The sequence below is a fragment of the Alteromonas sp. P256 genome, assembly GCF_036864455.1.
GTDB lineage: Bacteria > Pseudomonadota > Gammaproteobacteria > Enterobacterales > Alteromonadaceae > Alteromonas.
Genome location: NZ_JAZETM010000001.1, coordinates 692,056 through 749,726, shown reverse-complemented (window position 1 = coordinate 749,726; position 57,671 = coordinate 692,056). Strand labels below are relative to the sequence as shown.

At 45.6% G+C, this 57,671-nt stretch carries 47 protein-coding genes (2 of these 47 only partly in view); 23 read left to right on the top strand and 24 right to left on the bottom strand.

The window, feature by feature from the left end; genetic code table 11:
- Window positions 1-338 carry the start of a fatty acid oxidation complex subunit alpha FadB gene (fadB, locus tag V7R39_RS03260; RefSeq protein WP_334028079.1) on the bottom strand. Its footprint begins 1,813 nt before the window's first position, so the window shows 338 of its 2,151 coding nt (coding positions 1-338); it begins with the start codon at window positions 336-338; the stop codon falls past the left edge of the window.
- A gap of 522 nt (window positions 339-860) precedes the next feature.
- On the opposite strand from fadB, the gene V7R39_RS03255 reads away from it, so the two are divergent.
- Both V7R39_RS03255 and pepQ read left to right on the top strand, forming a co-directional pair.
- On the top strand, window positions 861-2,969 hold the full coding sequence (locus V7R39_RS03255) for a transglycosylase SLT domain-containing protein (RefSeq protein WP_334028077.1): 2,109 nt from the start codon (window positions 861-863) through the stop codon (window positions 2,967-2,969).
- Between the two features lie 148 nt (window positions 2,970-3,117).
- On the top strand, window positions 3,118-4,437 hold the full coding sequence (pepQ, locus tag V7R39_RS03250; protein WP_334028075.1) for a Xaa-Pro dipeptidase: 1,320 nt from the start codon (window positions 3,118-3,120) through the stop codon (window positions 4,435-4,437).
- Window positions 4,438-4,574: 137 nt separating this feature from the next.
- On the opposite strand, the gene ispB is transcribed toward pepQ, so the two are convergent.
- Entirely contained in the window at window positions 4,575-5,549 is a 975-nt protein-coding gene (gene ispB, locus V7R39_RS03245; RefSeq protein ID WP_334028164.1) for an octaprenyl diphosphate synthase, read from the bottom strand.
- Window positions 5,550-6,352: 803 nt separating this feature from the next.
- Between ispB and rplU the strand changes: the two genes are divergently transcribed.
- The 4 genes from rplU (at window position 6,353) to folA (ending at window position 8,970) form a co-directional block, all read left to right on the top strand.
- On the top strand, window positions 6,353-6,664 hold the full coding sequence (rplU, locus tag V7R39_RS03240) for a 50S ribosomal protein L21 (protein ID WP_032095642.1): 312 nt from the start codon (window positions 6,353-6,355) through the stop codon (window positions 6,662-6,664).
- A 15-nt stretch (window positions 6,665-6,679) separates the two neighbouring features.
- Window positions 6,680-6,937, top strand: a complete 258-nt coding sequence (rpmA, locus tag V7R39_RS03235) for a 50S ribosomal protein L27 (protein ID WP_032095643.1) — start codon at window positions 6,680-6,682, stop codon at window positions 6,935-6,937.
- A 248-nt stretch (window positions 6,938-7,185) separates the two neighbouring features.
- Window positions 7,186-8,355: an Obg family GTPase CgtA gene (cgtA, locus tag V7R39_RS03230; RefSeq protein ID WP_334028071.1), complete on the top strand. Its 1,170-nt coding sequence runs from the start codon at window positions 7,186-7,188 to the stop codon at window positions 8,353-8,355.
- A gap of 117 nt (window positions 8,356-8,472) precedes the next feature.
- Window positions 8,473-8,970 (top strand): type 3 dihydrofolate reductase, encoded by a 498-nt coding sequence (folA, locus tag V7R39_RS03225; RefSeq protein WP_334028162.1) that lies wholly within the window; start codon window positions 8,473-8,475, stop codon window positions 8,968-8,970.
- 137 nt (window positions 8,971-9,107) lie between these two features.
- On the opposite strand, the gene rpoS is transcribed toward folA, so the two are convergent.
- The 10 genes from rpoS to V7R39_RS03175 form a co-directional block, all read right to left on the bottom strand.
- Window positions 9,108-10,100 carry an RNA polymerase sigma factor RpoS gene (gene rpoS / locus V7R39_RS03220; RefSeq protein ID WP_334028069.1) on the bottom strand — a complete coding sequence of 331 codons (993 nt, stop codon included), beginning with the start codon at window positions 10,098-10,100 and terminating at the stop codon, window positions 9,108-9,110.
- Between the two features lie 77 nt (window positions 10,101-10,177).
- Window positions 10,178-11,044 carry a peptidoglycan DD-metalloendopeptidase family protein gene (locus tag V7R39_RS03215; protein WP_334028066.1) on the bottom strand — a complete coding sequence of 289 codons (867 nt, stop codon included), beginning with the start codon at window positions 11,042-11,044 and terminating at the stop codon, window positions 10,178-10,180.
- A 1-nt stretch (window position 11,045) separates the two neighbouring features.
- Window positions 11,046-11,624, bottom strand: a complete 579-nt coding sequence (locus V7R39_RS03210) for a YqaA family protein (protein ID WP_334028064.1) — start codon at window positions 11,622-11,624, stop codon at window positions 11,046-11,048.
- Complete coding sequence (locus tag V7R39_RS03205) at window positions 11,621-12,256, bottom strand: protein-L-isoaspartate(D-aspartate) O-methyltransferase (RefSeq protein ID WP_032095648.1); 636 nt, start codon at window positions 12,254-12,256, stop codon at window positions 11,621-11,623. The genes V7R39_RS03210 and V7R39_RS03205 overlap by 4 nt, the downstream gene beginning before the upstream one ends.
- 93 nt (window positions 12,257-12,349) lie before the next feature.
- A complete protein-coding gene (truD, locus tag V7R39_RS03200; protein ID WP_334028061.1) occupies window positions 12,350-13,420 on the bottom strand; it encodes a tRNA pseudouridine(13) synthase TruD in 1,071 nt (356 codons plus the stop codon).
- The gene (ispF, locus tag V7R39_RS03195; RefSeq protein ID WP_334028059.1) at window positions 13,417-13,890 is read right to left on the bottom strand and encodes a 2-C-methyl-D-erythritol 2,4-cyclodiphosphate synthase; all 474 of its coding nucleotides are present in this window, start codon (window positions 13,888-13,890) and stop codon (window positions 13,417-13,419) included. Before ispF ends, truD begins: the two co-directional genes overlap by 4 nt.
- A complete protein-coding gene (ispD, locus tag V7R39_RS03190; RefSeq protein ID WP_334028057.1) occupies window positions 13,881-14,627 on the bottom strand; it encodes a 2-C-methyl-D-erythritol 4-phosphate cytidylyltransferase in 747 nt (248 codons plus the stop codon). The genes ispF and ispD overlap by 10 nt, the downstream gene beginning before the upstream one ends.
- Before the next feature lie 5 nt (window positions 14,628-14,632).
- Window positions 14,633-14,923: a cell division protein FtsB gene (ftsB, locus tag V7R39_RS03185; protein WP_032095651.1), complete on the bottom strand. Its 291-nt coding sequence runs from the start codon at window positions 14,921-14,923 to the stop codon at window positions 14,633-14,635.
- Between the two features lie 94 nt (window positions 14,924-15,017).
- Window positions 15,018-16,733: a TIGR03545 family protein gene (locus V7R39_RS03180; protein ID WP_334028054.1), complete on the bottom strand. Its 1,716-nt coding sequence runs from the start codon at window positions 16,731-16,733 to the stop codon at window positions 15,018-15,020.
- 142 nt (window positions 16,734-16,875) lie between these two features.
- Window positions 16,876-18,495 (bottom strand): methyl-accepting chemotaxis protein, encoded by a 1,620-nt coding sequence (locus V7R39_RS03175; protein ID WP_334028051.1) that lies wholly within the window; start codon window positions 18,493-18,495, stop codon window positions 16,876-16,878.
- A gap of 457 nt (window positions 18,496-18,952) precedes the next feature.
- Between V7R39_RS03175 and putA the strand changes: the two genes are divergently transcribed.
- The gene (gene putA, locus V7R39_RS03170; protein ID WP_334028049.1) at window positions 18,953-22,750 is read left to right on the top strand and encodes a bifunctional proline dehydrogenase/L-glutamate gamma-semialdehyde dehydrogenase PutA; all 3,798 of its coding nucleotides are present in this window, start codon (window positions 18,953-18,955) and stop codon (window positions 22,748-22,750) included.
- Window positions 22,751-22,845: 95 nt separating this feature from the next.
- Here the strand turns inward: putA and V7R39_RS03165 are convergent, their stop codons facing one another.
- Complete coding sequence (locus V7R39_RS03165) at window positions 22,846-23,448, bottom strand: TIGR04211 family SH3 domain-containing protein (RefSeq protein ID WP_334028047.1); 603 nt, start codon at window positions 23,446-23,448, stop codon at window positions 22,846-22,848.
- A gap of 292 nt (window positions 23,449-23,740) precedes the next feature.
- On the opposite strand from V7R39_RS03165, the gene V7R39_RS03160 reads away from it, so the two are divergent.
- Window positions 23,741-25,246: a CYTH domain-containing protein gene (locus V7R39_RS03160; RefSeq protein ID WP_334028045.1), complete on the top strand. Its 1,506-nt coding sequence runs from the start codon at window positions 23,741-23,743 to the stop codon at window positions 25,244-25,246.
- Between the two features lie 75 nt (window positions 25,247-25,321).
- Window positions 25,322-26,404: a helix-turn-helix domain-containing protein gene (locus V7R39_RS03155; protein WP_334028043.1), complete on the top strand. Its 1,083-nt coding sequence runs from the start codon at window positions 25,322-25,324 to the stop codon at window positions 26,402-26,404.
- Between the two features lie 44 nt (window positions 26,405-26,448).
- Here V7R39_RS03155 and mutH read toward each other — a convergent pair whose 3' ends face one another.
- On the bottom strand, window positions 26,449-27,126 hold the full coding sequence (mutH, locus tag V7R39_RS03150; protein WP_334028041.1) for a DNA mismatch repair endonuclease MutH: 678 nt from the start codon (window positions 27,124-27,126) through the stop codon (window positions 26,449-26,451).
- Between the two features lie 114 nt (window positions 27,127-27,240).
- Between mutH and rppH the strand changes: the two genes are divergently transcribed.
- The 7 genes from rppH (at window position 27,241) to V7R39_RS03115 (ending at window position 34,793) form a co-directional block, all read left to right on the top strand.
- Window positions 27,241-27,783 (top strand): RNA pyrophosphohydrolase, encoded by a 543-nt coding sequence (gene rppH / locus V7R39_RS03145; protein ID WP_334028038.1) that lies wholly within the window; start codon window positions 27,241-27,243, stop codon window positions 27,781-27,783.
- A 44-nt stretch (window positions 27,784-27,827) separates the two neighbouring features.
- Window positions 27,828-30,119: a phosphoenolpyruvate--protein phosphotransferase gene (ptsP, locus tag V7R39_RS03140; protein ID WP_334028159.1), complete on the top strand. Its 2,292-nt coding sequence runs from the start codon at window positions 27,828-27,830 to the stop codon at window positions 30,117-30,119.
- Between the two features lie 180 nt (window positions 30,120-30,299).
- Entirely contained in the window at window positions 30,300-31,106 is an 807-nt protein-coding gene (locus V7R39_RS03135) for a sulfite exporter TauE/SafE family protein (protein ID WP_334028035.1), read from the top strand.
- 4 nt (window positions 31,107-31,110) lie between these two features.
- The gene (gene lgt, locus V7R39_RS03130) at window positions 31,111-31,923 is read left to right on the top strand and encodes a prolipoprotein diacylglyceryl transferase (protein ID WP_334028033.1); all 813 of its coding nucleotides are present in this window, start codon (window positions 31,111-31,113) and stop codon (window positions 31,921-31,923) included.
- Window positions 31,924-31,929: 6 nt separating this feature from the next.
- Window positions 31,930-32,763 (top strand): thymidylate synthase, encoded by an 834-nt coding sequence (locus V7R39_RS03125; protein WP_334028030.1) that lies wholly within the window; start codon window positions 31,930-31,932, stop codon window positions 32,761-32,763.
- A gap of 9 nt (window positions 32,764-32,772) precedes the next feature.
- Entirely contained in the window at window positions 32,773-33,825 is a 1,053-nt protein-coding gene (locus V7R39_RS03120) for a response regulator (protein ID WP_334028028.1), read from the top strand.
- Between the two features lie 2 nt (window positions 33,826-33,827).
- The gene (locus V7R39_RS03115) at window positions 33,828-34,793 is read left to right on the top strand and encodes a sensor domain-containing diguanylate cyclase (RefSeq protein WP_334028026.1); all 966 of its coding nucleotides are present in this window, start codon (window positions 33,828-33,830) and stop codon (window positions 34,791-34,793) included.
- A gap of 140 nt (window positions 34,794-34,933) precedes the next feature.
- Here the strand turns inward: V7R39_RS03115 and V7R39_RS03110 are convergent, their stop codons facing one another.
- The 5 genes from V7R39_RS03110 to rapA all read right to left on the bottom strand — a co-directional run bounded on the left by V7R39_RS03110 (window position 34,934) and on the right by rapA (window position 41,716).
- Window positions 34,934-36,277 (bottom strand): AmpG family muropeptide MFS transporter, encoded by a 1,344-nt coding sequence (locus tag V7R39_RS03110; RefSeq protein ID WP_334028024.1) that lies wholly within the window; start codon window positions 36,275-36,277, stop codon window positions 34,934-34,936.
- A 223-nt stretch (window positions 36,278-36,500) separates the two neighbouring features.
- A complete protein-coding gene (locus tag V7R39_RS03105) occupies window positions 36,501-36,824 on the bottom strand; it encodes a hypothetical protein (protein ID WP_334028021.1) in 324 nt (107 codons plus the stop codon).
- A gap of 142 nt (window positions 36,825-36,966) precedes the next feature.
- Window positions 36,967-37,947: a DUF3530 family protein gene (locus tag V7R39_RS03100; RefSeq protein WP_334028019.1), complete on the bottom strand. Its 981-nt coding sequence runs from the start codon at window positions 37,945-37,947 to the stop codon at window positions 36,967-36,969.
- A gap of 212 nt (window positions 37,948-38,159) precedes the next feature.
- A complete protein-coding gene (locus V7R39_RS03095) occupies window positions 38,160-38,891 on the bottom strand; it encodes a pseudouridine synthase (protein ID WP_334028017.1) in 732 nt (243 codons plus the stop codon).
- A complete protein-coding gene (gene rapA, locus V7R39_RS03090) occupies window positions 38,891-41,716 on the bottom strand; it encodes an RNA polymerase-associated protein RapA (protein ID WP_334028015.1) in 2,826 nt (941 codons plus the stop codon). The genes V7R39_RS03095 and rapA overlap by 1 nt, the downstream gene beginning before the upstream one ends.
- A 431-nt stretch (window positions 41,717-42,147) precedes the next feature.
- On the opposite strand from rapA, the gene V7R39_RS03085 reads away from it, so the two are divergent.
- A complete protein-coding gene (locus V7R39_RS03085; protein ID WP_334028014.1) occupies window positions 42,148-43,545 on the top strand; it encodes a PhoH family protein in 1,398 nt (465 codons plus the stop codon).
- Window positions 43,546-43,653: 108 nt separating this feature from the next.
- On the opposite strand, the gene V7R39_RS03080 is transcribed toward V7R39_RS03085, so the two are convergent.
- From V7R39_RS03080 to V7R39_RS03070, 3 genes are all read right to left on the bottom strand, one after another.
- Window positions 43,654-44,655: a hypothetical protein gene (locus V7R39_RS03080; RefSeq protein ID WP_334028012.1), complete on the bottom strand. Its 1,002-nt coding sequence runs from the start codon at window positions 44,653-44,655 to the stop codon at window positions 43,654-43,656.
- Window positions 44,656-44,767: 112 nt separating this feature from the next.
- Complete coding sequence (cysG, locus tag V7R39_RS03075; protein ID WP_334028010.1) at window positions 44,768-46,153, bottom strand: siroheme synthase CysG; 1,386 nt, start codon at window positions 46,151-46,153, stop codon at window positions 44,768-44,770.
- A 125-nt stretch (window positions 46,154-46,278) separates the two neighbouring features.
- A complete protein-coding gene (locus V7R39_RS03070) occupies window positions 46,279-48,024 on the bottom strand; it encodes a DEAD/DEAH box helicase (protein WP_334028008.1) in 1,746 nt (581 codons plus the stop codon).
- Window positions 48,025-48,250: 226 nt separating this feature from the next.
- On the opposite strand from V7R39_RS03070, the gene prsT reads away from it, so the two are divergent.
- Window positions 48,251-51,037 carry an XrtA/PEP-CTERM system TPR-repeat protein PrsT gene (prsT, locus tag V7R39_RS03065; protein WP_334028006.1) on the top strand — a complete coding sequence of 929 codons (2,787 nt, stop codon included), beginning with the start codon at window positions 48,251-48,253 and terminating at the stop codon, window positions 51,035-51,037.
- Window positions 51,038-51,084: 47 nt separating this feature from the next.
- Here the strand turns inward: prsT and V7R39_RS03060 are convergent, their stop codons facing one another.
- Both V7R39_RS03060 and tolC read right to left on the bottom strand, forming a co-directional pair.
- A complete protein-coding gene (locus V7R39_RS03060; protein ID WP_334028004.1) occupies window positions 51,085-51,918 on the bottom strand; it encodes an ion transporter in 834 nt (277 codons plus the stop codon).
- A gap of 388 nt (window positions 51,919-52,306) precedes the next feature.
- Window positions 52,307-53,698 carry an outer membrane channel protein TolC gene (tolC, locus tag V7R39_RS03055; RefSeq protein ID WP_334028002.1) on the bottom strand — a complete coding sequence of 464 codons (1,392 nt, stop codon included), beginning with the start codon at window positions 53,696-53,698 and terminating at the stop codon, window positions 52,307-52,309.
- A 309-nt stretch (window positions 53,699-54,007) separates the two neighbouring features.
- On the opposite strand from tolC, the gene nudF reads away from it, so the two are divergent.
- The 5 genes from nudF to parE form a co-directional block, all read left to right on the top strand.
- Window positions 54,008-54,634, top strand: a complete 627-nt coding sequence (gene nudF, locus V7R39_RS03050) for an ADP-ribose diphosphatase (RefSeq protein ID WP_334028000.1) — start codon at window positions 54,008-54,010, stop codon at window positions 54,632-54,634.
- A 41-nt stretch (window positions 54,635-54,675) separates the two neighbouring features.
- The gene (locus V7R39_RS03045; RefSeq protein WP_152561526.1) at window positions 54,676-55,071 is read left to right on the top strand and encodes a DUF1249 domain-containing protein; all 396 of its coding nucleotides are present in this window, start codon (window positions 54,676-54,678) and stop codon (window positions 55,069-55,071) included.
- Window positions 55,068-55,850 (top strand): metallophosphoesterase, encoded by a 783-nt coding sequence (locus V7R39_RS03040; RefSeq protein WP_334027998.1) that lies wholly within the window; start codon window positions 55,068-55,070, stop codon window positions 55,848-55,850. The genes V7R39_RS03045 and V7R39_RS03040 overlap by 4 nt, the downstream gene beginning before the upstream one ends.
- A gap of 105 nt (window positions 55,851-55,955) precedes the next feature.
- Window positions 55,956-56,537 (top strand): YqiA/YcfP family alpha/beta fold hydrolase, encoded by a 582-nt coding sequence (locus V7R39_RS03035; RefSeq protein ID WP_334027996.1) that lies wholly within the window; start codon window positions 55,956-55,958, stop codon window positions 56,535-56,537.
- A 136-nt stretch (window positions 56,538-56,673) separates the two neighbouring features.
- Window positions 56,674-57,671 carry the 5' portion of a DNA topoisomerase IV subunit B gene (gene parE / locus V7R39_RS03030; RefSeq protein WP_334027994.1) on the top strand. It continues 898 nt past the right edge of the window, so the window shows 998 of its 1,896 coding nt (coding positions 1-998); it begins with the start codon at window positions 56,674-56,676; its stop codon lies beyond the right edge, outside the window.

Here is a 57,671-nt window from a genome sequence, read left to right as displayed (position 1 = left end):
GCAAAACCATTTACCGCTGCAATTGTAGGGAAAGGTAAATCTTCAAAGCGATCGAATACTTGTGAGGTGTTAGCCACCCACTCTAGTACATCAGCATCGTCCATGGCAAAAAGGCCAGTGAACTCGGTAATATCAGCACCAACAATAAAGGTGCTTTTTGCTGAGCGAACTACTAAGCCTTTCACGTCGCCTTTTGCAACAAGTGCTTTAGTTGCTTCGTCAAGTTCAGATACCGTTTGACGGTCAAACTTGTTTACTGAACCTTCAGCATCGAATACTAGCTCAGCAAAGCCGTCATCTAGCGGACTGACGGAAAGACTTTTGCCTGTGTATATCATTATCATCTCCTTCGGCATTGGCCAGGATGTTAGTAAATTAAATCCAACTGTGTTGTAGGGCAGTATCAATTTACTAACGCGTTAGGGTGGCTACAGGTTTTACAAAGCCACACAAAATTTCAACAAAAATTCAAACATCTGTTTCAATGTGTCATAAGGTAGTGGTCGGATGACTTAAATTCAAGAGCAAATAGTGAATTCACGCTTCATTTCGGTATTGGTGGTTGTATAATGAGCATAATCAACGCAAAGCGCCAATCCAATATAAGAATAATCTACAATAAGTATGCCTATGTTTGTAAAGCATTGCTAACGATGTAAAACATGAATAGGGGCAGTCGGCACAACATCTTCAATGGCATGGAGCCAAGCTGTTAACGCGCATTACAGCAACATATGCCACTCATGAACGGCCATTGCCATTTCCATGAGTTAGGTATAACGAGCAACTCGGCGTTTTCCACGTTAGTGCGAAGCTAGTGAAAAAACAGGTTGAGTTCAATTCAGGGTAGGAGGCTATTTGTGTCTATATATAATTATTGGTCGCGCGTATTTCGTCTTCGCGACACCGCTTTTGGCATGCACGCATTGCGGGCTAATAAATTATTGCGGCCCGTTTTTTTATTAGATTGCGCCATGCTAGTGCTTTGTGCACTGCCATTTTCTTCTTTGCATGCCGCTCAGCAGCACACGCAAGCCCAATCACTTACCTTGCCGCCAGATATCTACGCTGAAAAACGCCAGCATTTTCTTACGCTAGAAGAAAAGTTGCGTACGTATTCACGTCGTCGTATTAACGACTTCGACGGTGAAATTTACGCACTGGCAGACTATCCCCTGTACCCTTATTTACTTCGCTTAAAACTAGAGCGTACCATGTCTATTCGCACAAAGCGCGACGTGAAGCAGTTTCTGCACGACTACCGCGGGCAGCCAGTGAGTTATGGCTTGCGATACAAATGGCTTAATTATTTGGCCAAACGCAATCACCAACAGGCCTTTCTCGATAGCTATAGTAGCGGCATGGGGGCAAAACTTACCTGTATTTCACTGAACTACCGTTTACAAAATGGCGAGCCAGCAAAGCAAGTGCTTCGAGAAGTAGACACCCTGTGGCTGCACGGTCAGTCTCAACCTGATGAATGCGATCCGCTTTTTGCAAAGTGGAAAAAAGCAGGATTAATGTCGCCTACGATGGTGATTAAGCGCATTGAAATTGCGGCTAAAGAAAAGAACAGACGCATTATTCCGTATCTAAAGCGTCAACTTCCCGCGAGCGATCAGTACATTGCAGATATTTGGCTATCGGTTACGCGAAATGTCAGCAGCGTGCAAAAGAGTAGGCTATTTCCCTTAAAGAATGTGCAAAGCGAGCGAGAAGCGCTGGTATGGTCTCTTGAAAAGCTGGCCTGGCAACAGCCAGCCACTGCGGCAAAGGTGTACGAGCGATATGATAAACAAGGCGTGTTTTCACAGGCGCAGCGCCATGTCATAAATCGTGCAATTGCGCTTAGTTTTACATTAGAAAAGTCGCCACAAGCCCATCATTGGTTAGAGAGAGCGGATGCCCCCGGTGCTAACGACGACATAACGCTGTGGCATGTATCACACCTTCTTCGTACAAAGCAGTTTGACGAGGTCATCCGAATTATTGAAAACGCGCCAGAAGCGTTACAACGTAAAGCCAACTATCGGTACTGGCTTGCGCGCTCGCTTGAGCAATCAGAGCAGCCCATGCGCGCCACCGTGCTTTATCAACAGCTAGCACAAGAGCGACATTACTATGGCTTTATGGCAAGTGCGCATATCAACACTTCTCCATCGCTAAAAAACAACCCAGCACCTAAGAATAGCAACGCTATCGCTAAGCTTGCAGTAACACCGGCCACCTTGCGGGCAGTGGAGTTTTTTCGTCTTGACCGCGCGACCGAAGCAAGACGAGAGTGGTATTACTTGTTAACTCACATACCAAATAATCAAATAACTGACGCAGGAATATTGGCCTACGAGTGGGGGTTATACGACCAAGCAATAAGCAGCTTCGCGAGAAGTGGCTACTGGGATGATGTAGAGCGACGCTTCCCACTTGCCTTTAACGACGTTTTTAGTGAAAAGGCAGAAGCACACAATATCTCTACCTCTTTTGCGATGGCGATTGCTCGGCGAGAGAGCTCGTTTAGAAGTGATGCTGTATCGCCTGTTGGCGCCGCAGGATTAATGCAGTTAATGCCCGGTACGGCAAAATATGTAGCGCAAACTAAAGTCAGTCGCAGTCAGCTTTTTGATGTAAATGAGAACGTAGAGTACGGCGTGCAGTACCTGCGCTATTTGATGGATAAACTGGATAACAACCCGGTACTGGTATCGGCGTCTTACAATGCCGGGTGGAGAAAAGTGTTAGAGTGGCTGCCCGTGAATGAAGCGCTGCCGGTGGACATCTGGATTGAGAATATCCCTTACAAAGAGACCCGCGCTTACGTAAAAGCGGTAATGACGTATCAACATATATACGAGCAGCAGCTTGGCAGCAGCAACAACATATTTCCTCAGCTTACTTCGGATATGATCCCATCGGCAGACGCGGTGAGTACACATCCAGTAACCGGTGTTATGCAGTTAGCACCAAAATAAGGGCGCTGGCAGGTGCAAGTTAACACTGCTGGGCTGCAATTTATCGTAGGGGTATAAATAAGAGCACAGGCTCATGGTATACTCGTCCTAGAATAAATGTCAGTAATACAGCATTAGAAAACTAACAACGAACAAAATAAGAGGGGCTATGTCGCACCATAAAGCAACCTACGAACAGCATATAGAAGAGTTACAAGCTAGAACACGCGAAGCATTGCAGCGTGAAGGACTAGACGGTTTAGTCATTCACTCAGGCCAAGGCAAGCGGCTATTTTTAGATGATAACCACTATCCATTTAAAGTGAACCCGCAGTTTAAAGCGTGGTTGCCGGTAATAGATAACCCAAACTGTTGGTTGGTCGTTAACGGTGAAGATAAGCCAACACTTATCTTTTATCGGCCTGAAGATTTTTGGCACAAAGTGCCGCCAGAGCCCAACGATTTCTGGACAGACAGCTTTAACATTGTGTTGCTACAACAGGCCGATGCGGTAGAAAAGCACCTTCCTTACGATAAATCTCGTATGGCGTATATTGGCGAGTATATCGAGGTGGCGAAAGCCCTTGGCTTCGATAACGTGAATCCAGACAGAGTGCTGCACTACTTGCACTATCAACGTGCCTATAAAACAGATTACGAGCTAGACTGTATGCGTGAAGCGAATAAGCTTGCCGTGGCCGGTCACCGAGCCGCAGAGCAAGCGTTTCGCGAAGGTAAGAGCGAGTTTGATATCAACTTGGCGTATGCCGCTGCGTGCAGACAGGGCGACAACGACGTGCCCTACACCAGTATTGTTGCACTAAACGAACATGCGTCTATTTTGCACTACATGCAGTGTGACAATATTGCGCCAAAAACATCGCGCTCGTTTCTTATTGATGCAGGGGCCACTTACAACGGCTACGCAGCAGATATCACTAGAACCTACAGTCAAAACTCATCTCTTTTTGCAGATTTGATAAAAGCGGTAGATAACGTCACGCTAACACTAGCAGACAGTCTGAAGCCTGGTGTGGCATATACCGATATTCACCTACTGGCCCACGATGGTATTGCTCAAATTCTTCACGATACGGATGTAGTGAACCTTAAGCCTCAAGACATTGTTGAAATGGGAATAACACGTACTTTCTTCCCCCATGGTATTGGTCACTTCCTTGGGCTACAGGTACACGATGTAGGCGGGCTTGTTAATGACGATAGAGGCACGCCAAAAACGGCGCCAGAAGATCATCCGTTTTTACGCTGTACTCGTGTCGTAGAGCCTCGTCAGGTATTTACTATTGAACCAGGTTTGTATTTTATTGAGAGCTTGTTGCGAGACTTAAAAGCAACACCAGCGTCAAAATACATCAACTGGGACACGGTAGATAAATACAAGCCATTTGGCGGTATTCGTATTGAAGACAATATTATTGTGCACCGTGATAAAAACGAAAATATGACGCGGAATCTCGATTTAAACTAATCAGCTTAAGCCTCTCGATTGCCATTGGCTACTGCCGCTAGCGAAAGCGTTGGGTTTTCTGGTGGGTATTATTGGGCATGTGTTGGAAAGGTAGCTGAATTAAATCAGCTACCATTTCAGAGAATAAGTACAACCAGCTAGCTAGTGCGCTCTATTGAGATATGAGCGAGAGCAATTAATGCGTCTTTGTATTGTGAGTCTGGGATAGACGCAAGGCTTGCTATTGCCATATCAACTTCGTTTTGTGCGCACTGTCTGGTGTAATCCAACGCGCCCGTGGCTTCCATGATCCCTTGAATTCGAGTGAGGTGGGCTAAGCCATTACTTTGTTCAATGGCGTCTCGAATAAGTGTTTTATCGTCGCCGTTTTGGGCATGCCACATGGCGTATAGTAGGGGCAGGGTGGGTTTGCCTTCGGCTAGGTCATCACCTGCGTTCTTACCCATTTCTTCACTGTCTGCCATGTAATCAAGTAAATCATCAGCTAACTGAAAGGCTGTGCCTAAGTGCTTGCCGTATTCTTGCATGGCGTGTTCAATGGCCTCGCTTTGGTCTGTTAATACTGCGGCAAGCTGTGTGGCAGCTTCAAACAACCGAGCGGTTTTACCGTAAATAACGTCAAAATAACGGGCTTCCGTTGTGTTGGCGTCGTTGCAATTCATGAGCTGTAGCACTTCGCCTTCGGCAATCTGGTTTGTCGCTTCAGACAATATTTGCATAACGCGCATGCGCTTAAGGCTTACCATCATTTGAAATGAGCGGGTGTATAAAAAATCGCCAACTAAGACAGATGCTTGGTTACCGAAAACCGCGTTCGCTGTTTCACGACCTCTGCGCATAGTCGATTCATCAACAACATCATCGTGAAGTAATGTTGCGGTGTGAATAAATTCAACAATAGCGGCTAGCGTGTGATGCTCGTTATTTTCAATACCCATTGCCCGCGCGCTAAGTACAGTAAGAAGAGGGCGTAAGCGCTTGCCACCGCTATTAACAATGTAAAAGCCAAGCTGATTGATAAGTGCAACGTCAGAGTCCACTTGTTCTTGAATCAATGTGTTGACTGCTTGCATATCGTCGCTAGACAGTGCGCGAATTTGGTCTATATCCATAGGCATGGCAATAAATACTTACTCTTACGATTGGTGCTGTATTGAGGGCGATTGTACCTTAATGCCACATACTATCCACCAAATTGTCCCAAAAAATCACAGTTTAACGCATTTGAAATGTAAAGGTTAAAACCGCCTTATGTCACAAACTAATACGCACGTTTTGCGCTTGAAGATTCAAACGCTTATATCAGCGCTTCTGTGCTTACACAACATGTACCCTACATGTCATACTGTAATATCAGATATTGTAAAATTTAGCTGCTTTCGTTGTTTTTCTTGTCAAAGCCGGTGTTTTCCTTATTTTTCTTAGTGCCATAAAAGCGTATGCGCCTAATTTACTACTACTTTTGTTTATATTTAGCACGGGTAAGTATACAAAGAGTATCGAGTAAGACCAGTTCTAGCATCTACACACCGTCGCTAGCATTTAGCTATAACGTGCTGCCCATAGGGATCGCATACGATCGATATTGAGATCCCATAGCGGGTGAAGGTACTGTTTTATCGCGATCGAAGAAGCAAAAACTAACGAAGCGAAATTGATCGCCAGCGCCTTCAGGTGGCAAATTAGCAATAAAACTCGGTTTAAAAACAGCGCCATGTCATATTTTTTTCATTTTTTATCCATATTTATGTGATTGTAAGCTGCATCAAATGGGCAATTGAGGCATAATCCAACCCATGTTGGAAAAATAATCATTTTTTCTACGAATCGGGCTTGTGATTTACAGATGTTTCACGTAGAATTTGCGCCCTGTTTTTTGAATTGAAGCGTCAGTGGACGCAGAGCGGAGTTAACTATGTACGCGGTTTTCCAAAGTGGCGGTAAACAACACCGTGTGGCCGAAGGCCAAACCGTTCGTCTTGAAAAAATCGAAGTAGCCCCAGGCGAAACGGTTGAATTTGACAAAGTTTTAATGGTAAGCAACGGTGACGACGTAAAAATCGGCACACCAAACGTTGCTGGTGGTAAGGTGACTGCAGAGGTGGTAACACACGGTCGTGGCGATAAAGTAACTATCGTTAAGTTCCGTCGTCGTAAGCACTCTCGCAAGCAAGCTGGTCACCGTCAGTGGTTCACGGAAGTGAAAATCACTGGTATCAACGCATAAGAGGAGCACGAACACATGGCACACAAAAAAGCTGGTGGTAGTACCAAAAACGGTCGTGATTCAGAGAGTAAACGCCTAGGTGTTAAGCGCTTTGGTGGTGAATCTGTTCTTGCTGGTAACATCATTGTTCGTCAACGTGGTACTCGTTTCCACGCTGGTGACAACATGGGTATCGGTAAAGACCACACGTTGTTTGCACTTAAAGACGGTAAAGTTCAGTTCGATGTTAAAGGACCGAAGAACCGTAAGTTTGTAAGCATCATCGGCGAGTAAGCATTGCGCTAACTAGCCAAGAAAGCTTTCAAAAACCCCGCGTTTGCGGGGTTTTTTGTTTTATGAGACCTGATATTGATGCAGTCCCTTTTGCCTATGTGCATATAGCGGTATCCACATTCCATATACAGGCGACATTTGTTTTTATATCCTTGAGTTTGCCACTACGCGAAAGTGCGTATTGTAGTGTAAACTTAAGGTTATTAGTGTTAAGCAATAACCCAAGGCAACATTGCCCGGAGTGATAAATGAAATTTGTAGATGAAGCTGAAATTCGTGTTGAAGCCGGAGATGGCGGAAACGGCGTAATTGGCTTTAGAAGGGAAAAATACGTACCTAAAGGCGGACCAGATGGTGGCGACGGTGGTGACGGCGGCAGCGTTTTCTTAGTTGCTGATGAAAACCTAAATACATTGATCGACTATCGTTTCGAGCGATTTCATCGTGCCGAACGCGGCAAAAACGGCCAAGGCTCCGATTGTATCGGGAGAAAAGGCCAAGATCTCAATGTAAGTGTTCCAGTAGGAACGCGCGCTACCGATGTAGACACTGGTGAGATGCTTGGTGATCTTACCCGTCATGGTCAGCAGCTTAAAGTGGCCCAAGGCGGTTTTCACGGTCTTGGTAACGCGCGCTTCAAAAGCAGTACTAACCGTGCACCACGCCATAAAACAAACGGTACACCTGGTGAAATTCGCAACCTCAAGCTTGAGCTTATGCTGCTTGCAGACGTAGGTTTATTAGGTATGCCAAACGCGGGTAAATCCACGTTTATTCGCTCAGTGTCTGCGGCTAAACCAAAAGTAGCCGATTACCCGTTTACCACCTTGGTGCCTAACCTTGGTGTGGTTCGTCAAGACGCTCAGCGTAGCTTCGTTGTTGCAGACATTCCCGGTCTAATAGAGGGCGCTGCGGAAGGTGCTGGTTTAGGTATTCAGTTCTTAAAGCACTTAGAACGCTGCCGCATTTTATTGCACGTGGTTGATATATTCCCGGTTGACGAAACCGACCCAGCAGAAAATGCCCGAGCTATTGTTCAAGAGCTAGAAAAATACAGCCCTAAATTAGCCAACAAGCCGCGCTGGCTTGTGTTTAATAAGGTCGACTTGCTTCTTGAGGAAGAAGCCGCTGAAATTTGTCAGAAGGTGGTAGACTCGCTAGAGTGGGAAGGCCCGGTATATCAAATATCCGCGTTCCAAAAGCTTAACCTCGATCCGTTATGTAGAGATGTGATGAACTTTATTGAAACCCTTCCTGTGGAAGTAGAGGAAGAAGGTGACAAGAAAGACGTCGAGTTTAAGTGGGATACGTATCACCGTAATACCCTTGAAGCCCATGATGATCTGGTCGATGACTTAGACGACGATGAAGACTGGGACGAAGACGATTACGACGTAGACGTGGAATACCGTCGTTAATACGAAGGTCAATACGCCCTTATAGTTGAAAGCGCAAAAGCACGATGATTGTCGTGCTTTTTTGTACATATCATTTAGTAACCGTATGCTTGTAGTGAGATATTGATGAAAATAGCAATGATTGCCGCAATGGCAGAAAACCGTATAATCGGCGCTGATAACGACATGCCGTGGCATTTGCCTGCAGATTTAAAGCATTTTAAGTCTGTAACCTTGGGCAAGGCGGTCATCATGGGAAGAAAAACTTATGAGTCTATAGGGCGCGCGTTACCTGGCAGACCGAATATTGTAATGACCAGCAACAAAGAATATACGCTGGCAGACGCCACAGTAGTGCACACTCAAGCTGAAGCCTTAAAAGCTGCAAAAGCACAGTCTGCCGATAATATCGATGAGGTTATGATTATTGGCGGCGGAACTATTTATGATGCATTTTTACCTGAAGCCACCACGCTGTATTTAACCTTTATCGACTTACAGGTAAGTGGTGACACTCAGTTCCCTGACTTTCACGCTAACGGAAGCTGGATAGAAACACAAAGAGAGTCACACAAAAGCGATGAAAAGAATAAGCACGCTTATACTTTTGTCACCTTTCAGCGTGAGTGTAAGTAGGTTGTCATTGGCGGGCAAATTCCAAGTGAGTTCGCCGCTATAAGAACAAAAATGCCGAGTTCATTTCAAAATGAGCTCGGCATTTTACTATCATCTTATTTTTACGTGCTAGCTCCCAATTGAGTACTAGCTTGTGTTTATTTCATTTGGTCAAATAAGCTCTCAAGAGACAGCCCCTGATGACTAAGCATGTCACGCAATCTACGTAATGCCTCTACTTGTATCTGACGTACACGCTCTCGTGTAAGCCCTATTTCGGCACCAACATCCTCTAATGTCGAGGGCTCGTAGCCTAATAGGCCAAAGCGTCGTGCAAGTACTTCTCGTTGCTTCGGATTTAGCTCTTCAAGCCAGGTAACAATGTTGCCTTTAATATCGTTGTCCTGAAGTGTCTCTTCAGGGCTGAACTCTTTGTCATCAGCAATGATATCAAGAAGCGCCTTATCACTTTCACCGCCAATGGGGGTGTCTACCGATGTAATTCGCTCGTTCAAACGCAGCATCTTGGTTACGTCTTCAACAGGCTTGTCTAACGCCAGCGCTATTTCTTCGGCGGTTGGTTCATGATCAAGTTTCTGCGAGAGTTCTCTTGATGCCCGTAGATAAACATTTAACTCTTTAACAACATGGATGGGGAGGCGAATAGTTCGCGTCTGATTCATAATAGCGCGTTCGATAGTTTGTCTTATCCACCACGTAGCATATGTGGAGAATCGAAAACCTCGTTCGGGATCAAATTTTTCGACAGCGCGGATTAAGCCTAAGTTTCCTTCCTCAATAAGATCGAGAAGGGCAAGACCGCGGTTGTTATATCTTCGTGCAATTTTCACCACTAGGCGAAGATTACTGACAATCATTCGTTTGCGGGAGGCTTCACAGCCTTTCAGTGAACGGCGGGCGAAGTATACTTCTTCCTCTGCACTAAGCAGTGGTGAGAAGCCTATTTCACCTAAATACAGTTGTGTTGCGTCTAAATTTTTCGGTTGCTCGCTTTTGTTAAAAACGGTGTCGTTACTTTCAGCATCAGTATCGTTTAATACTGTTTCATCTTCTTTAACTTCTTCTGGTACTTCAATGACGTTTAAGTCATCTTGAGATTTTGATTCTAAGGCTTTATTTGACTTACCCATGGTGAATCTCCTGCTTAAAGGTTTACCTTATGACGTTTCTCCTTTGTCTCTTATTATTATTATTTATTTTTTTTATTTTATTTCTTTGGCAGATATCTCAATGGGTTTAAAGATTTCCCGCGATACCTAACTTCAAAATGAAGTTTTACCGAATCAGTGCCGCTACTACCCATTGTGGCTATTTTTTGACCAGCATACACCCATTCTCGCTCTTTTACCAAAATGGTCTCGTTGTATGCGTATGCGCTTAGAAATGTGTCGGTATGCTTTATTATAATTAACCTACCGTACCCTCTAAGTGCATTACCCGAGTAGACGACTTTACCACTAGCAGCTGCAACGACATTGCTACCTCGCGCACCCGCTATATCAATTCCTTTGTTTCCCGATTCCGCCTTGCTGAACGTACCGACAAGCTTACCTTCTGCTGGCCAAATCCACTTTTCCACTTTGTCAGGAAATGTCTTTGGCGCTGCTTTTTTGACAATGCTTGTCGACTTCTTGACGTTCGTGTTTTTTTGTGCTTTAACATCATGTTCACGTTCAACATACGCCTGCGGTTTCGGCGGGTCAATGACTCTTTTCGCAATAGTAGAGGAGGTCGGATCTGTAGACCGAGTGGGCATGACCTTCGAGCCCTGTGTATTTGAAGGCGTATTAGCTGGTGCTGTCAGTCGTAATTTTTGACCCGGAAATATGGTGTAAGGTTTTGAAATGTCGTTGAATTTTGCAATATCTTGATAGTCGTTTCCAGTAAACCAGGCTACGGCAAAAAGAGTGTCTCCCGGGCGCACTTCATACGTGCTAGCGGTATACTCTTCACTACCACTTTCTACCTGGCTATTAAGCAATACTACGGGGGCTGGGGCAGATCTTCCCGCACACCCAATTATTAATGTTAATAATGTGTAAATAAGTAGGTGGCGGAAAAAAGTGGCTTTCATTCTATCGCAAAATTAAATACGCAATAACGGCGATAACAACGACTGCCCAGCCAAGAAATTCAACATACTGCCTGAGCTTTTGTTCCATTGGTGCGCCTCCCCATCGCATCAGCCCTGCGACCAAGAAAAAGCGTGCGCCTCGCCCAACGGCAGAAGCAAGGACAAAAGGTAAAAACGCCATCTGCAGGAAACCTGCACTAACAGTAAAAATTTTATAGGGGATAGGTGAAAAGCCAGCTAAGAATACTATCCATACACCGTAGGTTTCAAACCATCCTGTGGCGGTGTCGATTTTGTGTGTATAACCCCATTTTTCGATAAGCGGCGCCAACCAAGCTTCAAAGGCAAAGTATCCCAGCCAGTAACCCGCTATTCCGCCAATAATTGAAGCGATGGTGGTAATAAGGGCAAATCGCCACGCTTTATGAGGTTGCGACATTGCCATGGGCGCAAGCATAACGTCAGGAGGTATAGGAAAGAACACAGATTCAGAAAAACTTAGGCCACTGAGGTATTTGGAAGCATGCTTGTGTTTAGCCCATCGCAAGGCCATGTCGTAGCATGGCTCAAAAATTTTCACATTAGGTCTCCTGCAACCAAGGGTACAAATCGGACAGATTCTATTGTGGTGGTTTGCAGTTCACCATCAACGCGGTCGATACAAAGAAGCGATTGCTGTTCGTTTCCAACAGGTATAATTAGCCTGCCGCCTTCTTTCAGTTGATCACACAATGACTGAGGTAGGCTAGCGGCAGCCGCAGTAACAATAATGGCATCGTACAACCCCTTAGATTCCCAACCTTTCCAGCCGTCGCCATGTTTCATAGCGATGTTGTGTAGGTCGAGTTGATTCATGCGACGCTTGGCGTGAAATTGCAAAGACTTGATGCGCTCCACGCTAAACACATGATTAAAAAGCTGTGCCAAAATCGCGGTTTGATAGCCCGAACCAGTGCCAATTTCTAGAACCCGTTCTGGCTTATTTGGGCTTTCTAGCAGAAGTTCGGTCATTTTCGCTACAATGTAAGGCTGCGAAATGGTTTGCCCCTGACCGATGGGAAGGGCCGTGTTTTGATATGCTTTATGTTGCAATGCGTCTGGAAGAAACGCTTCCCTCGGCGTGCCAGCAATAGCATTTAACACAGCTTGTGAACGTATTCCTTCGTTATAAAGCAGCTGTGCTAATGCGTCTCCTTTTCTAGAAGCTCTCATGATGTTGCGTACTTTCCTATATTGTTAGTTTTCGCCACGCTAGTGATGATGCATCACACGGTGGTCGCATTGCGACAAGGGCAAACGCTTATTTTATACTCGGTTAATAGGAGACAGCGTTTCTACACATTCACGCAAAACCGATGTTGCAAAACACCCGCTAGGCAAACCGAATGAAATAGTAAACGAATCGCCTTTACTCTGCCATGTTAAGTCTGAAGGCCAAATTTTGATGGCACGTCTTTCTTGTTCAAACCCACATTCGCTTAGAAAACCGGTTACTTCTGGATGAGCTGCCGCTACGGTATTTTCAATATTTGCTGCATCCTCTTCAGTGGCAAGTTTGCCTTTACCCCATAGTGGAGCTGAGGGGCATACATCCTTTGCAATGTAACGAGATTGGCTTTGTTCTTTATCGTCACGGTTGATAAAAAAGCTATTTGAGCCCGACAGAACCAGCGCGTCACCTGCAAGGGCGGTATCAAACACATTATGCGCTAGTCGCTGAGAAAGCACTTCATTAAATAGCCAGCTGCGAAGTGCAGATAACGCCATAGAGCGCTTGTTTCTATGACGTATGGTTTCGCCGTTAATCATGCGTTCGGCCATCACCAAGTTGCCGCCGCGCTGTACTTCACCCATGTCGTTTAAGCGCATGACGCCAAAACGCTGCTCACCGTAATAGTTGGGGACGCCATGTGTTGCAATTTCTTCGAGACGCTCTGCAATTGCTTCAGGGTGCACTACTTGTCTAAGGGTAATGGTAAAGTGATTGCCCTTTAATTGGCCCGTACGCAGCTTCTTATTGTGCCGAGACTGCTTTATCACTCTTACCCCTTCCAAATCCCAATCGCTAAAATCAAAATCTTCCACACCCGGAGCGTGTATGCCAAACCACTGCTGCGTGACGGCGTATTTGTCTTTGCGACCTGCGTAGCTTATTTGTCTAAGCGGTAGCTCGACAAACTTGGCCAGTTGTTCAGCAACAAAAGCAGTATTGGTGTTAATCTTTTCGATAAAGATGAACTGATGTTCGCCCTCACCGCATGGCTCGTAGCCTAAGTCCTCAACAACTTGAAAATCATCTGCTTGAAACTTAAAAATGCCGGTGGAGACGGGTTTGGCAAAATAATACTGCCAGTGTTCGGTATCTAATGGTTTCATGCTTTTTTTAATAACACCACGGCGTGTGATGCAATTCCTTCTTTTCTGCCTGTATATCCAAGCTTTTCTGTAGTGGTGGCTTTCACGTTAATATCATCGATATTAACATTACAGTCTTCTGCAATCCGTGCACGCATTGCTTCAATATGTGGGGCCATCTTTGGCGTTTGCGCCACAATGGTCATGTCGGCATTAGATACCTGATAACCCCTATCTCGCGCTACACTCACAACGTGTCTCAGTAACACTCGGCTATCTGCTCCAGCATAGTCATCGTCGGTATCTGGAAAGTGCTTTCCAATATCGCCAAGTGCCGCAGCGCCTAATATGGCATCGCACAACGCGTGGAGTAATACGTCTCCGTCGGAATGCGCTACTAGCCCCTGAGAGTGCTTTATACTAACGCCACCAATAGTGATGGGGCCTTCGCCACCAAATTTGTGTACGTCAAATCCATGTCCTATTCGCATGCAAAAGGTGCCTTTAATTTTTGATGTAGATAGAATTCTGCTAATGGTAGGTCAGCCGGGTGCGTAATCTTAATATTCGCCGGGCTGCCATTGACCATACCCACTTTGTATCCCGCATACTCCATGGCCGAAGCCTCGTCTGTAATCTCAACGCCGTCGGATAAACCTTTTTTCAATGCGTTAAGCAGAAGGGTTGCTGGGAATAGCTGTGGTGTTAAAGCATGCCACAAATTGGCTCTGCTTTCAGTGTGAGACACCACGCTGAGTGAAGAGTTAGCAGGGCTATTGGAACATTCCTGATTTGAAACCGCTCTTTTCATTGTGTCTCGCACCGGCGTAGCAAGTATGCCGCCATTCACGGTACTGTCGCTTATCAGATTAAGCAGCGCAGAAATATCGTCTTGTGACACACAGGGGCGGGCTGCATCGTGAACAAGTGCCCACTCATCACCGTCTAATGCTTTAATGCCGTTTAGCACGCTGTCTGCTCGTTCCTTGCCGCCTTGCACAACATTCACCCGCTCATCGCTACTTAGTTCAAGCGTAGGAAAGTAAGCGTCATCAGGGCTAACAGCAACTACAACTCTGTGGATGTCGCTGTGAGCTAATAATGCGTCAAGGGTGTGTTCTAATATGGTTTTTCCCGCGATGGTAAGATACTGCTTTGGGCGGTCGGCTTGCATTCTGCTGCCAACGCCCGCAGCGGGAATAACCGCGATAACGCGGGGTTTTGTCATTGTATTCATTTCGTATCTGCAGGCAGAATTCGGTAAAAGGTTTCTCCCTGTTTAATTAGGCCAAGCTCATTTCTGGCACGCTCTTCTATTGCTTCTAAGCCAATTTTTAAATCGTTTATGTCAGCGTTTAACAAGGCGTTTCGTTGAGAGAGGTTGGCATTTTGAAGGGCCTGTGTTTTAACTTCCGCCTTGCGACTGTAATAATCAGGAATGCTGTTTTTACCGAACCAAAGTCGGTACTGCAGAAGTCCAAAAAATAATAACAGCACGATGGGAAGCCATTTACCTTTTAACACACGTTCACCTGACAGTTGATTGAGCGCAAGAAAACGCAGGTCTTCGCCTGCGTTTTCTTATTATGCCGCTTAGCCGCGTCGAGTCAAAGACGCTTTACTCATCTTGCCCAAATTTACCTTTTAGTTTGTCGAATAATTTGTTTTTTTGCTGCTCAACTACATTGTTTAACTTAGACTTAAGAAGCTCTTCTATCGCTGCGCTATCACCTTGAGCAGCGCTAAGCATACTGCTTACATCGCCTAGCTCGCCGCTAATCAGCGACTGTTCGTTGCTTATCATGGCGTTGAGCTTTTGATTCAACTCATCCAACTTATCTTGCTGTGACGCGGTAAGCTCAGATAGGGCCATGTTAGCGAGTTGATTGTCTAAGTCAGATTTAATTTTAAAGTCTGGATTTGACAATGTGCCCTCAAGAAACATATCCATATTAAGACTAGACAGCGATTGCAGAGCCTTGGCGATAACCTTTGTGGTGTCGCTCTCGCCAGTTGCTTGCATAACAAGTTGTTGCAAATCAACGGTTCCTGAACCAGTTAGTTTGTTATCTGTTATTTGCATAGAGCCCGCGGTCTTCATTAATGCTGAAGTCAACACTGCAGAAAGCGACTTATTGCCAGACAGCGGTATGTTGGCCATGTTTACGCCGGCAAGAGACCATTGTTGGCTCGCGTCTACACCCTCACCATCAATATAAAATTCACCGCTTGAGGTAAATGATTTCAATAACTCGCCTGCGGCCTCAATAGTAAAGGTGGTTGGGTTACCAAACACATCGTGTACGTTGGTAATGTTATTCCACTTACTTGTAATGGATTCTTCTTGCCACAGCACCGATACATTCGCTTCTTTTACCAATATGGATGGAATATCCGCAGGCGCTTCGCTTTTTTCTTCACCTTGAATAAGCGGCATAACAATTTGCATGGCAGCCATTAAGTACTCGGTGTACTCAGCGGCCTTATCGCCAAATACAAAGTAGGTAACTTGAGATAGTGCTTCTTGGTCGCCTGCAATCACCCCTTTCAGTAAGGCATAATCTTCTTGTGGTGCATTTTTTAGTGCGCTTGCAGTTTCGCTAAGGACGCTTTTCGCTTTCGAGGCTTTCTCGGTAAAGTCGGAGATAAGGGCTCGATCTGCCTGCATTTCTGCCTTCAATTTGTCGAAAGCTGACTTTGCTTGAACAAGGGCCTGTGGATCTTTGAAGTCGGTTTCTTGTAGCTGAGCGATTTGAGTTTTGTAGTAGTCAATTCGCGATTTGTCAGGCAACGACGCGTAATCAGTCTTTAATGCTTCACCAAAGGTGTCATAAGCGGCGCGAGCACTTTTTACTGCTGCAGCTGTTTTTAATGGGTTGCGCTCAAGAAGCTCATCTACCGACGGCACCGCATCTTGTGCTTTTGCTTTCATTTCATCAAATGACAGAGAGCGCTCAGGAACGCGATATACTTCACCTGGAGAAGGGCGTTCAGTGTCAAATTGAACATTGAGTAAATTGAGGTTGTTAACAATGACTTGGTCGCTTAGCAAGGGGGCTAGCTCTACATCGGCATTCGCGTCGCCTACGAACACTTGATTGCGAGCGGGCTTAGTAGGATTGGTAAGGGCGATACCTTTAAGGGAAACAGTGGTTGGAAATAGCGAATGATCGAAGCTGTCGATATTCACTTCGGCACCATAAGATTCACCGAGTTTAGATTCTAATACTGCTTTGATAATGGTGTTGGCGAACAAAAAGTACACCGCAAAAATAACCACAAAAAAACCAGCAATCCACTTTAATACTGATTTGCCCTTGCTACTGCTACTCATATTCCACTCCTTGATAACACTACGCTGACGAAGAAAAAGCCTCGTTTAGTTAGTGTAAAGCACTACCTATCTCACTTCCATATATAAGTGCTCATATCAACCGTGCGATTTAGGTAGGCTTTATGTTATCGAAAAGCAAAAATTACAGTTTAAATCGGTTGGCTATTTCCATTATTGCCAAGCAGCTGGCACGCAAAGATTGGCTCGATGCCGCTAGTTCGTCGGCTGTGCGAAGACTACTGTCAGCAGCCCCCGATAAAGCATTTATTCGCATGTTCGCTTCGTTTGCTGCTTCGGCTTGTTGTTCGGTAGCGCGGGCAATCTCACTACTCATACCTGCAATATCCGTCATCAATCGGTCTGCTTCTTGTAAACTTTGATTGGCTTGTGTGGCCCTTTCAACAGTCTTTGATGAAGCCGACTGACTGACCGTTACGGCATTTACCGCACTTTTCGCATGGTGCTGCAATTTCTCAATCATGGTTTGAATTTCATCGGTACTTTGCCCCGTCCTGCTCGCTAGCGTACGAACTTCATCGGCCACAACGGCAAAGCCTCTGCCTTGCTCGCCGGCTCTAGCCGCTTCAATCGCAGCGTTAAGTGCCAATAAGTTGGTTTGATCAGCGATGCCTCTAATAACGTCAAGCACAGCACCAATATTTTCGGTTTGCGCGGCAAGCTCAGTCACCACACTAGACACGCTTTCAATGTTTTCGGTGAGCGAGCGGATATCATCAACCGTGCCTTCTACAACTGAAGCGCCCTGCTGCACATTACTTCTAGCGCTGCTCGTGCTCTTTTCTGCGGAGTCGGTGTTCGAACTCACCTCGTTAATTTGGGTGGTCATCTCCTCCATTGCAGCAGCTACTTGCAACATATTTTCGTTTTGCGTTTGGGCTTGTTGATTACTGCTATCACTAGAATTTTTAACCAGCTCTGCTTGCTCGTTAAGTAGTGTAATGTTGTCACGAATTCCAATAAGCGACTGACGCATTTTATCGGTGTACTGATTAAAATAACGAGCAAGGCGAGTGACTTCGTCTTGACCTCTCTCAGGCAGTATGCGGGTTAAATCTCCCTCACCTTGAGAGATGTCTTTCATACGCTCGGTAATTTCCTGCACTGGCTTGGCAATGCTACCACCTATAATATATACCAAGGCCACCACCAACATCACACTCACTATACAAAACACAATCATGAGGTTTCGCATATGGGCGTATTCTTCATTTAAGTGTGTGAGGTAAATGCCCGAACCGATGGTCCAGCCCCAAGGCTCAAATTCTTTAACGTAGGATATTTTTTCAGTGGGTGCATCTTCACCGGGGAGAGGCCAAACATAATCGACAAAACCATCGCCTTGTGCTTTCACACTGTTGGCCATATCAACAAAAAATGCCTTGCCATTACCGTCTTTAAAAGTGCGAAGGTCTCGCCCGTCCAATTGTGGTTTTAAGGGGTGCATCACCATGGTGGGTGTAGAGTCTTGGATCCAAAAGTAATTGCCTTTGTCATACCTTAGGCCCTTCACAGCGGCAAGGGCTTTTTCTTTTGCTACCGACTCATCGGGTTCCATTGCGGCAAAGGTGTTAAGCATGGTATGCACAACCTCAACCAAGTGCTTATTCTCATCGTAGGATTTTTGTTTTAGCGCATCGTAATGCTTCGTTAAAATAATGCCCGTTAACACAATGAATAAAAGTGCAATTAGGGCAACAATCATTCCAAGACGCTGAAATAAACTAAAGTTTCTTAACCACATAATTCCTATACCATTTTTAAGTTATTTTTGGCGTTTGCTATCACTGTATTCACGGCGTCCCTACTGCCTTGCGATGATTATCTTATCTGGTGTGTTAAATACCTGATAACTAAGTGTAGTCGCTTTTTTTGAGACTATTAATATTTATAATTTAATTGAAACTGAAACGTTAACAGTGGGTAGTGTTGAGCTAATACGTTGAGTGGCAAAGAAGCTGCGATAGTTTGTATTAAAGTTAGCGTAAACAGGGCGCTGTGCCGCTTTTTTATATGCTATTATCCGCCGAAATTGGTTGTCATCTTGATCTTCATCACACAGTGTGAAGTTTAAACACCATAAAGGTTAAAATGTGAAGTATTGACTTCACTTGTTTTCTCGCGTCTTCCATGTAACCGTAGGCGATATTTTACGGCGGAAACGCTTTTCTTGTTACAGCTATTTCTACGAAAGGGTTGCAATGCTCATAAACGATACACTCCACACAACTTCGCCACTACGCCAGCGTATCAGAGACTATTACCGCATCAGCGAATCGGTAGCAGTCGACCAAATTCTACCTATTGCAGAGGTGAATCCTCGCGCGAGAAGTAGGGCGTGGGAACGAGCAAGAAAGATGGTGCTACAAATTCGCCGCGAACAGCAGGGGCACGGTGGAGTAGACGCACTGTTAAACGAATATTCGCTCTCCACCTCAGAAGGTGTGGTGTTAATGTGCCTGGCCGAAGCACTATTGCGTGTGCCAGATAGAGACACTCAAGATGAGCTTATTCGAGACAAACTGTCAAAAGGACAGTGGACACCGCATTTAGGGAATTCAGATTCTCTATTTGTAAACGCATCTGCATGGGGATTATTGTTCACGGGTAACATGGTGAACTACGCAGATAAGCGTAAGACCGAACAATTCGGCTTATTGAAGAAAACGCTGGGCCGTTTGGGCGAGCCGGTAATTCGTCGCGCAATGAACATTGCGATGCGCGTAATGGGTCGTCAGTTTGTTATGGGTGAAACCATTGAAGATGCAGTAGAAAGAGCGAAAGAGAAAGAAACGAAAGGCTACGTTTATTCTTACGACATGCTTGGCGAAGCAGCTCGCACAATGGATGATTCAAACGGTTATTACGACGCTTACGTGCAGGCTATTAAGGTTATCGGTAAAGCGGCTAAAGGCAGAGGACCGAAACGTTCACCGGGTATTTCAGTTAAGTTATCTGCCATTCACCCTCGCTTTGAATTCTCTCACCGCGAACGTGCAATGGAAGAAATTCCTCCGCGTTTGAAAGCATTGTGTTTAATGGCAAAAGAACACGACATTGGCCTTACAGTGGATGCTGAAGAAGCGGACCGACTAGAATTATCCCTGGACATCATTGAAGCCGTCTTCCGCGATGAAGATTTAAACGGCTGGACAGGGTTTGGCTTAGCCGTACAGGCTTATCAAAAACGCGCAATTCACGTTATTGAACATTTGCGAGAACTTACCCTTGAAGTGGGTCGCCCACTAATGGTGCGCCTAGTAAAAGGGGCGTACTGGGACACAGAAATTAAAATGACCCAGCAGGCGGGCTTAGAAGAGTTTCCTGTGTTTACACGTAAGTCCTCAACAGACGTGTCTTACCATGCGTGTGCCAATCGCCTGCTAGAGTATCGCGAGACGCTGTACCCTCAGTTTGCAACGCATAACGCCTATACTGCATCTGTTATTATAGAACTTGCAGGGGATGACAAAGAAGGGTTTGAATTTCAGTGTCTTCACGGCATGGGCGATACTTTGTACGACCAGGTTGTAAAAGAAGATAAAATACAGTGCCGTGTTTACGCCCCAGTCGGTGAGCATGAAGACTTGTTGGCGTACCTCGTGCGCAGGCTACTAGAAAACGGCGCTAATTCGTCATTTGTGAATGCAATTGTCGATGATGAAAAACCGGTAGAGACTTTGTTAGAAGACCCGGTAGAGAAAACGCAGCGTTTAAAAGTACGCTATAACAAGCTCATCAAAACACCTCGCGGTTTATATGCTCCAGAGCGGGACAACTCGCGCGGTTTGGATTTAACCGATACCAACGCCGTCACCGCTCTTAAGCATGAGCTAGAGCGCTGGCAAGATTACTACAAGATAACTGATGGTGTACCCGAGGGCGCAACAGCGGTAGTAAGCCCAGCTGATAAAAACGATATCGTGGGCTACCACTATTATGCCAAGCCAGATGACATGGTCAAAGCTCTTGATGCCACTCATGCTGGTTTTGAGGCGTGGTCGAAAACTGACGTTAGCGAGCGTGCAGAAATATTAGACAGAACTGCCGATGCCTTAGAGCGCCACATGGCGGAACTTATCGCTATTTGCATGCGTGAAGCGGGTAAGGTTGCCCAAGACAGCATTGATGAAGTACGAGAAGCCGTAGATTTTTGTCGCTACTATGCAGTAAGGGGCAGAGAGCTTGCTGAAGATCAACGTTTAGTGCCTCGTGGTGTTGTACTGTGTATTAGCCCGTGGAACTTCCCTCTGGCCATCTTTTTGGGCCAGGTTGCCGCCGCACTGGTAACAGGTAATACGGTTATCGCTAAACCTGCCGAACAAACCAGTATGGTCGCTAAGCGTGCTGTCGATATAATGCAGTCTGTAGGGCTTCCTGAAGATGCCCTTAAACTTATCATTTCGCCAGGAAAAGAAGTAGGTGACACGCTACTTCCAGACGAGCGAGTGAAAGCGGTGATGTTTACTGGGTCGACTCAGACCGGTACATTAATTTCGCAAATGCTTGCCGAGCGTGGTGGTGAGCAGGTGCCGCTAATTGCCGAAACTGGCGGTCAAAACTGCATGATTGTCGATTCAACAGCGCTTCCAGAACAAGTGGTTGACGATGTTATTCATTCAGGCTTTCAGAGTGCGGGTCAACGCTGTTCTGCACTTCGTGTATTGTTTGTACAAGAAGATATTGCTGATGAACTCACTGAAATGTTAATTGGCGCAATGAAAGAGCTTACCGTTGGCGACCCAACACAGCTTTCTACTGATGTAGGCCCAGTTATTGATGAGAAAGCACTGAAAAGCCTTACCGACCATGCGTCATTTATGGAAGGTAAAGCGAAAATACTTCATCGTAGCGAGATTCCGGAAGGTGTTGAAAACGGGACTTATTTCGCGCCAACGCTTTACGAAATTGACAATATCGACGTGCTCGAAAAAGAAGTATTCGGCCCTGTGGTACACATGGTGCGCTTCAAGTCTAAAAATTTGGACAACGTACTAGAGCAAATCAACGGCACGGGCTATGGGCTAACCATGGGTATTCACTCGCGTATTGAAGAGCGCGCCCATGAACTTGCTGCGAAGAGCCGTGCGGGTAATGTCTATATTAACCGCAATATGATTGGTGCCATTGTTGGCGTGCAGCCTTTCGGTGGTCGCGGTCTTTCCGGTACGGGTCCAAAAGCAGGTGGCCCTAACTATTTGCCGCGCCTACTTATGGAGCGTGCAACACCTAAACCATCGCAAATTGACGACGTTGACAGTACCGATGAAGCACTTGTGGGTGATGAGCAAATTGCAGAACGCGCTCATGTGATGATGGACAAAGCAAAAGCGGTTGAAATTCAGTGGCGCCATACTGCACTAAACGACCGTATATCTATGGTTCGTCAGCTGCTAGCCAAGATTGCTAAAGTTGATATTGTTGATGATTTAGCTGACGATTTGAACAGAACGTTAGCAACAGCACGTCAACAGCTAACTAGCATCGAACGAAAGTTAGCTAAGCCGCAGGAATTACCAGGGCCGACAGGCGAGTCGAATAGACTATACCTAGAGCCTCGCGGAATTCTTGTCTGTTTCGCCGATAAAGATGTGACATTCGAATATTGGTTATTGTCTATCGTCACGGCGCTATCAACGGGCAACCCTGTTGTGTCAGTGGTGTCTAAAATCTTCTATGAAGAAGCAGTAGAAATTCAGAACAAGTTTGAATCCACTGGCGCACCTAAAGGGTTGTTCCAAGTGGCACGTCTTGCGCACTTAGACACGCTATTGATGGACGAAGATTTATCGGGTGTGGTTGTTGACTCAAGCACAGAGCGTACAGCTCGTATCACTGCAATGCTCTCTTCACGAGAAGGCGCAATACTGCCGGTAATCAGTGCGGAGTATAACGATAACCTGATCCAGCGTTTGGTAACGGAGAAAGCCATTAGTATCGATACTACAGCATCAGGCGGTAATACATCGTTAATGACAATGGTAGAAGATGACGAGTAGTCATTAATCTACCGCATGTTATGTGCATACAGCGAATAGACAAAAAAGCCAGCGTATGCTGGCTTTCTTATATCAAAAACAGTGATGTTTAATAATTACATCCATTCACTGCTGCGACGTTTTCGCTTAGGAAAGTAGGTGAGTAGTACGCCTAATAAAATACCGCCACCAGCAACAAAACCACCTCGCGTGAACCACATGAGCAACTCATCTTTGTTGGCACTTTCTACCTTGTCGGCCAAGCTAACAATTTCGCTGGCCTGAGCTTCATTTTCGGTAGAGAGTTGAGATATTTGCTGGCGAGCATCATTTAACTGCTGGCGAAGACGCGCGTTATCCGATTGAGATCCTTGCAGTTCAGCCTGGCTCTCAGCCAATTGCTCGCTGATAATAGGCAGCTTTTCTGCTCGTGACATTGTATTTGATACAAACTTGCTTTCTACCCATCCCTCGCGACCATCGTCATCGGTGATTTGGGTAAATTCAGCATCGCTATCTGTCGATACTACCGTTATTGGTGTCCCTGCCTCTATTGAGCCAAGAATACGGTAGTTTCTGCCCGGTCCCGTATGCATAAAAATGAACAAATCATCTTTGATGTAGTGAGATGATGATGCTTCCAATTCAGGGGTGTCTTGCAGCGCTAAGGCTTGAAAAGAACACGTGAAGAGGGCTACGGCTAACCACTTTCGAATCATATGAAGTCCAATTGCTCGTTGAAATCTTAAAGATGGTATTGGTTGACTGACATAAAGGCAAGTTTGTTCATGCATTGAGTATTGAATAACGCCTGCAAATATTGCCAAAAAGTAGCGACAAGGGTAAGGTGTTGTATCTTCAGATGTACCTGCATACCTGTATTGTCAAACGCATAACGTTTCCATGTAGCGTGGTTTTTTAAATTAGAGCCACTGTAAATGGAAATCAGAGATTTCCGAAAATAAGCCATGCTTTAAATAACATGACCGACAAAATGACCGATAAAAAACAATGTCCGAAATAGAATTGAAATTTGTAACTGGTGCAAACGCGCAGCGCCAGTTTTCTGAGCGCGTACTCCCGCTTTTTGACAAGCATCAGGTCTCAGTAATCTCGCACAAAGAAATGCGATTGGAAAACGACTACTACGACACAGAGAAATTTGATTTTCAGCAAAAGAAAATGGGATTTCGCGTGCGGGGAAATAATGGTCGCTACGAACAAACCCTAAAAACTAATGGCGTAGTGAGTGGTGGGCTTCATACCCGTTCTGAATATAACGTCGATTTGGAAAACCCTACGCCAGATTTAAGTCTATTCGATGCCTCTGTATGGCCGCAAAACTGGGATGTTGCGATTAAAAATGCCAGTCTTTCACGCCAGTTTAGTACGCACTTCACTCGACATGCCTATGAAGTTGAGGTGGATGGCAGCAGGGTAGAGGTTGTGCTCGATTGCGGTGAGGCAATGACTGACAAGAACAGTTCCCCTATTAATGAAATAGAGTTGGAATTGCTCGACGGTGATGTAGACAGCCTTTTCACGCTAGCGCTATTGATAAACAGCAATATGGCAGTGCGGCTAAGCGATGTGTCTAAAGCTGCTCAGGGGTATCAGTTGCTGCATGGCTTCAATGCGAAAATTCGACCATTACCCGACTTTCTTGCGTTAGAAGATGCAACCTCCACCGAAGACGCGTTCTGTCTTGCTGTGCAGATAGCCCTATCGCATTGGCAACATCACGAACATGTGTTTTGCGAAAGCGGCTCTATTAAGATGCTGGCTGAGGTAGCGAAAAGCATTCATTTATTACTGCAAAGCGTATCGCTGTATTTGCCAATATTGCAATGCCCACAATTGCTAGCCCTGCACAAAAAACTCATTGCTTATGCGCAACAATGGAGCTGGCAGGACGACCTGCAAAGCCTTCGTTACTTGCTATCTAAAAAAAGCCTATTCAGTAAAACGTTAAGTAAACATCCTGCCATTGTGAGTTATTTACAAGGGCGAAAAACAGGCCTAATGCATGCCCATGAGCCAAAACAACTTTTCTTCGACAACGATGCTACCGATATTAAAATTGAAGCTATTCGTTTGGTGCAGCAAAAGCCTTGGCGGGGCCGTTCAACCGGTTACGACCATAGAGTATTAGATCACGCAAAAGGGTGGTTATCCCAAGGATGGCAAACTGTTCAGCAAAGTATGCCGTTAAATAAATCCATGGGGCCAGCCAATTATTCCGCAGTGGAAGTCCTGCTACGTCAAACCCTGTGGAGTGGCTTTTTGCTGGGCGACTTATTTGTAGAAGAGCGGGGCAATTTCAGAGCACCTTGGCTTGATTTACTCACCGGTATTGACGAGTTAAACGCTTTATTAATGTTACATAAATCTATCGATGATGCCGAGGTTGAGTCTCAAGATGAGTTGCGCAAATGGACGGCGCAGAAGCTGACAACGCTTATCATTATTATGGAGCGTACGCGAAAAGTAGCAATGCAACGAGACGTGTATTGGTAATGTGTGCATTAGAAAGCTCTCTATGTGTAATGCACAGACCTTTATTCCTTTAATTCACACGGACGGGTGATAGTAATGACATTTTCGATTCAAGATTATTGTGTGCTTTTGCTGCTGGTTATTTACCTGTTAAGCCTGGGCTTATTTTTACGCCAGCAACGGCATAATATTGGCGCGGGATGGCTGTTGGCAGCGTTTCTGTGCTGGCCGCTATTTATGACAGATGAATGGTTAAGGATGAGCGGGTTCAATGAGCTTGCTGTGCTGTATGGCTTATCTGATGTTTTCGCCGTTATTGCTATTACGTGCTGTTACCGCGCCATAAAGCCAATGCTGTACCTTCAACCTTCTGCGAAAAAACGACTGTGGCTGCCTGCGGGTATCACTGCACTACTTCAGGTGGCGGCATTACTCATTCCCGCAACAGAAAAGCAAACGTGGTTAATTGCATCACCCATTGGAGACCCGTTAGTGCTATGGCCAGCTTACGCGGCACCATTAGTAGCAGGCTTTAGCGTGTTGTTAATTGGGATATTAATTACTGAGCATATGCAAACCTACCACCGACACCTACCTGAGCAAGCGGTGGATATTGGCGAATTTAAAGTCACAGGCCTAGCCAGCGTGATGGGCATTACGGTGGGCATTGCATTCATGAGTATTTTGCTGGTAACCGCGGCAACTTTTGGCTTTTTTCAGCTGGCGGCGTGGGAGAGTTATTACCATCTCATGTTGGGGGCAGCACTGCTATCGATATTGGTGTCGTTACTGTTTGCTCGCAATACGTCGCCATCCCCGTTTGATCATGAGCGTTTGGACGAGGGAAAGGCAACGCCTTACGAAATGAGCAGTATAATCTCTAAGGCTGAGCGTCACACTATTGACAGCAAAGCCTATAAGGCTAGGGGGCTCACTATTGCTAACTTTTGTGACGAGGCCGGACTAGATGCAACGACTCTTGCGATTGCATTACGGGTGTCTGATAAAAAAAGCTTTAGACGGTTTATTTACCATTTTCGCTTAGAGTACGCCAAGAAGGTGTTATTGCGAACCGACACCAAGGTAGCAGCAGTAGCGAAACGCTTAGGTTTGAATTCAGAAAAGTTCTTAAGCGATTACCTAGTCAAACATTTAACAAAAAACGGCAGCGGACAATAAGGGGCGCGGTAGGCGCTGTCCTATTAACCGCGTAAATCCGCCTTCTAGTACCCAAACGCCGAAGCAAGAATGTGGTGAGTGAAGGTTTTGCGCAAATAAAATCCCCGTGGTCGAGTTTTAATTTTCTCTCCTTCTACGCCTCTGGCCTCGGTGAGTACGCTACCATTTGCTGCCTTAGGACGTATATGCAGTGCCGTGCCTTGCTTCGACGTAATCGATTCCACGTGCCCGGTGACTATTTTTTCTGTTAGCTCTTCCCAGTCTTGCCTAAGTATTTCATCTTCTTTATCGCTAGGTCGCCAATAAAACCCGGTGGCGACCCGTCTATCTGCAAGGGGTATTTGTCTGTCTCCCTCAATAGGAAGCCACAAGACTTGCTGTAATTTATTACGCACATTACAGGTTTTCCACGTGATGCCCGGCTGCATTAGTAAAGGCGCAAAGCACACGTACGTGGTTTCAAGAGGAGCAAATTCGGCATCAATGGGAATGGTTTTTAGCTCAATACCAAGCTCTGGAAAATCTTGCTGCGGCTTAGAGCCTGCACTTGCCCCTAGCCATTTCTCTATCAGCATTCCTGGCCAGCCTTTATGGCGCTGAAGGTTCGCTGGAATGGCCACATTTGCCATATGGGCAAGTTCACCTAACGTTAGACCCGCGATAGCCTGACATCGCGTGAGTAATTCGTCGGGACTGTGCGGCGGGGACTTAGGAGGCAGCATTGTTATCAGAAATTCCTTGGTTGAGCTGAGTCATTGAATATTAACACTATGATTGGAGCATAGTTTGTGGAAGAATGAAAACATATTACCAGTATTGCGTACCCGGGAGTCTATGTGATAGATGCCGATGGATTCCGTGCGAATGTGGGTATAGTGATTTGCAACAAAATGGGTCAAATATTTTGGGCAAGACGTTATGGCCAACATTCATGGCAGTTCCCTCAAGGCGGAATTGATGAAGGGGAAACTGCCGAGCAAGCCATGTTCCGCGAGCTGCACGAAGAGGTAGGATTAACGTCTAAAGACGTGACTATTCTAAGTGTTACCCGTAATTGGCTTAGATATAAGCTGCCAAAGCGATTAATTCGACAAGGTAGTAATCCTGTTTGCATAGGACAAAAACAAAAATGGTTTTTACTGCAACTCGATTGTAAAGACTGTGATGTAAACGTATTGAAGACAGGTCACCCAGAATTTGATGACTGGAGGTGGGTAAGTTATTGGTACCCCATTAGAAATGTTGTGTCGTTCAAGCGTGATGTATACCGCAGAGTAATGAAGGAGTTTTCTCCTGTGGTTATGTCTGCACAACAGCGTGCTCCCCAGCGTCAGGGCAACGTCTCGACTAAACGCGGCAAGAAACGAAGACGTGGATAAACCAACAGGAGTAACCGGTGAATACCCCTAGTAACTCAGGTGCAATGCTGACCACGCTTAAGCGTATCGTGCAGGAAATGAATCAAATTCCTGCACTTGATACTGCGTTGTTTCGACTTGCATCTAGAGTGAAGCAGACGTTAAATGTCGACTCTTGTTCTATTTATCTTGCTGACAACGAAGCCAAGGCGTTTGTACTCAAAGCCACAGATGGTTTACATCCTGATGCGGTGGAAAATGTTCGCATTGGTTTTACCGAAGGTCTTATCGGCCTGGTGGGACAGCGAGAAGAACCCCTTAACATCGCCAATGCGCAGCACCATCCTCGGTTTAAGCACTACCCTGAAGTTAAAGAAGACAACTATAACGCGTTTCTCGGTACACCAATTACCAATCAGCGTCGAGTGCTTGGCGTTATTACGCTGCAGCAAATTGACTTGCGACGCTTCAGCGAAGACGAAGAAGCATTCCTAGTGACGCTAGCGGCTCAGCTTGCTCTTGAAATAACGAATGCAGATATTCGAGGTGCACTGACCTTATCGCATTCTGCGGGTAATATTGCTCAGCAAAAAAATGTTCGCGGTATAGCGGGATCGCCTGGGCTTGCTATCGGCACAGGCTTTTCACCTGACAAATCAATAAATTTAAAAAACTGGGTAGTCAAACAAACCCAGTCGCCGGCCGAACAAATAGCCTTGTATCGAAAAGGCGTTGAGGTAACGCGAGGACATGTCAATACGCTTTCTCAGCGTTTAGATGAAGGGCTACCTGAAGACGTAAAATCAATTTTCCAGCTTTATCATCACCTTTTAGATGCCAACAGTCTTGGCCGCGAAGTTGAAGAAAAAATACGCCAAGGATGGGATGCCGCCTCTTCACTGAAAATGGTGGTAGAAGATTACGCTGCTCGTTTTCGCGCGATGGAAGACCCGTACATGCAGGAACGGGCCATTGATATTATTGATTTGTCAGACCGAATTCTGGTTAACATTCTTCAAGAGCAAAACGGTCATAAGATTACGGAAAAAGCCGTTGCGGGGCCATGCATTTTAGTGGCAGACGAAGTCTCAGCTACCATGTTAGCCGAGTGTCCTCGGGATAAATTACAGGGCATTATTTCAGTTCGCGGCTCAAATAATTCCCATGCCGCTATCTTAGCCAGAGCCATGGGCGTACCGGCGGTAATGGGGTGTCAGAGCGTATCGCCAGCGCTGCTTGAAGGTAAAGAAATATTGCTCGATGGCTACTCTGGTGAAGTCATTATTTCGCCAGATCGCGAGGTGAAAGCTGACTTCATACAGCTGATTGAAGAAGAATCGGCCATCACAGAAAAAATTGAGGCTGAAGCCGATAAACCGTGTGAAAGTATCGATGGTTGTAGAATGTCTTTGTACGTTAATGCGGGGTTGTCTGCGGAGGTTGAACTTGATGCAGGGCAAATAGGTGCGGGCGTAGGGCTTTATCGTACTGAAATTCCTTTTATGCTTCGCGAGCGTTTTCCGTCAGAACAAGAGCAAGTTACCTTATACCGTCAGATACTCAAAGCCGCGCCTGAGCTACCCATCACTATGCGTACCCTCGATGTGGGGGGCGATAAGCCGTTACCTTACTTTCCCATTAACGAAGAAAATCCATTTCTTGGTTGGAGGGGCATTCGCCTTACTCTTGATCACCCAGAGATCTTCTTAGTTCAAATACGTGCCATGCTGCGAGCCAATATTGGGCTTAACAACCTGCAAATTATGCTACCCATGATCTCAACGGTATCGGAAGTTGTAGAAGCAAAACGGTTAATCAACCAAGCGTTCTTAGAAGTCTCTGACGAAGCCTTAGGCACTGATAACGTGATTAGTCGGCCTAAATTGGGCATCATGCTCGAGGTACCTTCAGTATTATATCAACTCCCGCAGTTAGCTAAGTACGTTGATTTTTTCTCAGTGGGGAGTAACGATCTTACCCAATACCTGTTGGCTGTTGATAGAAACAATACGCGAGTAGCCAGTTTATATAATAGCTACCATCCATCGGTGCTTGGTGCGCTTTACGATATAGTGCAAAAAGCTAACGCCAGTCAAACGCCTGTGACTATTTGCGGAGAAATTGCTGGAGAGCCAGCAGGGGCTATATTACTGATGGGGATGGGATACCGCCGCTTGAGTATGAACGGGTTTAATTTGCGCAAAATCAATTGGCTTTTGCGAAAAGTAACGCTATCAGAGTGCAAACAACTACTTTCTCTCGCGTTAACGTCTTCCTCTCAGCAAGAGGTATTCACGCACATTAATGAATATCTAGAAACAAAAGAACTGGCTGGGCTCATTCGCGCGGGCGCTTAGCTGGCTTGTAATTAAGGTGCCTGGTATTAAACCTTAAAACAGCATTCAACTTAATTAAAACAGCACTGCGGTAATTACGTTGCTTTCCATGAAATCACAAAAATCAGGCTTTGCCTTACCTGCCATTAGGCCATGCAATTATGCTACCCTCGTTAACGTAAAAATATTGAAGGACACTGCATGGAACCCGTCACTATTATAATGATTTGCTGCGTATTATTAGGGGCGATAGTGGGCTTACTTGCAGGTATGCTGGGCATTGGCGGCGGTTTGATTATTGTACCTGTGTTGTCTTATTTACTGGTGCATACACTGGGGATTACAACGGAGACGGTGATGCCGGTGGCAATTGCCACATCACTCTCCACCATTATATTTACCAGTATGTCATCTGCATTTGCACATTACCGGCTGGGCAATATCCAAAAGAATATCGTGTTGTTCACCGGCATTGGTATTGCCGTTGGGGCCATATTGGGCGCGCAAATAGCCAGCCGTATATCTGGTGAGTTGCTAAAAGACATTTTTGCGGTACTTGTCATACTGATTGCGGCGCAAATGATCTTTGGTAAACAGAAAACGTCTGATAACACTGCTACTCGTTTCTCTCTCGTTGCAGTTGGCAGTGGAACAGGGCTAATAAGCGCGTTAATGGGCATTGGAGGTGGCGCTTTACTTGTGCCGGCACTGGTGTGGTTTCGGGTAAATATACGTTCAGCTATTGGCTGTGCGGCGTTATGCGGACTGGTTATAGCCTTATTTGGCACAGCAAGCTTTGTCATTACCGGATGGGATGCGCCGGATGTACCTCAATACAGCTTAGGTTATGTTTATTTGCCCGCAATGGCTGGAATTGTAACAACGTCAATGATTACCGCGAACATCGGTGCTAAACTCGGCCAAAAAGTGAATGTTCGTGTTTTGAAAGCCATGCTAGCCTGCCTGCTAGTGCTGGTAAGTATTAGAATGATTTTAGGAATTGAATAATAAAATGGAACAGAGCAGTTATCTGGTTTTCCCCAGTATCGACCCCATTATTTTTAGCTTGGGACCATTAAGCGTACGCTGGTATGGCTTAATGTATCTTGTTGGATTTATCGCTGCATTTTTACTGGCACAAAAGCGCTTGTCGCAGACCCCGTGGAATAAAGACCAGCTCAGCGATCTGCTGTTTTGGAGCTTTGTTGGCGTTATTTTAGGCGGGCGAATCGGCTATGTATTCTTTTATCAGTTTGGTATGTTCCTGGACGATCCCCTTTACTTATTTAAAATTTGGGCGGGTGGCATGTCATTCCATGGCGGCCTCATCGGTGTATTAGCTGCCCTAGCGTGGCAGGCCAAGCGTATGAAAGCCACGTTCTTAGAACTTGGCGACTTTGTAGCGCCGCTTGTGCCTATTGGCCTTGGAGCCGGGCGCATTGGAAACTTCCTTAATGCCGAATTATGGGGAAGAACAACTGATGTGCCGTGGGCCGTTATTTTTCCAAACGCGGGCAATGTGCCTCGCCATCCTTCTCAGTTTTATGAATTTGCTCTAGAGGGTGTGCTTCTATTTGTAATCTTGTGGCTTTTCTCAGCGAAAAAACGCCCTGTGGGTGCTGTCAGCGGACTGTTTTTACTCGGCTATGGAAGTTTCCGTTTCATTGTGGAGTTTTTCAGAGAGCCCGATGCACACATTGGTCTTTATCAAATGGGTCTTAGCCAGGGGCAACTTCTCTGTTTACCTATGATTGCTTTAGGATTAGGATTGATTGTACGTGCTTATATGGGCACCAAAAATAAAGACAAAACTAAGAAGATATAAGAAACGATGAAAGAATATCTCGCTCTCATGCGCCACGTACGCGATACAGGTGTGAAAAAGGAAGACCGCACAGGCACGGGAACGCTTAGCGTTTTTGGTTACCAAATGCGTTTTAATTTACAAGAGGGCTTTCCTCTTGTAACGACTAAAAAGTGTCATTTAAAGTCTATTATTCACGAATTGCTGTGGTTCCTTAAAGGCGAAACCAACATTGCCTACCTCAAAGAACACGGTGTTCGCATATGGGATGAGTGGGCCACTGATGAGGGCGAGCTTGGGCCGGTATATGGCAAGCAATGGCGAAGCTGGGATTGTGGCGATGGCACATCTATAGACCAAATCGCCGATGTGGTCGAACAAATAAAACATAATCCCGACTCGAGGCGTCTTATTGTCAGTGGTTGGAACCCAGCCGCGCTACCTGATACGCAGTATTCGCCAAAAGAAAATGCCGCAATGGGCAAACAGGCACTTCCGCCGTGTCACACCATGTTTCAGTTTTATGTACTTGATGGCAAGCTAAGCTGTCAGCTTTATCAGCGCAGTGGAGATATCTTTCTTGGTGTGCCGTTTAACATTGCAAGCTATGCGTTGTTAACGATGATGATTGCACAAGTGTGTGACCTAGAGCCTGGTGATTTCATCCATACCCTAGGCGATGCGCACCTTTATTCCAATCATCTAGAGCAGGTGGAATTGCAACTGAGTCGCGAACCGTTTGAACGGCCTACTATGGCAATCAATCCAGACGTTAAGGATATTTTTGGATTCAAATACGAAGACTTTGAACTTAAAAACTATCAATCTCATCCGCATATAAAAGCTCCCGTCGCTATCTGAGGAGATACAATGAGTACTCCCATATTGATTTGCGACGACTCTGGCTTCGCAAGGCGTCAGATGGCCCGCAGTATTCCCGATAGTTGGGATGTTGAGGTGTCGTTTGCCGAACATGGACAAGATGCCTTAACCCAAATTCGAGAGGGAAAAGGCGATGTGCTTTTTTTAGATTTGAATATGCCGGTGATGGACGGTTACGAGACGATGGAGATCATTCGCAAAGAAGATCTACCTTGTTTGGTTATTGTGGTGTCAGGGGATGTTCAAGAAAAAGCACGAGAGCGAATGCTGGCGTTGGGCGCCATCGATTTTATCCGTAAGCCCATTGATAACGCTAAGCTTATGCACATACTTACCTCCTACGGTATTTACAGCGGAGACAGCCTTGCCACTGGTCGCGCAAGCCAAAATAACACTGGTAAAGCAAGTGCGACAGCGAAAAGCGAAGCGGTAGTTACTGAAGAAGAGAAATTAGACGCCTATCGCGAGATGGTGAACGTTGCCATGGGGCGAGCAGGTGAAGACCTTGCTAAGCTGCTCGGTGAGTTTATCGATTTACCTATTCCCAATGTTAACTTAATAGAGAGCAACGAACTCTCTATGGCCGTTGCAGATATTAACCGAAGCGATCGCGTTTCTGCTGTGTCTAAAGGGTTTGTTAGTGAGGGAATAAGTGGCGAAGCCTTGGTAATATTTAACGACACGAAGTCGCAGAATATCGTTGAATTACTGAAGTACGCTCCCTCTGCATCATCTGAAAACCTGGAGCTTGAGGCACTCATGGATGTGTCTAATATTCTCATTGGTGCCTGTTTAAACGGTCTGTCAGAGCAGCTGGCAGTGGCATTTAGTCACACTCATCCCGTATTGCTAGGACAGCACCAAGGCCTCTCTACGCTGTTAAGTGACAATGTGCATCAATGGGGCAAAGTCATGGCCGTTGAAATTGGCTATGCCATAAAAGCCAAGGATATTTCTTTTGATTTATTACTGCTGTTTCCAGGCGATGCAATGAATCAAATTTATGCGCGATTAATGAACACCGTCAGGGAGCGTCAATAGCGATGCATAGCAGTGTTACTCTTTCTTCCACGCCTAATGTTGTTGATGAACTATTAGACTCTATCGAAGTGGGTATTGTTATTCTCAACAAGCAATTCGAAGTTGAAGTGTGGAATAAATTTATGGCAAACCACAGCGGCAAACGAGAATCGTCGCTGCTGGGCACCTCATTATTTGAACACTTTCCCGAAATAGATAAGCAGTGGCTAACAGCGAAAGTAGATCCGGTCTTCAGTCTTAAAAGTCCCGTATTTATTATTTGGGAGCAGCGCCCGTATTTATTTAAGTTCGGTTGCAGCAGGCCAGTAACGAGTGCGGCGTCGCACATGTATCAAAACGTCACTATGTTTCCCCTTGTTGGCGATAACGGCAGTGTAGAAAAGTTCTGTATTTTGGTTTACGACGTGACAGAGCAGGCCCTTGGTAAACGAGGCATGGCAAAGCTTAATGAAGAGCTTAAAATTACAAGTCGGGTAGATGGCTTAACCGGGCTGTACAACAGACGTTATTGGCAAGAGCGGTTTGAAGAGCTTTATAAGCTGTCAAAACGCAGAAACAAGCCCAGTACCGCAATGATGTTAGATATCGACCATTTCAAGCGGGTCAACGATACCTACGGTCACCAAGCAGGTGATAAGGTCATTAAAATGCTGGCCGCGCTTATCAAGCGCTGCGTAAGGGAAACTGATCTTGCAGGGCGTTACGGCGGCGAAGAATTTGCCATTATACTTACCGACTCCACCTTAGAAAGTGCTACCCATGTTGCCGAGAGGATACGAGGCCTTGCCGAGCGTCTTGAAGTAGAGCACGATGGGCAAACCATTACGTTCACTGTTAGCTTGGGGCTTGCACAATTTGAGCAAAACCTGAATAGCCCTATGGTATGGTTAGAACAAGCCGACCAAGCACTTTATCGCGCGAAAGAAAGCGGACGTAATCAGTATTGCGTTCATGAGGTTCAGTCTTAGCTAGAGCCCAAGCTAGAGTTCTAGCCTGGACTCTAGCTGAAAATGCAGCGTAGGCCAGATTCTGCATAACTTGTGCGGTATCGGCTATACCGACAATGTCAGTATGTGTCGTGCTAGTAATCGCCTCGTAAGTAGAAGATTTACGTTTTCGGCGCTAGCGGATTCTGCACGTTTTTAATGTGCTCGCGAATGCTGTAGAGGAATACTAGGCTGGGTATCACCATCACCGCAGTAAGTATGAAGAACAGGCTCCAATTTCCGTTCAAACTATCCACAACAATTCCGCTGCTAGAGGCGACAAATGTCCTTCCTGCCACGCTTAAAGATGCCATTAGGGCGTACTGTGTGGCGCTAAAGGCGCGGTTACACAGTAGCGATATGAACGCAACCATGGCTACCGTGCTCCAAGCTCCCGTAAAGCCGTCTACAATCACTGCGAAGGCCAATAAAGGGGTAGAAGGCCCTGTTTGTGCTATTACTGCAAATAACAGGTTAGACGCCGCCATGGCAATGCCCGCCACCATTAAGCCGCGATAAATGCCATAGCGTATGTTTACAATTCCCCCCAACAGCGAAAATACAATGGTTACCCACCAATTCAGCAGCTTTGAGTAGGTAGCAATATCACTGTTGGTAAAGCCAATTTCTTTATAAAAGACAATACTCATGCGTCCGAGAAAGGCTTCACCTATTTTAAATAGAAAAATAAACAACAAGAAGGAAAGCGCAAGCTTCACGCCGTTTCGGGCAAAAAACTCAGAAAATGGACTTATTAACGTGCTCTTTAACCAGCGAGCAATCTTGTCTTGAGCGCTGGCGTTTGCATTGGCATCGTCAGTTCCCTCAGAATCCATGTGGTTAAGCAGCGCACTCCTGTCGATATCAGGCTCTTTGGCTTGTAGCGTAGCGATAGCGAGTAACCCCATTAATACGCCGAGCAATAGATAGATATTAGCCCAGCTCCAATCGGTAAGATCGGCGAGAAAAAAAGGAATAGCACCTAAGCCCCCATAGCCTGTCCACCAACCCGCGGTTGCCACCGAAGATGCAGCCGACATGCCGTCTTTATCGTCCTCGGCAATACAGTCTATGCGAAAGCCATCAATGGCTATGTCTTGCGTGGCGGAGAAAATAGCGGTGAGTAAACCGACTAATGCAATATAGAAAAGATGAGACGTTGTGGTTAGCTGAGACATCGCAAGGCAGCACAAGACAATGCCTATTTGCATGGAAAAAATCCATCCCTTGCGCTGACCTAATCTTGGTGGCTTTAACTTATCGACCAGCGGAGACCAAAGAAAGTTAATTGAATAGGTGGCGAAGATAATGCCAAACAAGCCGATTGCTGAGCGCGACAATCCGTCATCTTTTAGCCAGGCAGACAGCACTGAGCCTATCATTATCCAAGGAAAGCCACTGGCAATCCCGAAACAGAAAATACTCAAAAAGCGTTTGTCGTTATATGTTTTTATTGCGCTTAACAAAATACTGCCTAATGATGCTTTAAGGCTTGGTATTGAGCCACGTAATCAATGAAATGGCAACATGTGAAATCGTGTTTGCAGGTGCCTAATTTTGATATCGATTCTTTAAAAATGTGTACGTGCTCATGGAAAAGAAATTGTGAAGCAGTAGGGGGAATTGTTTTGTGATTGATGTGTGCAGGTTTTTTCCAGAATTAAAAGAATGACAGGAGGTAAGGCCTTGCTAAGGCCTTATTCCCACACAGTCTATGGGACACGTGCCTGCGTGCTCGAGAAATTCGACACAGGTGCGCAGCTCATCAACTAAGATTGTGTCGTTGTTCAGTTTCTCTTCATTCCAATAGTGAATTTGGTGAAGCACATGCCAAAACACGCGCTCTTTTTGCGTGTAAGGCTGCGTAAGTGTGCAGTTCACCTGACCCCATTCTTCCATGCAGTCCCAAAAAAAGAGTTCTAGCTCTTCAACCGGCAGGCCTTCATTCCAAAAAGCATTCAGGTAAAAACACAGTTGTTTTGACTTGGCATCAACGAAGTCTTTGACAGTCATAAGGCTCAAACCGTTGTTCTACTACTTAGCGTATTATAGTTCATTACATTACTACTGCTCTAGGTTGGGCGACACTTTTTACAACGGTATCGGTAGGTAACTGATATGCGGATTATTTTAGACTAATAGCAGGCCTTCAGAATTACCAGCCTAAATAGCGAGTCCATCCAATGGTGTTATTCGCAACTAGCTGTATGTATGGGGTTTTCTGATTTTCATTTAGACTAAAGACTGAATTTGAGAAGGGAAGTCGCACTTGTCGGTAATGCAGTTTTAAGCTGTTTTTGGCGCGATTTCTGCGCATCACAACCGTACTGTTTTCCCAATTGCTCAATCCCTCTATAGAAAGGTCGAGTACGGGAAACGAAGAATTCGCCACTAAATCGCTAATGCTATTATTCACATCGGCCTCTGGCCAATAAGGGGAAATCGTGACTAAGCTATCTGGCTCAAATGCCACATCATTGCTGGTGGCGTCCAAAAATGTAGCAGCTAGCATACCTTGCGCAACTACTAGCCGATAGCCTTGCACGTTCTGCAATCGGTTATTTAAGGCAATAAGCTGCTCAGTTAACTTGTCTGACGTTTGTTCAAAATCAAAGTATTGAGTGAGGTTTGTACTTCGCGGATGAATAACGCTACTACTTTGTCCGCTGCTGGCAGGCGCTTGCTCTGCTGCTGGATCTGCTGCCGCCTGAGCATCGGTGCTTTGTTTACCAGTGCTTTGATTACCAGTGCTTTGATTATTAGCCCCCTGATCATCAGCCTCTTGCTCAGAAGTGTTGGCTGATTCTATGCCAGATTTTGTAGGCAGCATATTGAGGTTAAAAGGGCTTATGACGACGCGCCACCCTTTCTCTGAAAGATAACCCGCAAGCTCCTTGCTTTGAGAGAGTGAAAAGCTGGAGAGAAAAGGCTCAACCAGTATAATGGCAACGCCTTGTGATAACGGGGTTTGAGGCTCAACTTCGATAATAGGTGCTACACGTTCGCCCACCAAAAGCTCTTGTACTTCGCCTAACGCAAACCCGTGACTGATATCGGTAAAGTAATCGCCAAAGGCTGCTTTAGGCGAAAAGCCCAGTGCAAGCAGACACAATATGGAGGCAATACATTTACGCATGTTTCAAAAAACCTTTCGGCTCACAATAGCAATTAGATAACACTGTATCGGCAAAACCATCAAAATCTAAACACCAAAGCGTATTTTAACCAGCAAGTTTGTTGTCTAGGCAGTCCTTCATTCAATGAGAATCTTTTGAATACGTTTTTAATCTACAAAGCCTACTTCCTAAAAAGACTGCTTCCTAAAAAGCTTGTTGCCTGAAAAGTCTTCTACCCGAAAAGCTTTACCGATGAAAACGTGGTTAAAGGCGTTGGCTTATAGTCACTAAATGGAATAGTACTTTGAAAGTTGAGCCAATTGTTCGATTTTGGGTGTTTTAAACTTAAACTTTCCGCGTGAAGCTGCAGACGTGGTGCCATGGATAATGCGGCGTCGTGAGCATATAGTCTATCACCTAAAATGGGGTGGCCAAGTGATAGCATGTGCACGCGTAGCTGATGAGAACGCCCGGTAATGGGGCGAAGCGCAACCAGAGAGTAAGGCTTATTTTCGCTATCATGTGCTCGGTTTATCACATCAAAGTGTGTTACCGATGGCTTTCCCCGTTCGTGGTCCACCATTTGCTTTGGTCGGTTTGGGTAATCGACGATAAGGGGTAAATCTATCTCTCCACTGTCGTCGTCTACATGACCGTATACTTTGGCGAAATAGCGCTTTTTCGTTTCTCTAAGCTCGAACTGCTTGCTGATAGCGCGATGACTAAATTTAGTCAGTGCCATCACCATAATGCCAGAAGTCGCCATATCTAACCTGTGTACCACGGTAGCGGTAGGCAGAACTTTGTTAACCCGGGTAATAAGCGCATCTTTATGCGCTTCTATTCTACCTGGTACGCTCAACAGCCCGCTGGGTTTAAGGGCAACCACCATAAAGTCATCTCGGTACAGGAAGTCGAGATACGGCGTGTAAGGCGGGTTGTAAACAAACGATGGATTGGCCATTACGGATTATTCACTATGATACGAATGGCATCAAACTGCACATCGGCACCTTGAATAACTTTATCTAGCGCACTCATTTGCTGCTCAATAAACACAATTTCGCTGTCGCGTACGGCAGGGTTGCGCTTCTGTAAGTCTTTTAATCGCTGTATTTCACCGTTTAACGTGGTGTGCATAGTGTTAAGCGCATCGTGTAGCTTTTGATTTGCTGCCTGATGTGCCAGTTTTCGCGTATTTTCTATCGCAATGCTAAGGGGCTGCTGTAATGCTTTTAGCAATTGTGACGATATTTTTCGCCCTACTTTTCGTTTTACATCGAAGCTTAAATCAACAGGGTTTCCTTGGGCGTCAAGGCATATGCGTACTGGCGTTTGCGGAAGAAAACGGCCTAGCTGGAGAGCTTTCGGTGCTTGAGCATGAAGCACAAACAATGCTTCTATCCAATAAGCACCTTTAGGCAGGTCGGGGGCAGCAATAAAGCCCATGCTGCTTTTGCCGTGTACATCAGTAAGGACAACGTCAATCGCGGTGTGAACAAGAGGGTGGTCCCAACTTAAAAACTGCACGTTTTCTAATGTTGTCGCTACGCGGCGCTTGTAGGTTACCGTCATACCCTCAGGGTCCAACCCAGGTAGCTGACTCACCATTTGCTCTGTTGGCATAAGAATAAAGCAATCGTTGCCTTTCTCATCTTGCTGAACGCCAATAGCATCAAAAACACGGCCCATAAAGCGGGATAGGTCTTGCTCACTATCAAGGGCAATAATGTCCTCTAATAGTGCTTCAACTCGGCCTTCACCCGAGGCATTAAGCTCAAGTAAGCGATCTCTACCTGCTTCTAGCTGAGCAACTAGCTGGCTGTTCAGTTTAATACTTAAATTAATCAGTTCGTCTCTTGCCGTCATATCGCTAGGGTGCAGACATGCGCTCATCAGTAACGGCTTAACGTCGTCAAACACGCCAGACCCCGTGGGACAAGTTTTTTCAAACGCATTTAAGCCTTCGTGATACCAATCTAGCAATACGTGCTGTGCGCTTTTCGCAAGATAGGGAACATGAATGTTCACGGTTTGCGTTTGACCTATTCGGTCTAAGCGACCAATACGCTGCTCTAACAAATCAGGTGTAATGGGTAAATCAAACAGCACTAGGTGGTGGGCAAACTGGAAGTTACGCCCTTCACTGCCTATTTCACTACATAGCAAAATTTGTGCGCCATCTTCTTCATCAGCAAAATAATGAGCGGCTTTGTCGCGCTCAACAATACTCATGCCCTCGTGAAACACACTGTGTCTAATGCCCGTTTGCGTGCGGATAACTTCACCGAGTTCTTGCGCCGTGCGGGCGCTGGCGCAAATAAGCAATATTTTCTCTGGTTTAACGTCTTGCATGAAATCGACTAGCCAGCTAACGCGGGGGTCAAGTTTAGTCCAACTGTTTACCACGCTTGGCACACGTTCGGGATAAAGCGCGTTGAGCAAATCGTCGCTGTTCACGGCCGCTTCATACTCTTGTGGCATGGCAAGCTCGTAGGCAGACAGTTTGCGTTCGGGGAAGCCTTCAATATTGGCGCGACGGTTTCTAAACAGCATACGGCCTGTACCGTGGCAGTCTATGAGTTGGTGTAATAGTTCATGTCTATTTTTAGAGCTGGTGAGGTCGCCAGCGTGTTCCATAACGTCAGGTGCAAAGTTACAAAGGGTAGCGCGCTGTTTTTCGTTCGGCTCAGCGTCTGACAATAACGGAGCAACCGCATCGGCAAGCCGACTGTATTGCGATTCTTCGGTTAAGAACTCTTCGTAACTGTGAAAGCGTGCAGGGTCGAGTAAACGCAGACGAGCAAAATGACTTTCGTGACCTAACTGATCTGGTGTAGCCGTTAGAAGAAGCACCCCAGGCGTGTTTTGGGCGAGCGCATCAACACAGAGGTATTCTTTCGACGGCGCTTCTTGCGACCAAGACAGATGGTGTGCTTCATCCACTACCATTAAATCCCAATCTGCGGCCTGAACTTGCTGCTGCCGTTTTTCACTGCTGCTTAAAAAATCGATGCTGCACAGAACTAGTTGCTCACTGTCAAACGGGTTTATATCTTCTTCGTCCAGCGCTTCGCAGCGGCTCTCATCGAAAATAGCAAAAGGCAGGTTAACGCGACGAAGCATTTCTACCAACCACTGATGCATGAGTGAATCTGGAACTAAAATGAGAATGCGAGATGCTCGGCCAGTCTTTATCTGTTGGTGAATGATTAGCGCAGCTTCAATGGTTTTTCCCAAACCGACTTCATCGGCAAGAAGTACCCGCGGCGCGTGGCGGCCACCTACTTCAGAGGCAATATGCAACTGGTGGGGAATAAGTGAAATTCGAGCTCCAGCCACGCCGATTGTATTAGAGCGCTGATATTCATAGTGGTAGCGCAACGCGCTTTCTCGCAAATCAAACCATTTTGGGTGGTCGAGTTGTTGACTAAACAAACGTTTTTCAGGTTGGTTCAAGCGAATGTGATGGTCTAGCATGGTTTCTGGCAGTCTTGCCTGCGCCTTCGTATCTTCCCGCAGACCGTGATAGATGAACACCCCTTGGCTTTCTTCGGATTCAGTCACCGTCATTTCCCAGCCGTCTTGGCTTTTTACGGTGTCGCCAATTTCAAAGGTGAGTCGGGTTAGCGGCGCTTCTGTTTTTGTATAGATACGCGCTTCGCCAGTGGCGGGATACAGCACCTCAACTGAACGGAAATCAATGCCAACAATGGCGCCTAATCCCAATTCGGTTTCTGTATTGCTTAACCAACGCTGACCAATAGAAAATTGACTGTCTGAACTCATAAATCACTAACCTTTTTTGCGGGGGCGGTATTGTACGCATTGCATGGTAATAAGTCATTAATACTAGCTTATTTGAGACGCTTTTCTGTTAATTCACTGAGTCCTGTTATTGATATTGAGTAGCAACACTGGTTATTAAGCAATTGGCTGCTTCATAGGGAAAATCCAGTGTCCAAATAAGTATTAACCTTTGTAAGCAAGCGAAAATAAAACGATAAAAACAGTGCGAAATCTGTATTTCTGGATTATGGTGGAATTAGCGTTTAGGAAATCGTTATCAAACGCTTGAAGCAGTGAGTTTTTGCTGCTTCTCAGTCGACGCGAGTAGGGGAGATGTCCTGTTTCGAGCGGCATCCCTGTAGTAGCCCAGCTGTAGCTCGCTAGCCATTACCAATTAACGGCTAGCTTGGCTTTATTTCACGGAGTAAAGGATGCCAAGAAGAAACTCTAGCGAAACGAAAATATACGTCCTCGATACCAACATTTTGCTTCACGAACCCCACGCTTTTCTTTCCTTTAAAGAACACGATGTTGTTATTCCCATGACGGTTCTTGAAGAACTCGATTACATCAAAGACAGTAAAAAAGACGTTGCACGGGACGCACGTGTCTCCATTCGTTCAATGGAAGACTTGCTGCATGAGGCCACGCCTGAAGAAATGCTTGTGGGTGTTTCAATGGAGGGACTAGGAGCGGGCGATACCGCACCTACTGGAAAGCTATCGATATTTGCCGATTTAAATATGGCAGAGGCGCAGCAGGTTTTCACGAGCAACGAAAACGACAATCGTATTATCAACGTTGCGCTTCATATTCAAAAGGCTTACGCACCGCAAAAAGTGGTGTTGGTTACCAAAGATTTGAATATGCGGTTGAAGGCCAAAGGTGCCGGTTTAGCTCATGTGGAAGACTATCGCACCGACCAACTTATTACTGATATTAAGTACTTGTCTCGAGGCTTTCATGTCTTCGAGGGTAATTTTTGGGATAACGTAAAAAGCGTTGACAGCCGAACCGAGGGGCGGGACACCATTCACACCGTGCCAAAATCAATACTGCCAGAAGCCTACATCAATGAATTCCTTCTTGATGATAGTAAAGAGTTTGCTGGTCTTGTGGAAGAAATTTCAGACGATACGTTAGAAGTACTGGATCTGGGCTATGAACGCCTCATGAGTCGCCATGCATGGGGCATAACACCGAAGAATATTGGTCAAGGTATGGCGCTGCATGCCTTGCTAGACCCCCATATCGATATGTGTATTCTCACAGGGCCTGCGGGCAGTGGTAAAACGCTTTTAGCCCTGGCCGCCGCCCTTGAGATGGTGGTTGAGCGCAATATGTATGACAAAATCATCGTCACTCGTAGTACCCCAGAAATTGCCGAATCTATTGGCTTTTTACCAGGAACAGAAGAAGAGAAAATGCTGCCGTGGCTAGCCGCTATTACCGATTCATTAGAAGTGCTGCACAAGCATGATGAAAATACGAAAGGCTCTATGAATTACATTATGGAGAAGGCGAATATTCAGTATAAATCGGTGAATTTTATGCGTGGTCGCAGTATTCAAAACGCCATCGTTATTCTAGATGAATCGCAAAACTTAACGGCATCACAGCTAAAAACCATCATTACCCGCTGTGGTGAGGGTACAAAGCTTATTGTGGGGGGCAATTTAGCGCAAATAGACAGTAACTACCTTAGCGCTGTCACGTCAGGCTTAACGTATTTAGTCGAGAAATTTAAAGACTTCTCAGGTAGCGCCACCATTAACCTTGATGGTGTGGTACGAAGCCGCCTTGCAAGCTTTGCGGAAGAGAACTTGTAGCATTATACCAGTCTGCTTACGTTGCTAGTCTTCTTAGAGACAAGCGTGCCCGTTACCTTGTTTAAACTTTTATTTATCGCTAAAGAGCGCACCGAAGATACAGGTGCGCTATTCCACTAATTCTATTTGAAATCGACCGGTATCAATAAACTGTTTAGAGCTGTCAGACACTTCACCAAAAGGGATCTGCGCGGGTCCTGTGGGATCGTAAAGCACATATTCTTTTCCCTCAAACTCAATGGTTTCGTCATCTGCCATGGGAGTCAGTGCCACGCCAAGAAGCGCATGTTCAGGCAAAAGCACCATGATCATTTTCGTTGTGGGTAGAAAGGCTCTCACCATTGACGATGCCAGCACAGCTTTGCTGTCACAATCGCCTTGGTTTTGCATTAATAAACCGATGGGGGGCGCAAAGCCTGAACCATTACTGGCCACTCTGTCGTCCATGGCGTTATAAGGAATACTTTGGATCCAACTGAGCAGCAGCGCAAAGTAGTCTCGTGAATTAGATTGCGGTGCTAGCTTTTCATAAAACGCCTGAGATACGGGCACCATTGGCTTCACCGATTCGTTGATATAGCGCAGATGGTCGGGTTTAACCGCCCTTTGATTAAATAGGGTGGTGAAGCGAGTAAAGTAGTGAGTGGAAAGGTAGTCATCAAACGCCGCTTGCTGCACGGTTTTTAAATTATCGAGTACCTCAGCAGCTGTTTCTGGGTCTGATGATTTGACTTCAATGTTAATGGCATCTTGCTGGCGCTTAAGGTTAACGCGGGCCTCTTTAGGGTTTAATTTTTGGGTTTCTTTTAAAAGGGCCACCATCACGTAGCGCTGGGCTATTTTGGGCTTATAATTTGGTTGCTGCGTGGGGTTTTGTTTAATCGTTTCTCGAGGAAGTACAAAGCTAATTGAGTGAATAGTTTGCTTGCTGTCTGTCCATGTGTAGTCAAAGCGCACGCTGTCTTGATTATCTGTCATACTAAAATCAAGTTGCTCGGCGCTTGCTTTTACACCGACGGTAACCGAAGCAACAAACAGCAAGAGCAGCTTTAGCGTGACTAACACGCGGGGGTAAACAGACACAGATAAAAAGCCATATAAATTTGTCATCTCTTCGCCATAACCGACATATTCAAGAAACAGAGTATTACCCTCGTTTACTGAGTATGTCGTTCATAGCAGAAAATACAAGCCTATTTAAATGAGCAACCGCCCGTTTCGACTATTGTTGGAACCAGTTAAGTTCGCCATGCAGATTTACCACGGTACCTACAATAACCAGTGTGGGCGGCTTTAACTGCGCCTCTTTTTGCTTAGCGCATATGTCGCTTAGTGTGCCAATAAGCACACGTTGGTCATCGGTTGTTGCCTGCTGTACCAAAGCGATAGGCGTAGTAGCAGGTAAGCCATGCTCAATAAGTTTTTCGCAAATAATTGGTAGCCCGGTTAGCCCCATATAAAACACTGCGGTTTGATTTTTGTGGGCTAATGCAGACCAATTTAAGTCGATGGTACCGTTTCGCAAGTGACCTGTAGCAAACACCACCGATTGCGCGTGATCTCGGTGAGTAAGCGGAATGCCTGCATAACTTGAAGCGCCACTTGCCGCGGTAATCCCCGGTACTACCTGAAACTCAATGCCATGCTCAATAAGGGTTTGAATTTCTTCACCGCCGCGCCCAAATATGAACGGATCGCCGCCTTTTAATCTGACAACGCGGTTGCCTTTTTTCGCTTCATCCACCATCAACTGATTAATGTCATCTTGAGGGAGGGTATGATTGCTCATGGCTTTTCCCACATAGATTTTTTCAGCGTCTCTGCGCACCAGTTCTAAAATCTGAGGTGACACTAAGCGGTCGTAAACCACCACGTCGGCCTTTTGCATTAAACGCAGTGCGCGAAAAGTGAGTAGGTCCGGATCGCCAGGACCTGCTCCCACAAGGTACACTTGCCCAGTCACTTCCTTATTCTCTGCCGCTGCTTGCAAGGCTATGTCGAAGGCTTTGTCTGCTTTTTCGTCTTGGCCTTTTTCAACCATTTCAGCAATGTCGCCATCGAGCACATCTTCCCAGAAATAGCGACGGGCAGTCACGCCATCAAGGGCTTGTTTCACTTTGTCTCTGAACTTCTCAGAAAATGAACCAAGTCTACTGAGATTGGCGGGCAAAACGGTTTCTAACTTCTGGCGTAAATAACGTAATAATACAGGGGCAACACCACCGCTACTCATGGCAATAATAATAGGAGAACGGTCTACGATGGAAGGTGTAATAAATTGGCATAAAGGTGTATTGTCAACCACATTCACCAGTACCTTCTGCTCGCGTCCTAGGTCGTGAATGTATTGGTTTACATCGGGTTTATCGGTAGCAATAAACACCATGTCTTTATGCGCTAGGTCACTATCGATAAATTCACGTTCTATTAAAGTCACCTTGTCACTCTTGGCAAGGGCTTTTACCGTATCGCATACCCACGGCGCCACCACGGTAATGGTTGCCGGCGTTTTCATGATCAATTCAAGTTTGCGGGCGGCTACTTCACCTGCACCAACAATAAGGCAGTTGAGCGAACGAGCATCTAAAAATAAGGGAAAGTAATCCATCAATGGGCACATAAAAAAAAAGAACTAGCGCTATTTTGCGCTAATTCTTTTTAATTAGAAACAACGAAATCAGCCTTTATATTCCACAACGTTATATAAAGGCGGAAGTTGCTTTTATTTCGATCTTACGACTTGCGACGTGCGCGATTATCACGACTGCGGTTTTCACCACGCTCACGTTTTGGTGGCGGTGTATCCGACCATTCGCGAAGGTTGAGGCGTTGCCCCGCCACTCTTGTCGCTTGAAGCGTAGAATGGGTTTCTTTAGGCATGCCGCCTGGCAAGTCAACGGTACTGAAGTTGTCATATATCTCGATAGCACCAATGTTCTTCGAGTCAATGTTAGCTTCATTCGCAATAGCGCCAACAATGTTACCCGGCTTAGCACCGTGTACATGGCCTACTTCTATGCGAAAACGTTGCATACCTTCATCTGGCTTGCGATTGCCACGAGGCGCTCTTGGCTTTCTATCGCGACTTTCACGACCACCGCGATCATTGCGCTCACGACTATCGCGAGGCGGCTTGCTGTTGAGGTCTGGACGATCAGATTCTTTAAGCACCAGAGGCTCGTCGCCCTGAGCGATTTTGATCATTGCAGCAAGAAGGACTTCTGGAGAAGCTTCATTCTCTTGTTTGATCATCTCAACAATTGGCATTAACGATTCAATGCTATCGTCTTGCGTTGCTTCCATTACCGACTGCTTAAAGCGCGTAAGACGGGTCTGGTTGATTTCGCTAATTGAAGGAATAGGCATTGCTTCAATAGCTTGCTTCGTCGTTTTCTCAATAGAGAACAACAAGCGTTTTTCACGGTGAGAGATAAACAGAATCGCATCACCCTGACGACCAGCACGGCCTGTACGACCAATACGGTGAACATAAGATTCACTATCATACGGAATATCGTAGTTAATAACGTGACTAACACGTTCAACATCAAGACCACGTGCAACAACATCAGTAGCTACTAAAATATCGATCTGGCCTTGTTTTAGCTTATCAACAGTTCGCTCACGGGCAGACTGTGGAATATCACCATTTAGTGGCTCTACATCAAAACCGCGTGCTGAAAGCTTATCTGCTAATTCAACAGTGGCTGTTTTGGTGCGAACGAAGATAATCATGCCATCGAATTTTTCGACTTCCATAATACGCGTAAGCGCCTCAAGTTTATGATGAGGAGCAACTTGGCAAAAGCGCTGACGAATAGTACTCGCCGTGCTAACTTTTGACGCAATTTTTATGTGTTTTGGATCCTTGAGATAACGCTGTGTTATCTTTTTGATTGGTCCAGGCATTGTGGCTGAGAATAACGCCGTCTGCCGCTGGTCAGGTGCATGGCTTAGAATAAGCTCTACATCATCAATAAAGCCCATGCGAAGCATTTCATCAGCTTCGTCAAGCACAAGGAATTTAAGTTCGCTTAAATCCAATGTTTTGCGCTTAATATGGTCAATGATACGACCTGGAGTACCTACTACAACCTGAACGCCGCGCTTAAGCTGACGAATTTGGTTGTCGTAAGACTGACCGCCGTATACTGGAAGTACTTTAATTTTTTGACTAAAGCTCGCATAAACCTGAAATGCCTCTGCAACTTGAATAGCTAATTCACGAGTTGGGGCTAATACCAGTAATTGCGGCTTACGTTGCTCAGGATCGATATTTGCCAACATGGGCAGGGCAAACGCAGCGGTTTTTCCTGTCCCTGTCTGTGCCTGACCGAGTAAATCGTGACCTTCAAGCAAAAGTGGAATACTCTCAGCTTGGATAGGTGACGGTTTCTCGTAGCCAACTTTTTCAATGGCTTGTAAGAGAGGTTCTGGTAAATTTAGGTCTTTAAATGTCATGTCGACAGTTGTTGTCATTAAGGGTCCTGATGTTATTAGTAAGGAGGGTGCGGCATACGAGAGTAACGCCTGAAAAACGTTGAAGTGTGCCTGCAGTGTTGCAAAAAAACATATTATATTCGAATAATGGTCAGGTTGCCATGAAATTGCACAATAATGCTGAAATAATAACCAAGTTTTGCGGGTGGCGGCAGAAAAACAATAAAGTTTTTGAAGAATTTTCGAAATAGGGCAAGGAATTACCATGAGTAAAAACAATTCAAATAAAATATTTAAACGCTCTTCTGTAGCAGTGCTTCTGCTAACAGCTCTATTGTCAGGGTGCAGTGAAAAGTCCATGGAAAGCCATTTGGCTGATGCCCGCAATTATGTATCCGAGCAGCAGCCAGATGCCGCTATAGTCGAATATAAAAATGCAATTCAGAAATCTCCTAACGCGGCCGCTCCTCGTTTCGAACTCGGTAAACTGTATCTTCAAACCAATAATTTTGTCGCAGCTGAGAAAGAACTCAACAAAGCCATGGAGCTTGGTTATGCCGCCAGCGAGGTCATTCCTTTATTATCAGTTGCTTATCAGCATTCGGGTGCAGAAAATGCTCTATCAGAGGTGGATTATCGCGCAGAGGGCATGACGGCGGTTGAGTCTGTTGAAGTGGGTTTTTACAAGCTACAGGCGCTGCTGCAGCTTAATAAACGAGAAGAAGCAGAAGCGTTAATTGCCGACCTATCAACTATCGATACTAGCTCAGTGTACAAAGGGCTTGTTGATAGCTACGTATTTGTACTCAACAATGATGTAGAAGCGGCCATTGCTTCTACAGAAGCATTACGCGAGCAGGCCCCTACAAACAAAGACGTGTTGCAGCAACTCGCAAAGCTATATTTACAAAGCGGTGCGCCTGAAAAAGCTGCCGTGGTGTATGGCGATTACCTAAAAAGCTATCCAGACGATACGGCAAGTAAATTTGCCTACGCAGCACTATTGATTGAACTGCGAGCGCTTGATACCGCAGAGCCCGTAGTAGAAGAATTGTTAGTGCTTAACGATAGTCACCCGCTGCTAAATACGTTTAAAGGTATTATTGAATCTGCTAAGGGTAACTATGCACAAGCGTTAGAGCACTTGGAAATTGCCGTGCAAAACGGCAGAAGCGATCAGGTTGTGCGCTTGATAGCAGGTTTCAGTGCATATCAAATACAAGATTTTGAATCAGCTCAGCGCCACCTCACCATGATTGCTTCTAGCTTACCAGATAATCATCCTGGCCTTCGTATGCTGGCAGACAGCATGCTGCAATTAGGTGAAAACGATAATGCGTTAGAAATTCTAGAGCGCGTTGAGGGTGAGCAAAACTCAGACGCAGCGTTATTTTCAAAGGCAAGCTACCAGCTGCTCGTCGACGGCAACATGGTGGGCGCAAAACAAATGGTTGAGCGCTCACAAGAAATTAGTACCTCAGCTGAAGACCTCGCTCGTTTAGGCGTTTTACAACTATCGCTTAATGACGTAGAAGGGCTAGTTAATTTAGAAGAAGCGGTAAATCAGGCGCCAGAGTCAGCCACTACACAAAGTACGTTAGTGCGCGCTTACATCGCCACCCAGCAGTTAGATAAAGCAAAAGACGCGGCAACAAAATGGGTAGAACAAGCCCCTGATGAAGCGCTTCCGCTAGTTTACTTAGGTGGAATAGCAACGGTAGAAGGCGACTTCACTAAAGCAGCGTCTTATTTTGATGATGCAAGCACTCGGGAAGGGGCTAAAGAACAGCTCGTTTACGCGCGCACTCAACTACTTATTGCACAAGGTGACAATGAATCTGCAACGGCGTTTATTCGCGCTTTTATCGATGACAATCCGGCAGATTTAAGAGCGTTAACAATGTGGTACGCATTGGCCGCCGAGCAAAAAGCAGTGCAGCCGGTTATTAATCACGTAAAGAATGAGCTTGATAAAGCGCCAAACTTTATTGAAATGCGTTTATTACTTGCGCGGCTTTATGCGTTCAATAACGCCATAGACAAAACGGTAGCGCTGCTTGCTAACGTTGAAGGAAATAAAGAAACGCCCATGGCGTTTTGGAATATAAAAGGGCAGGCGCTCATTGCTGCTAACGATGTGAAAGCCGCAGACACCTTTTTCGACCGATGGTTGTCATTCTATCCGCAGGATAAAAGTGCCGTATTAGGCAAGTTGTTAATCTTAGACTCGCAACGACAGTTTACCGAAGGGCTAGCGTTATCAAGTCGAGTGTTAGAAAAGCGACCTGATGCACAAATTAGTTTGTTAAAAGCCTATTTTCACAGTCGCATAGGTCAAAGTAAGCCTGCATGGAATATTATCAATGCAAGCGCTGACGGTGTGAAAGAGCTGCCGTTTGTGCGGGGGATTATTGCGCGCTTATATCTTATCGACAAAGCGCCAGAGCAAGCCGTTAGTCATGCTGAAGCTGCCTACGATGGAACGCCAAACTCTGACAATGCTATGTTGCTGGTGGCGTCTTATGAAATGTCGGATAAAGGCGAGCAAGCCCTTAGCTTTTTAGAAAAGCATGTAGCAGAAAATGCGAATGATATCTCAAGCAGCATGTTGTTGGCGGAACGCCAAATTAGGCAAGATAGAGAAAGTGCGCTTGCAACCTATGAAGCCATATTAGCGCAAACCCCCGATAACTTTGTTGTACTGAATAACCTTGCCTACCTCGCGTTTGAAGATAATGATTTGTCTCGAGCAGAAACCTTAGCGAAAAGAGCCGTGGCCTTGCGTAGTGACAACGCCGACGCTGTAGACACACTTGCCCAGATTTACATCGCTAAAGGTGACAATGACGCTGCGCTTTCATTATATGAAGAAATAGCAACGCGACCGATTGCTAATGAAGAGGTGTACTTAAACCACGTTGAACTTCTTACTGAACTTGATAAAACGACATTGGCAAAGCGCCGGTTGTTAGCAAGAGAGTTTAAGAGTGAAGCGTCAAAGCAGCGAGCAAAGGCGCTCAGAGCCCAGTTTGGTATTAACCTTGACGAGTAATTAAATGCGCTAGTTAACAAGCCACGTAATAAACGTGGCTTTGTCGTTTATGGCTTTTCTCTATGTTTAAGCTGCGCCTTGATCTCGTTAAGCTCGGCCATGACGTCTTTTAAGGTTGGCTCAACATTACCTTGTGCTTCTAGCTCGGCGAGTAGCTCTGCTTGTTTTTCTGCCCGCGCCTTTTCGTTTTCTCGCTCCATGACGTTCACCACAATACCAATCACCATGTTGAGAAACGCGAAGGCCGTAAAGAAGATAAACGTGAGGTAAAATATCCAGCTGAGAGGATACACCTCTTGAGTCTCGTACATGACATCGGTCCAATCTTCAAAGGTCATTACTCTAAATAAGGTGAGTAAGGATATGGTGATGTCGCCCCATAACACGGGGTTAATATTTTCGAATAAAGTGCTTCCGATAGCCGCATAAATATAAAAGATAATAAACATCAGTAGCATAACGTAACCGAGCTGAGGCAGGGCTTTGACTAACGACACAAGGAGAATACGCAGCTCTGGAATAATAGATATCATCCGCAGTACCCTAAACACCCGAACTAACCGTGCAATAAGGGCAAGCTCTGTGTCATCGGCGGGAATTAAGCTAATGACTACAATTAGCGTGTCGAACCAATTCCAAAAGCTTTTGAAAAAATGCATTTTTCGCTTTTCTGCAAGAAAGCGAATGGTAATTTCAGTGAGAAAAAACGCACTGATAAACCAATCTAGAAAAAGCGTGACTGAGGCCATGCCGTTAGGCAATTCATAGGTTTTAGCGCCAACTAATAGGGCTGAAACCACTATTACACTAACAACAAATATTTCGAACCACTTGTTGGCTCTTATGCGTTCAAATTTGTTCTGTAATACAGAGACTTGCATCGTTAAAAATCACTCGAAGTAAACAAAGTTAAAGGTGTCTGGTGTTTGGTTTAGCATCTAATCTTGGTGCTTACATTTAGTTTTGCGCCGTTGGGTAAACATCCATTATGTTAAACAGGATCGTCTGTTGGCATCGAAAATAGAATGGGCAGTATCATGAATTATGTGAGACCTGTGTTGCAAGAAAAATTGCCAAGTCATCTATATTGCACTTCGGCGTGTTCAAAAAAAAGCGAAGTTTCTCCAAGGCATAAAAAAGGGCAGCATGTTGCTACCCTCATTGCTAATGTCATCCGAACGGTGTTGTCACACCCGCTCAAGGCTGTCGTCACCCGCTCAAGGTTGCCGTTTCCCGCTCAAGGCTTCAAGCACAGCTTAAGCAGATAATCTAGCTATCTGAAGACATGTCCGAAGGCTTAAGGCCGCGGTTCAATGTTTCAATACCTTCACCCGTTAACGTTCCTGCAGCTTGCTTAAGTGTCACGACAGACTGGATAAAGTCGTATCGAGCACCTGCAAGGTTACGCTGAGCGTCGAACAGGTTACGAGTACTATCAAGTACGTCTACCACCGTGCGCGTACCTACGTCAAACCCTGCTTCGGTTGCTTTCAAAGCGCTATCTGCTGAGATTACAGACTGCTTTAATGCGCGAATTCGAGATACTGCAGCTCGCAAATCGTTAAACGAACGACGCACGCTTTGCACAGTTTGACGATGCGCTTGCTCTAGCTGTTCACTGGCAACCACGAAGTTGTGACGGGCCTGCTCAGTGCTTGCCGTTACTCGGCCACCTAGATAGATAGGGATATTCAAACGTGCATTCAAACGCGTGTTATCCTGAATCGGAAGGTTAGCTTGTGGCTGTGCTCCGATGTTTTGTGATACATCTTCTTCTGTGTAGGCCGCACTGAATGACAGCGTCGGATAATGACCCGCTCGTGCCGCGTCTATGTCGTCTTCAGCGATATCTTTTCCAAGGCGCTGCACCAGCAATGATAAATTACGCTCTTCTGCTAGCTTCAGCCATTCGTTAACTGTCGATGGCTGAGGTAAAGATGCACTGAAGCGCTCAGTGTTAAGCACGCTTAAACGAGAGTGATATTTTCCCGTGATAACGCGAAGATCTTCAAGCGCAATCTCCACATCGTTTTCTGCCTGTATTTCACGTGCTACCGTATTGTCAAAGTTAGCTTGAGCTTCATGAACGTCGGTAATTGCAGTCAGACCAACTTCAAAGCGCTGTTTGGTTTGTTCTAACTGTCGTTCAATAGCGCGTTTTTCCGCTTTGATAAACTCTAGATTATCCTGCGCACGCAGAGCCCCAAGATATGCTGTAACTGTACGTACAATAAGATCTTGTACCTGCAGAGCGTACTGCGAATCACTTTGCTGTGCTACTTTTTCAGCACGAGCCAAGTTGACCCAGTTGGCGTGATCGTAAATTGAAAGGGTGGCTTCAACGCCTTTCTGAAGATTGGTTTGTTGGAAACCTAATAGTGGGAAATTAAACCCTACCAACTCACCATTGGAATCAAACTGAGGTACGGTGTTGGCGCTTGTCGCATCAAAGTCAGTGTAGGAAATAAATGCAGATACTTGAGGTAGAAGATTAGCTCTGCTAATGCTGATCCCTTCGAACGCTGCATTGCGTTGCGCTTTCGCTTGGTTTACCTGCGGGTCGTTGGCGAGCGCTTGTTGATAAACCTGCATCAGGTCATCAGCGATCGCGCCCGTGGTTATCGACATGCCGATTACCAGCGATAGAAGTGTTCGTTTCATGCTTACGTATTCCTGTAGTGTTCGAGTTGTGTCGGCTTACTGTGTTCACTTTAAAGTATCGCACCGACTTGTTAAAACCAAGTGTATGAAAAATCAACCACAAACCGAAAGTCCAAACTCGTAACAGTGTCCATTTAACTGTAACAGAATATGTGATCTACCCACGCTAATTATTTTTATATAAACGACTTGTAACTTGAGTTTTCTGTTATTTGTACATCTAAAATACGGCGATTCTCACGCGTATACATGTGTAGTGTGCAAATGTAGACTACATGATAAATCTATTTGAACCATAAGTGTCAGCAAATGAGCAAGGAAATCCTTTCGTTTACCTCAAATGACGTTGAAATTACCGAAGTTAGCCCTGTTTACCGCGGTTTTTTCACCATGAATCGATACATCTTTAGGCACAAATGCTTCAATGGCGAATGGAGCGATTTAGTGAGCCGCGAAATTTTCGAACGTGGTCATGCCGTGGGTGTGCTGCCTTATGATCCAATAACCCAAGAGTTTGTACTTATTGAACAAGTGAGGATTGGGGCATTGCCAACGTCTTCAAGCCCTTGGTTAATAGAAATTATTGCCGGTATGATTGACGAAGGCGAAACTGAAGAAAATGTTTGCCATCGGGAATCCATGGAAGAAGCGGGAATAGAGCTCGATAACCTCACTAAAGCATTAAGTTATTTATCGAGCCCAGGCGGCACAACAGAAAGGTTACATATTTTTATAGCGAAAACCGATGCCACAAAAGCACAGGGTATACATGGCTTAGAGACTGAGTCTGAAGATATCAAGGTGCACCGAGTTAAAGAAAATACCGCACTTGAATGGCTGGAAACTGGTCGCATAGACAACGCTGCGGCGTTAATTGCGCTACAATGGTTCTTCATGCATAAAACTCAACTTTTAAAGCAGTGGAAAACACCGTGACTTATCGTACACAACGAAAATACGTTCCTCATCTTGCCACCATGCAGGCAGTATGCGAGGTGAACTATGCGCATATTCTGCGTATTTTGCCCGATTGCGATACGGAAGATTTGAGCTATCGTTTTTCGATTGGTAAGCATTTGGCGTACGAAATTAAAATAGTTGAGTCTTCTCGCTATACTAGCTCGTTAAGTATCAAGCAGACCACGAAAGACATGCCGGATTATTTAACCCCGTCGATGACAGTGCGCTTGTACCATGACGCCAGACTGGCTGAAGTAATCAATAGCCAAAATACGGGCGCGCTAGAGCCTTCCTATGAGTATCCTAATTTGAAGATGCGCCAGCGAAACGAGAAGCAGATGGTGAACATCTTTTTGGCTGAGTGGTTAGATTTTTGTTTAAAACACACTCCAAAGGTAACCTCTGAAGCGTGAAAACAGTAATACAGTTTAGCGATTGCCATTTATTACAAGATACTTCAAGAAAGGGCTATGGCGGTATTTCCCCCTATCATTCGTTAGAACGCCTTCTTACGCAGTTAGCCCAAAGCGGTAACACGGAAAAAGTGTCACCAGATGTGGCTGATGTGGTGTTAATTACCGGTGATATCAGTGGCGATGACTCCTCTGCAAGCTATACCCATTTTCTCGATTTAATGGAGCGCTTTGTGGATGTACCTTGGTATGTCATTGCGGGTAATCACGACGCCACCCCCCATTATGACGAATATTTAGCCCCACACACGCTGTCATCTAAATCACCACTTCACATTGGAAACTGGTGTATTCACGGCCTGGATACTCGGCCAAAGCAAATGGCCAAAGGAGCGCAGGGGGAAATAGACATGTATGAGCTCACGTGTATTGAGCGCGCGCTCAGCGCTTACACGCATCAGCATCATTTGCTTGCCCTTCATCATCACATTTTGCCGTCAAATAGCTGGATGGATAAGCATAATTTAGTCAATGCAGAGCGTTTAATTGAGTGGCTAGATAGTGTGAAAGTGATAAACCATATTATTCATGGTCACGTGCACTTTCCACTTAGGCAGCGAGTAGGCAGAAACAACATTAATAGTTTCGGGTGCCCCTCAAGCTGCTGGCAATGGGAAATGCAAGCTGATTTCGGTGTGAGTAACGAACAGCCTGGGTACCATTACATCTGCCTTTATGACGATGGCGAGGCGTCGGTATCTATTAAAAGACTGAGTTAATCGAATGAAAAAGAGTAGGTCTTTTAAATAAGACGACTTATTCTAAAACATATTTAAAAAATAACATTCAAAAACAAAACTTTATTGAAAAAACAGGGACGCAACATGCAGCACATTTTGTATCTTCATGGATTTCTAAGTTCTCCATCATCGGTTAAGGCGCAGGCAACCAAAGACTATTTTGCTGCCCATCATCCAGACGTTCAGGTTCATATTCCTGCGCTGTCTAATTTTCCAAGTAAGGTAGAAGCGCAGCTCACCGGGTTGATTGAGCAAACGCCAGCGCTTTTAACCAACGGCCTTAAAGTCATTGGTAGTTCAATGGGCGGCTATTTGTCCACGTTTTTAATTGAAAAGTATTCGGGGCGAGCTGTGTTGATTAACCCAGCAGTGCGACCTTACGAACTGCTTCAGCAGTTTATCGGCCCGCACGTTAATCCCTACAGCGGTGAGAAGTTTACTATTGAAGCAGCCGACATTGATGTCATAAGAGCGCTAGATGCCAACACACTGAACGAGCAAAAAGCGTATAGGGTGTTGCTGCAAACCAATGATGAAACTCTCGACTATCGCTTGGCCGCCGCAAAGTATGCGCTAAGCGAATTAGTCATAGAGGAAGGAGGCGATCACAGCTTTGTGGGTTATGAAAATCATTTACCTGGCATTGCAGATTTTCTTCTCAACTAAAATAGCTGGTAGGGGCGGCAACGGGACAACGTCGTTGCCAGGATTAAATCGCCCTGCTACCATCTTTTTACCTTGCGTTGCAGATAAACTCTGCGTACGTTTACTCCTGTTTCTGGCTTAAATAATAACCATAACTATGTCAAATCAATATAATTCAGATGCTATTGAAGTCTTAAATGGCCTCGACCCGGTTAAACGCCGCCCTGGTATGTATACCGACACTTCACGTCCTAACCATTTAGGGCAAGAGGTTATCGATAATAGTGTGGATGAAGCACTTGCTGGTCATGCGTCTAATATCAAAGTTATCCTGCATGAAGATCAGTCTTTAGAAGTGATTGATGACGGTCGCGGCATGCCTGTAGATATTCACCCTGAAGAAGGTGTGTCTGGGGTAGAGCTTATTTTGTGTAAGCTGCATGCCGGTGGTAAGTTTTCAAATAAAAACTATGCCTTTTCGGGCGGGTTACACGGTGTTGGTATCTCGGTAGTTAATGCACTGTCCAACCGTGTAGAGGTAACTATTCGCCGTGATAGCAACGTATATCAAATTGCGTTTGAAAATGGAGACAAGGTAGAAGACCTTCAGGTTATCGATACCTGCGGTAAGCGCAACACAGGTACGCGGGTACACTTCTGGCCAGACTCTCAATACTTTGATTCTGCCAAATTTTCTGTCAGTCGATTGCTGCACAATCTGCGGGCTAAAGCCGTATTAAGCCCAGGCCTTCGCATTCGTTTTGACAACAAAATTTCAAAAGAAAGCCAAGAGTGGTATTACGAAGATGGCTTGAGAGATTATCTTTATCAAGCGGTTGAAGCATTCGAAACGCTACCCTCTGATACGCCGTTTGTCGGCAGCTTTAAAGGCAACACTGAAGGGGCTGACTGGGCTGTGATGTGGCTGCCTGAAGGTGGCGAACTCATTACTGAAAGCTATGTGAATCTTATTCCTACAGCGCAAGGTGGTACCCATGTTAATGGAATGCGTCAAGGCCTGCTGGAATCGATGCGCGAGTTCTGTGAATTCAGAAATTTGATGCCTCGCGGCGTAAAGCTATCTCCTGATGATATTTGGGACCGATGTGCCTACATTTTATCGACAAAAATGCAGGACCCTCAGTTTGCAGGACA

Coding starts and splice junctions, on each gene's coding strand:
- pepQ (WP_334028075.1), top strand. CDS start 3,118: ATGTCGCACCATAAAGCAACCTACGAACAGCATATAGAAGAGTTACAA.
- ispB (WP_334028164.1), bottom strand. CDS start 5,549: ATGGATATAGACCAAATTCGCGCACTGTCTAGCGACGATATGCAAGCA.
- rplU (WP_032095642.1), top strand. CDS start 6,353: ATGTACGCGGTTTTCCAAAGTGGCGGTAAACAACACCGTGTGGCCGAA.
- rpmA (WP_032095643.1), top strand. CDS start 6,680: ATGGCACACAAAAAAGCTGGTGGTAGTACCAAAAACGGTCGTGATTCA.
- cgtA (WP_334028071.1), top strand. CDS start 7,186: ATGAAATTTGTAGATGAAGCTGAAATTCGTGTTGAAGCCGGAGATGGC.
- folA (WP_334028162.1), top strand. CDS start 8,473: ATGATTGCCGCAATGGCAGAAAACCGTATAATCGGCGCTGATAACGAC.
- rpoS (WP_334028069.1), bottom strand. CDS start 10,100: ATGGGTAAGTCAAATAAAGCCTTAGAATCAAAATCTCAAGATGACTTA.
- V7R39_RS03215 (WP_334028066.1), bottom strand. CDS start 11,044: ATGAAAGCCACTTTTTTCCGCCACCTACTTATTTACACATTATTAACA.
- V7R39_RS03205 (WP_032095648.1), bottom strand. CDS start 12,256: ATGAGAGCTTCTAGAAAAGGAGACGCATTAGCACAGCTGCTTTATAAC.
- truD (WP_334028061.1), bottom strand. CDS start 13,420: ATGAAACCATTAGATACCGAACACTGGCAGTATTATTTTGCCAAACCC.
- ispF (WP_334028059.1), bottom strand. CDS start 13,890: ATGCGAATAGGACATGGATTTGACGTACACAAATTTGGTGGCGAAGGC.
- ispD (WP_334028057.1), bottom strand. CDS start 14,627: ATGACAAAACCCCGCGTTATCGCGGTTATTCCCGCTGCGGGCGTTGGC.
- V7R39_RS03180 (WP_334028054.1), bottom strand. CDS start 16,733: ATGAGTAGCAGTAGCAAGGGCAAATCAGTATTAAAGTGGATTGCTGGT.
- V7R39_RS03175 (WP_334028051.1), bottom strand. CDS start 18,495: ATGTGGTTAAGAAACTTTAGTTTATTTCAGCGTCTTGGAATGATTGTT.
- putA (WP_334028049.1), top strand. CDS start 18,953: ATGCTCATAAACGATACACTCCACACAACTTCGCCACTACGCCAGCGT.
- V7R39_RS03165 (WP_334028047.1), bottom strand. CDS start 23,448: ATGATTCGAAAGTGGTTAGCCGTAGCCCTCTTCACGTGTTCTTTTCAA.
- V7R39_RS03160 (WP_334028045.1), top strand. CDS start 23,741: ATGTCCGAAATAGAATTGAAATTTGTAACTGGTGCAAACGCGCAGCGC.
- V7R39_RS03155 (WP_334028043.1), top strand. CDS start 25,322: ATGACATTTTCGATTCAAGATTATTGTGTGCTTTTGCTGCTGGTTATT.
- mutH (WP_334028041.1), bottom strand. CDS start 27,126: ATGCTGCCTCCTAAGTCCCCGCCGCACAGTCCCGACGAATTACTCACG.
- ptsP (WP_334028159.1), top strand. CDS start 27,828: ATGCTGACCACGCTTAAGCGTATCGTGCAGGAAATGAATCAAATTCCT.
- V7R39_RS03135 (WP_334028035.1), top strand. CDS start 30,300: ATGGAACCCGTCACTATTATAATGATTTGCTGCGTATTATTAGGGGCG.
- lgt (WP_334028033.1), top strand. CDS start 31,111: ATGGAACAGAGCAGTTATCTGGTTTTCCCCAGTATCGACCCCATTATT.
- V7R39_RS03125 (WP_334028030.1), top strand. CDS start 31,930: ATGAAAGAATATCTCGCTCTCATGCGCCACGTACGCGATACAGGTGTG.
- V7R39_RS03120 (WP_334028028.1), top strand. CDS start 32,773: ATGAGTACTCCCATATTGATTTGCGACGACTCTGGCTTCGCAAGGCGT.
- V7R39_RS03115 (WP_334028026.1), top strand. CDS start 33,828: ATGCATAGCAGTGTTACTCTTTCTTCCACGCCTAATGTTGTTGATGAA.
- V7R39_RS03105 (WP_334028021.1), bottom strand. CDS start 36,824: ATGACTGTCAAAGACTTCGTTGATGCCAAGTCAAAACAACTGTGTTTT.
- V7R39_RS03100 (WP_334028019.1), bottom strand. CDS start 37,947: ATGCGTAAATGTATTGCCTCCATATTGTGTCTGCTTGCACTGGGCTTT.
- V7R39_RS03095 (WP_334028017.1), bottom strand. CDS start 38,891: ATGGCCAATCCATCGTTTGTTTACAACCCGCCTTACACGCCGTATCTC.
- rapA (WP_334028015.1), bottom strand. CDS start 41,716: ATGAGTTCAGACAGTCAATTTTCTATTGGTCAGCGTTGGTTAAGCAAT.
- V7R39_RS03085 (WP_334028014.1), top strand. CDS start 42,148: ATGCCAAGAAGAAACTCTAGCGAAACGAAAATATACGTCCTCGATACC.
- V7R39_RS03080 (WP_334028012.1), bottom strand. CDS start 44,655: ATGACAAATTTATATGGCTTTTTATCTGTGTCTGTTTACCCCCGCGTG.
- cysG (WP_334028010.1), bottom strand. CDS start 46,153: ATGGATTACTTTCCCTTATTTTTAGATGCTCGTTCGCTCAACTGCCTT.
- V7R39_RS03070 (WP_334028008.1), bottom strand. CDS start 48,024: ATGACAACAACTGTCGACATGACATTTAAAGACCTAAATTTACCAGAA.
- prsT (WP_334028006.1), top strand. CDS start 48,251: ATGAGTAAAAACAATTCAAATAAAATATTTAAACGCTCTTCTGTAGCA.
- V7R39_RS03060 (WP_334028004.1), bottom strand. CDS start 51,918: ATGCAAGTCTCTGTATTACAGAACAAATTTGAACGCATAAGAGCCAAC.
- tolC (WP_334028002.1), bottom strand. CDS start 53,698: ATGAAACGAACACTTCTATCGCTGGTAATCGGCATGTCGATAACCACG.
- nudF (WP_334028000.1), top strand. CDS start 54,008: ATGAGCAAGGAAATCCTTTCGTTTACCTCAAATGACGTTGAAATTACC.
- V7R39_RS03045 (WP_152561526.1), top strand. CDS start 54,676: ATGCAGGCAGTATGCGAGGTGAACTATGCGCATATTCTGCGTATTTTG.
- V7R39_RS03035 (WP_334027996.1), top strand. CDS start 55,956: ATGCAGCACATTTTGTATCTTCATGGATTTCTAAGTTCTCCATCATCG.